General features: G+C 62.8%; 42 protein-coding genes and 3 tRNA genes (2 of these 45 cut by a window edge). 18 read left to right on the top strand and 27 right to left on the bottom strand.

Annotated elements, in window-relative coordinates:
- From gyrB to O1W68_RS05875, 7 genes are all read left to right on the top strand, one after another.
- Window positions 1-1,660, top strand: partial view of a DNA topoisomerase (ATP-hydrolyzing) subunit B gene (gyrB, locus tag O1W68_RS05905; RefSeq protein WP_269301975.1) — the 3' portion only. 380 nt of this gene lie to the left of the window's left edge; the window shows 1,660 of its 2,040 coding nt (coding positions 381-2,040); the start codon falls outside the window, past its left edge; its stop codon occupies window positions 1,658-1,660.
- Between the two features lie 71 nt (window positions 1,661-1,731).
- On the top strand, window positions 1,732-4,275 hold the full coding sequence (gyrA, locus tag O1W68_RS05900; protein WP_269301974.1) for a DNA gyrase subunit A: 2,544 nt from the start codon (window positions 1,732-1,734) through the stop codon (window positions 4,273-4,275).
- On the top strand, window positions 4,275-5,651 hold the full coding sequence (locus O1W68_RS05895; protein ID WP_269301973.1) for a DUF3566 domain-containing protein: 1,377 nt from the start codon (window positions 4,275-4,277) through the stop codon (window positions 5,649-5,651). The genes gyrA and O1W68_RS05895 overlap by 1 nt, the downstream gene beginning before the upstream one ends.
- A gap of 124 nt (window positions 5,652-5,775) precedes the next feature.
- Window positions 5,776-5,849 (top strand) — tRNA-Ile (locus tag O1W68_RS05890).
- 233 nt (window positions 5,850-6,082) lie between these two features.
- Window positions 6,083-6,155, top strand: a tRNA-Ala gene (locus tag O1W68_RS05885).
- Between the two features lie 295 nt (window positions 6,156-6,450).
- The gene (locus tag O1W68_RS05880) at window positions 6,451-7,452 is read left to right on the top strand and encodes a GGDEF domain-containing protein (RefSeq protein WP_269301972.1); all 1,002 of its coding nucleotides are present in this window, start codon (window positions 6,451-6,453) and stop codon (window positions 7,450-7,452) included.
- 127 nt (window positions 7,453-7,579) lie between these two features.
- Window positions 7,580-9,220 (top strand): alpha/beta hydrolase, encoded by a 1,641-nt coding sequence (locus tag O1W68_RS05875; RefSeq protein WP_269301971.1) that lies wholly within the window; start codon window positions 7,580-7,582, stop codon window positions 9,218-9,220.
- A gap of 23 nt (window positions 9,221-9,243) precedes the next feature.
- On the opposite strand, the gene O1W68_RS05870 is transcribed toward O1W68_RS05875, so the two are convergent.
- Complete coding sequence (locus O1W68_RS05870; RefSeq protein ID WP_269301970.1) at window positions 9,244-9,636, bottom strand: hypothetical protein; 393 nt, start codon at window positions 9,634-9,636, stop codon at window positions 9,244-9,246.
- A 97-nt stretch (window positions 9,637-9,733) separates the two neighbouring features.
- Here O1W68_RS05870 and O1W68_RS05865 point away from each other — a divergent pair, with 97 nt between their 5' ends.
- Entirely contained in the window at window positions 9,734-10,261 is a 528-nt protein-coding gene (locus O1W68_RS05865) for a peptidylprolyl isomerase (protein ID WP_269301969.1), read from the top strand.
- 73 nt (window positions 10,262-10,334) lie between these two features.
- Entirely contained in the window at window positions 10,335-11,234 is a 900-nt protein-coding gene (locus O1W68_RS05860) for a rhomboid family intramembrane serine protease (RefSeq protein ID WP_269301968.1), read from the top strand.
- Between the two features lie 37 nt (window positions 11,235-11,271).
- Here O1W68_RS05860 and O1W68_RS05855 read toward each other — a convergent pair whose 3' ends face one another.
- The gene (locus O1W68_RS05855) at window positions 11,272-11,751 is read right to left on the bottom strand and encodes a PH domain-containing protein (protein WP_269301967.1); all 480 of its coding nucleotides are present in this window, start codon (window positions 11,749-11,751) and stop codon (window positions 11,272-11,274) included.
- Between the two features lie 45 nt (window positions 11,752-11,796).
- The gene (gene crgA, locus O1W68_RS05850; protein WP_269301966.1) at window positions 11,797-12,060 is read right to left on the bottom strand and encodes a cell division protein CrgA; all 264 of its coding nucleotides are present in this window, start codon (window positions 12,058-12,060) and stop codon (window positions 11,797-11,799) included.
- 249 nt (window positions 12,061-12,309) lie between these two features.
- On the opposite strand from crgA, the gene O1W68_RS05845 reads away from it, so the two are divergent.
- Together O1W68_RS05845 and O1W68_RS05840 are read left to right on the top strand one after the other, a co-directional pair.
- A complete protein-coding gene (locus O1W68_RS05845) occupies window positions 12,310-13,068 on the top strand; it encodes a DUF881 domain-containing protein (protein ID WP_269302813.1) in 759 nt (252 codons plus the stop codon).
- A gap of 82 nt (window positions 13,069-13,150) precedes the next feature.
- Window positions 13,151-13,792 carry an aminodeoxychorismate/anthranilate synthase component II gene (locus O1W68_RS05840; protein WP_269301965.1) on the top strand — a complete coding sequence of 214 codons (642 nt, stop codon included), beginning with the start codon at window positions 13,151-13,153 and terminating at the stop codon, window positions 13,790-13,792.
- 13 nt (window positions 13,793-13,805) lie between these two features.
- Here O1W68_RS05840 and pknB read toward each other — a convergent pair whose 3' ends face one another.
- The 7 genes from pknB to O1W68_RS05805 all read right to left on the bottom strand — a co-directional run bounded on the left by pknB (window position 13,806) and on the right by O1W68_RS05805 (window position 23,581).
- Window positions 13,806-15,731, bottom strand: a complete 1,926-nt coding sequence (pknB, locus tag O1W68_RS05835) for a Stk1 family PASTA domain-containing Ser/Thr kinase (protein ID WP_269301964.1) — start codon at window positions 15,729-15,731, stop codon at window positions 13,806-13,808.
- Complete coding sequence (locus O1W68_RS05830) at window positions 15,728-17,179, bottom strand: serine/threonine-protein kinase (protein WP_269301963.1); 1,452 nt, start codon at window positions 17,177-17,179, stop codon at window positions 15,728-15,730. The genes pknB and O1W68_RS05830 overlap by 4 nt, the downstream gene beginning before the upstream one ends.
- 7 nt (window positions 17,180-17,186) lie before the next feature.
- Window positions 17,187-18,674, bottom strand: a complete 1,488-nt coding sequence (locus tag O1W68_RS05825) for a peptidoglycan D,D-transpeptidase FtsI family protein (RefSeq protein WP_269301962.1) — start codon at window positions 18,672-18,674, stop codon at window positions 17,187-17,189.
- Entirely contained in the window at window positions 18,671-20,128 is a 1,458-nt protein-coding gene (locus O1W68_RS05820) for an FtsW/RodA/SpoVE family cell cycle protein (protein WP_269301961.1), read from the bottom strand. Before O1W68_RS05820 ends, O1W68_RS05825 begins: the two co-directional genes overlap by 4 nt.
- On the bottom strand, window positions 20,128-21,564 hold the full coding sequence (locus O1W68_RS05815; RefSeq protein ID WP_269301960.1) for a PP2C family protein-serine/threonine phosphatase: 1,437 nt from the start codon (window positions 21,562-21,564) through the stop codon (window positions 20,128-20,130). Before O1W68_RS05815 ends, O1W68_RS05820 begins: the two co-directional genes overlap by 1 nt.
- Window positions 21,561-22,025: an FHA domain-containing protein FhaB/FipA gene (locus O1W68_RS05810; RefSeq protein WP_084348233.1), complete on the bottom strand. Its 465-nt coding sequence runs from the start codon at window positions 22,023-22,025 to the stop codon at window positions 21,561-21,563. The genes O1W68_RS05815 and O1W68_RS05810 overlap by 4 nt, the downstream gene beginning before the upstream one ends.
- Window positions 22,026-22,174: 149 nt before the next feature.
- Entirely contained in the window at window positions 22,175-23,581 is a 1,407-nt protein-coding gene (locus O1W68_RS05805; protein ID WP_269302809.1) for a DUF3662 and FHA domain-containing protein, read from the bottom strand.
- A 218-nt stretch (window positions 23,582-23,799) separates the two neighbouring features.
- On the opposite strand from O1W68_RS05805, the gene O1W68_RS05800 reads away from it, so the two are divergent.
- Window positions 23,800-23,882: transfer RNA gene (locus tag O1W68_RS05800), tRNA-Leu, on the top strand.
- A 121-nt stretch (window positions 23,883-24,003) separates the two neighbouring features.
- On the opposite strand, the gene O1W68_RS05795 is transcribed toward O1W68_RS05800, so the two are convergent.
- The 3 genes from O1W68_RS05795 to betT form a co-directional block, all read right to left on the bottom strand.
- Window positions 24,004-25,557 carry a GMC family oxidoreductase gene (locus tag O1W68_RS05795; RefSeq protein WP_269301959.1) on the bottom strand — a complete coding sequence of 518 codons (1,554 nt, stop codon included), beginning with the start codon at window positions 25,555-25,557 and terminating at the stop codon, window positions 24,004-24,006.
- Between the two features lie 67 nt (window positions 25,558-25,624).
- Window positions 25,625-27,097, bottom strand: a complete 1,473-nt coding sequence (locus O1W68_RS05790; RefSeq protein ID WP_269301958.1) for an aldehyde dehydrogenase family protein — start codon at window positions 27,095-27,097, stop codon at window positions 25,625-25,627.
- Window positions 27,098-27,157: 60 nt separating this feature from the next.
- The gene (gene betT / locus O1W68_RS05785; RefSeq protein ID WP_269301957.1) at window positions 27,158-29,209 is read right to left on the bottom strand and encodes a choline BCCT transporter BetT; all 2,052 of its coding nucleotides are present in this window, start codon (window positions 29,207-29,209) and stop codon (window positions 27,158-27,160) included.
- Window positions 29,210-29,984: 775 nt separating this feature from the next.
- Between betT and gltB the strand changes: the two genes are divergently transcribed.
- The 3 genes from gltB to O1W68_RS05770 all read left to right on the top strand — a co-directional run bounded on the left by gltB (window position 29,985) and on the right by O1W68_RS05770 (window position 37,120).
- Complete coding sequence (gltB, locus tag O1W68_RS05780) at window positions 29,985-34,574, top strand: glutamate synthase large subunit (protein WP_269301956.1); 4,590 nt, start codon at window positions 29,985-29,987, stop codon at window positions 34,572-34,574.
- On the top strand, window positions 34,567-36,018 hold the full coding sequence (locus tag O1W68_RS05775; RefSeq protein ID WP_269301955.1) for a glutamate synthase subunit beta: 1,452 nt from the start codon (window positions 34,567-34,569) through the stop codon (window positions 36,016-36,018). Before gltB ends, O1W68_RS05775 begins: the two co-directional genes overlap by 8 nt.
- 190 nt (window positions 36,019-36,208) lie before the next feature.
- The gene (locus O1W68_RS05770; protein ID WP_269301954.1) at window positions 36,209-37,120 is read left to right on the top strand and encodes a cutinase family protein; all 912 of its coding nucleotides are present in this window, start codon (window positions 36,209-36,211) and stop codon (window positions 37,118-37,120) included.
- Here O1W68_RS05770 and O1W68_RS05765 read toward each other — a convergent pair.
- Window positions 37,111-38,649 carry an MFS transporter gene (locus O1W68_RS05765; protein WP_269301953.1) on the bottom strand — a complete coding sequence of 513 codons (1,539 nt, stop codon included), beginning with the start codon at window positions 38,647-38,649 and terminating at the stop codon, window positions 37,111-37,113. The genes O1W68_RS05770 and O1W68_RS05765 overlap by 10 nt on opposite strands.
- Window positions 38,650-38,770: 121 nt before the next feature.
- Between O1W68_RS05765 and O1W68_RS05760 the strand changes: the two genes are divergently transcribed.
- On the top strand, window positions 38,771-39,067 hold the full coding sequence (locus O1W68_RS05760) for a putative quinol monooxygenase (RefSeq protein ID WP_269301952.1): 297 nt from the start codon (window positions 38,771-38,773) through the stop codon (window positions 39,065-39,067).
- Here the strand turns inward: O1W68_RS05760 and O1W68_RS05755 are convergent.
- From O1W68_RS05755 to O1W68_RS05745, 3 genes are all read right to left on the bottom strand, one after another.
- A complete protein-coding gene (locus O1W68_RS05755) occupies window positions 39,050-40,540 on the bottom strand; it encodes a phage infection protein (RefSeq protein WP_269301951.1) in 1,491 nt (496 codons plus the stop codon). The genes O1W68_RS05760 and O1W68_RS05755 overlap by 18 nt on opposite strands.
- A gap of 87 nt (window positions 40,541-40,627) precedes the next feature.
- Entirely contained in the window at window positions 40,628-41,254 is a 627-nt protein-coding gene (locus tag O1W68_RS05750) for a histidine phosphatase family protein (RefSeq protein WP_269301950.1), read from the bottom strand.
- A gap of 39 nt (window positions 41,255-41,293) precedes the next feature.
- Window positions 41,294-42,196 (bottom strand): LysR family transcriptional regulator, encoded by a 903-nt coding sequence (locus tag O1W68_RS05745; RefSeq protein WP_269301949.1) that lies wholly within the window; start codon window positions 42,194-42,196, stop codon window positions 41,294-41,296.
- Window positions 42,197-42,279: 83 nt separating this feature from the next.
- Here O1W68_RS05745 and O1W68_RS05740 point away from each other — a divergent pair, with 83 nt between their 5' ends.
- Window positions 42,280-43,572, top strand: coding sequence for an MFS transporter (locus tag O1W68_RS05740; protein ID WP_269301948.1), 1,293 nt, complete (start codon window positions 42,280-42,282; stop codon window positions 43,570-43,572).
- Here the strand turns inward: O1W68_RS05740 and O1W68_RS05735 are convergent.
- From O1W68_RS05735 to lat, 9 genes are all read right to left on the bottom strand, one after another.
- On the bottom strand, window positions 43,556-43,738 hold the full coding sequence (locus O1W68_RS05735) for a hypothetical protein (RefSeq protein WP_084348221.1): 183 nt from the start codon (window positions 43,736-43,738) through the stop codon (window positions 43,556-43,558). The two genes, O1W68_RS05740 and O1W68_RS05735, sit on opposite strands and share 17 nt — an antisense overlap.
- 2 nt (window positions 43,739-43,740) lie before the next feature.
- Complete coding sequence (locus O1W68_RS05730; RefSeq protein WP_269301947.1) at window positions 43,741-44,145, bottom strand: PPOX class F420-dependent oxidoreductase; 405 nt, start codon at window positions 44,143-44,145, stop codon at window positions 43,741-43,743.
- Between the two features lie 76 nt (window positions 44,146-44,221).
- On the bottom strand, window positions 44,222-45,229 hold the full coding sequence (locus O1W68_RS05725; protein ID WP_269301946.1) for a beta-ketoacyl-ACP synthase III: 1,008 nt from the start codon (window positions 45,227-45,229) through the stop codon (window positions 44,222-44,224).
- 98 nt (window positions 45,230-45,327) lie between these two features.
- Window positions 45,328-46,197, bottom strand: a complete 870-nt coding sequence (locus tag O1W68_RS05720; protein ID WP_269301945.1) for an alpha/beta fold hydrolase — start codon at window positions 46,195-46,197, stop codon at window positions 45,328-45,330.
- Window positions 46,198-46,210: 13 nt separating this feature from the next.
- Window positions 46,211-49,450: a bifunctional lysylphosphatidylglycerol synthetase/lysine--tRNA ligase LysX gene (gene lysX / locus O1W68_RS05715; RefSeq protein ID WP_442972305.1), complete on the bottom strand. Its 3,240-nt coding sequence runs from the start codon at window positions 49,448-49,450 to the stop codon at window positions 46,211-46,213.
- Between the two features lie 199 nt (window positions 49,451-49,649).
- The gene (locus O1W68_RS05710) at window positions 49,650-50,063 is read right to left on the bottom strand and encodes a TIGR03668 family PPOX class F420-dependent oxidoreductase (RefSeq protein WP_269301944.1); all 414 of its coding nucleotides are present in this window, start codon (window positions 50,061-50,063) and stop codon (window positions 49,650-49,652) included.
- Window positions 50,064-50,110: 47 nt separating this feature from the next.
- Window positions 50,111-52,192, bottom strand: a complete 2,082-nt coding sequence (locus O1W68_RS05705) for a putative bifunctional diguanylate cyclase/phosphodiesterase (protein ID WP_269301943.1) — start codon at window positions 52,190-52,192, stop codon at window positions 50,111-50,113.
- Between the two features lie 131 nt (window positions 52,193-52,323).
- Window positions 52,324-54,174 (bottom strand): anthranilate synthase family protein, encoded by a 1,851-nt coding sequence (locus O1W68_RS05700; RefSeq protein WP_269301942.1) that lies wholly within the window; start codon window positions 54,172-54,174, stop codon window positions 52,324-52,326.
- Window positions 54,175-54,365: 191 nt separating this feature from the next.
- The gene (gene lat / locus O1W68_RS05695) at window positions 54,366-55,709 is read right to left on the bottom strand and encodes an L-lysine 6-transaminase (protein WP_269301941.1); all 1,344 of its coding nucleotides are present in this window, start codon (window positions 55,707-55,709) and stop codon (window positions 54,366-54,368) included.
- Between the two features lie 117 nt (window positions 55,710-55,826).
- Between lat and amaB the strand changes: the two genes are divergently transcribed.
- Window positions 55,827-57,374 (top strand): L-piperidine-6-carboxylate dehydrogenase, encoded by a 1,548-nt coding sequence (gene amaB, locus O1W68_RS05690; RefSeq protein WP_269301940.1) that lies wholly within the window; start codon window positions 55,827-55,829, stop codon window positions 57,372-57,374.
- A gap of 119 nt (window positions 57,375-57,493) precedes the next feature.
- On the opposite strand, the gene map is transcribed toward amaB, so the two are convergent.
- Window positions 57,494-57,671, bottom strand: the 3' end of a protein-coding gene (gene map / locus O1W68_RS05685) for a type I methionyl aminopeptidase (RefSeq protein ID WP_269301939.1). 593 nt of this gene lie beyond the right edge of the window; only the last 178 of its 771 coding nucleotides appear in the window; the start codon falls outside the window, past its right edge — the gene reads right to left on this strand; the stop codon is at window positions 57,494-57,496.

The following is a 57,671-nucleotide window of genomic DNA, read 5'->3' as shown; positions in this document are numbered from 1 at the left end:
CTCCGTGGTCAACGCACTGTCCACGAAGGTCGAGCTCACGATCTCCCGCGACGGGCATCGCTACACCCAGACGTACGACTACGCCAAGCCCGGTCCGCTCGAAACCGTCGGAGATACCAGCGACACCGGTACCAGGACGCGCTTTTGGCCGGATGGCAAAATTTTCGAGACGCTCGATTTCAACTTCGAGACCGTGCACCGTCGCCTACAGGAAATGGCTTTCCTCAACAAGGGTCTGACCATCAACTTTGCCGACGAGCGCATTGCCGTCGCCGAAGTGACCGAAGACGAGTTGGGCGAAACTGCGCTGGCCCCTAAGTCTGCTTCCGAGGAACAGGCCGAAGCAGCCGTCGCCAAGCCCCCGAAGGCACGGAAAAGGACGTATCACTACCCGGACGGTCTGGTCGACTTCGTCAAGCACATCAATGCGAAGAAGACCCCGATCCACACCTCGGTCGTCGGATTCACCGGCAAGGGTACGGGCCACGAGGTGGAGGTCGCGATGCAGTGGAACGCCGGCTACTCCGAGTCGGTTCACACCTTCGCCAACACCATCAACACGCATGAGGGCGGAACCCACGAAGAAGGATTTCGCACGGCGTTGACGGCGACGGTGAACAAGTACGCCAAAGAAAAGAAGCTGGTCAAAGAAAAGGACGGGAACCTCACCGGAGACGACATCCGTGAGGGATTGGCTGCTGTTCTCTCGGTTCGCGTGGCCGAACCGCAGTTCGAGGGCCAGACGAAAACCAAACTCGGCAACACCGAGGTTCGTTCGTTCGTTCTCAAGGCCTGCAACGAGCATCTCTCGCACTGGTTCGAGTCGAACCCGGCTGACGCCAAGACGATCATCAACAAGGCCGTGTCCTCGGCACAGGCTCGTATGGCTGCGCGTAAAGCGCGAGAAATGGTGCGGCGCAAGAGCGCAACCGATATCGGTGGACTGCCGGGCAAGCTAGCCGACTGCCGTTCCAACGACCCCAGCAAGTCCGAGATCTACATCGTGGAGGGCGACTCCGCCGGCGGCTCGGCCAAATCCGGCCGCGACTCGATGTTCCAGGCGATCCTGCCGCTTCGCGGAAAGATCATCAACGTCGAGAAAGCCCGCATCGACCGCGTACTCAAGAACAACGAAGTCCAGGCGATCATCACCGCCTTCGGCACCGGTATTCACGACGAGTTCGACATCACCAAGCTGCGTTACCACAAGATCGTGCTGATGGCCGACGCCGACGTCGACGGTCAGCACATCTCCACGCTGCTGATGACGTTGCTGTTCCGATTCATGCGGCCCTTGATCGAACATGGCCACGTCTACCTCGCGATGCCTCCGCTGTACAAGCTCAAGTGGAGTCGCGGCGAACCCGATTTTGCCTACTCCGACTCTGAGCGAGACGGCTTGCTCGAGGCAGGTATAGCCAACAAGCGCAAGATCAACATCGAGGACGGTGTGCAGCGCTACAAAGGTCTTGGTGAGATGAATCCCAAGGAACTGTGGGAAACGACGATGGATCCGTCGGTGCGCGTCTTGCGTTTGATCACCCTCGACGACGCTGCAGCTGCAGACGAACTCTTCAGCGTATTGATGGGCGAGGACGTGCCCGCTCGTCGCAGTTTCATCGCCCGCAACGCCAAAGATGTTCGCTTTCTTGACGTTTAGTTGATATCCGTAGGTCAGCCGATCACTGTTTCGTGCTGACCTACGGTGACTTTCTCTAGGAGAAAAGCCTTATGTCCGATATCACCGAACCACCAGTAGGACCGCCTCCCGGTTCGACCACCAACGCCGAGGGTGGAGACCGGATCGATCCGGTCGACATTCAAGAGGAAATGCAGCGTAGTTACATCGACTACGCGATGAGCGTCATCGTCGGCCGCGCGCTACCCGAGGTCAGAGACGGTTTGAAGCCGGTGCACCGCCGCGTGCTCTACGCCATGTACGACTCGGGCTTCCGCCCCGACCGCAGTTACGTCAAATCCGCACGCCCGGTTGCCGAAACGATGGGTAACTACCATCCGCACGGCGACAGCTCGATCTACGACGCGTTGGTCCGTTTGGCACAGCCATGGTCGATGCGTTACCCGCTGGTCGACGGTCAGGGCAACTTCGGATCGCGCGGCAACGACGGTGCCGCCGCGATGCGTTACACCGAGGCACGTCTGACTCCGCTCGCAATGGAGATGCTGCGCGACATCGACGAGGAAACCGTCGACTTCATTCCCAACTACGACGGCAAAACCCAAGAGCCGACGGTACTTCCGTCGCGGGTGCCCAACTTGTTGATGAACGGGTCCAACGGAATCGCCGTCGGTATGGCCACCAACATTCCGCCGCACAACCTGCGTGAGCTCAGTGAAGCCGTGTTCTGGGCCCTCGACAATTTCGAGGCGGACGAGGAAGCCACCCTGGCCGCGTGCATGGAACGCGTCAAGGGCCCTGACTTCCCGACACACGGACTCATCGTCGGTGGCCAGGGCATCCAGGATGCTTACTCCACCGGCCGTGGATCCATCCGGATGCGCGGCGTCGTGGAGATCGAAGAAGACTCCAACGGTCGCGCGACGATCGTGATCACCGAGCTGCCTTTTCAGGTCAACCCGGACAACATGATCACCTCGATTGCCGAGCAGGTGCGTGATGGCAAGCTCGGCGGCATCTCGAAGATCGACGACGAGTCTTCGGACCGCGTCGGGCTTCGCATCGTCGTAACCATCAAGCGCGATGCCGTCGCGAAGGTGGTGCTGAACAACCTCTACAAGCACTCTCAGCTCCAGACGAGCTTCGGCGCCAATATGCTCTCGATCGTCGATGGCGTCCCGCGTACCCTGCGGCTCGACCAGATGATCCGCTACTACGTGACCCATCAGCTCGAAGTGATCGTCCGCCGCACGCGATACCGGCTGCGTAAAGCCGAGGAGCGCGCACATATTTTGCGTGGACTGGTAAAAGCGCTCGATGCGCTCGACGAGGTCATCGCATTGATCCGCCGCTCTCCCGACGTCGATTCCGCCCGCACGGGCCTTATCGACCTGCTCGAGGTCGACACGATTCAGGCCGACGCGATCCTCGCGATGCAGCTCCGGCGGCTTGCTGCCCTCGAGCGTCAGAAGATCATCGACGAGTTGGCAGAAATCGAAATCGAGATCGCCGAGCTCGAGGACATCCTTGCCAAGCCCGAGCGTCAACGCCAGATCGTGCGCGACGAACTCGCGGAGATCGTCGAGAAGTTCGGCGACGACAGGCGCACCCGGATCATCGCTTCCGACGGTGACGTCAACGACGAGGATCTGATCGCACGTGAGAACGTCGTGGTCACCATCACCGAGACCGGTTACGCGAAACGGACCAGAACCGATCTCTACCGTTCGCAGAAGCGCGGCGGCAAGGGCGTTCAGGGTGCGGGACTCAAACAGGACGACATCGTCAGCAAGTTCTTCGTCTGCTCGACGCACGACTGGATTCTGTTCTTCACCACCAAGGGTCGCGTCTACCGCGCGAAGGCGTACGAGCTGCCGGAAGCCAACCGCACCGCGCGTGGCCAGCACGTCGCCAACCTGCTCGCTTTCCAGCCGGATGAGCGGATAGCTCAGGTCATTCAGATCCAGACTTACGAAGACGCGCCGTACCTGGTTCTCGCGACCAAGGGCGGTCTGGTCAAGAAGTCCAAGCTCACCGACTTCGACTCCAACCGAAGCGGCGGCATCGTGGCGGTGAACCTCCGCGGTGAGGACGAACTGGTCGGCGCAGTGTTGGCGTCCTCTGACGACGATCTGCTTCTCGTCTCCGCGCAGGGCCAGTCCATCCGGTTCTCGGCAACGGACGAAGTGCTGCGTCCGATGGGTAGGGCGACATCCGGTGTGCAGGGCATGAGATTCAACGGTGAAGATCGACTACTGTCCCTCAATGTCGTCCGCGAAGGTAAGTACCTTTTGGTCGCAACTTCGGGTGGCTACTCGAAGCGGACCGCGATGGAGGACTACCCGCAGCAGGGCCGAGGCGGAAAGGGCGTGCTGACGATTCAGTACGATCCGAAGCGTGGCACGCTGGTAGGGGCTCTTATCGTCGACGATGACGACGAGCTGTATGCCATCACATCCGGGGGCGGCGTCATCCGTACCGCGGCAAAGCAGGTCCGGAAAGCAGGCCGACAGACGAAGGGCGTTCGGTTGATGAATCTCGGTGAAGGCGACACACTGCTCGCTATCGCCCGCAATGCCGATGAGCCCGAGTTGGGCGCTGAGGGCACCGAAGAAGATGCACCGAAGGAGTCGTAGTGAGTACTCCCAACAGGCCCGGTAGCAGGCCGGCCCCGCAGGGCGAACAAGGCGATGCTGCCGCGCGACCGCAGCCGGCCGCACGGCCTCCTTCCGCACCGGAGCCTGGGCGTACCCCGCCGCAGCAGGCACCACAGCGGCCCGCCGCGGCAGGATCGCCGCAGCCGCCGCAGAGCGGTGCACGTCCTCCCACCCGGCCGACGCAGGGCCCCCCGGCTCAGAGCGCCCCACAACAGGGACCCCCACAACAGGGAGTTTCCGGCCAACGACCGAGTGCCGGTGCTACTGCGCCTACTCGACGAACCGGCTCCGAGGCCACGGCCGAACAGCGCGCTCAGCAGCCCGCCGCACAGCGGCCGCAGAAGGCACCGGGGACCCCGACTTCACCGGTGGCCCAGCCTCCGGCCGGGGTGCAGCCTGCGTCTCGACCGACCGCGGCGGAGCCACAGCCGACTCAGGCAGCACCTTCGGTCAAAGGTGTGCCTGGGCGTCCGCATGAGAAGCCTTCGGTGGCTGCACCTGCTGCAGCGTCGGGATCGGCGTCGGCTCCACTCGATCCAATGAGGGCCGGAAGTCAGCAGCCTCCGACGACCGCTCTGCCGAAGGAGCACGCCGACTCGGCTGGTGTGCCGGATGGTGCGGGGCCCAACAGATCTGCGCAGGGAGCGCCACCGTGGCAACGTGGTCAAGGGCAGGGTCCGCACGAGGCAGTGAATCGTGCGCAGAACCAGCCGCAAACCAATCTGTCTACTCGAACCGGTTCGTTGCCGGCTGGATCACCTGCCGATGGACCAGTCACTCCCACCACGCAAGCCCGTGGCGAAAGTCAGGGAGCGAAGGCTCAGCGGCGGGAAGATGCCAAGTCGAAGGCCGCCGTCATCGACGGTCCTACTCGTCATATCGAACGCAAAGATCTGGCGAAGGACATGCCGGACTTGTCATCGGTTCGACATCCAGCGCCCAGTAGCGAGCCACAGAAGGCTCCTGCCCCGATTGCGGTGGCTGCGCGGGCAGAGGGCGAGCCGCTACGTGCCACTGTTCAGATCCGGAAGATCGATCCATGGTCGACCCTGAAGATCTCGCTCGTCATCGCGGTGTCCTTGTTCTTCGTCTGGATGGTGGCAGTAGGACTTCTGTACGCCGTCCTTGACGGCATGGGTGTATGGGACCGACTGAACAGCGCCTTCACCGAAATCGTCAACGAGGATGGCGGTGGCGGACTGGTGAGTGCAGGTCAGGTGTTCGGCTACGCAGCCGTCATCGGAATCCTCAATGTGGTGTTGTTCACTGCACTCACGACGATCGGATCATTTATCTACAATTTGTCGTCCGACCTGGTCGGGGGCGTCGAAGTGACGCTCGCGGATCGGGACTGACACAGCGTTGGACGGTCACCGCATCGAGCCGTTTTGGTTTACAGCGGCTCGATGCGGTAACCTCACTCCTCGGTTCGAGGAGAATAATTTCCTCGGATCAATGGTCCCTGTGACCGAGGTTCGAGGGCCTATAGCTCAGGCGGTTAGAGCGCTTCCCTGATAAGGAAGAGGTCGGAGGTTCAAGTCCTCCTAGGCCCACAACCGGAAGGCGGAGAGGATGAGACTCGTGAAGATTCTCCTCCTCGCCGGTGCGGTTGTGACAGCGATCCTGACGGTGACGAAGCTGCGCACGGTGCGTAGCGGAGACGGTGTCTGGCACGAAGTCGCAACTGCCTGAACGTCCGACGGTGAGGTGAAACCGGTTGTCAGAGACCGGTTGTTGCAAAAGGTAAGTGAACATGTAACGTGTTGTTCGCTCGCCGGATAGACCCGGGGCCTTAGCTCAGTTGGTAGAGCGCTGCCTTTGCAAGGCAGATGTCAGGAGTTCGAATCTCCTAGGCTCCACAGTTTCACGAAGACTCAAGATGACGTCCAGCACCAGCTGGGCGTCATCTTTTTTGTCGGCGCGATATGGTGGATATCCGAACGGATCCCCTCGACAGGCCGATGTCGAAAGTGTCTTCTCCCCGACTGCTTTACCGATTCGAGTGTCGTCGGTAAGTGTTAAGGTCCGGCACGTAGAGCGCGTCTGCCTACGTTTCACATGACGCGACCATGGGAGGTGGGCCATGCCGAATCGAAGTCGACGGAGCGGGCATCTGGGACGCCTCCGCGTGTACTCGTGCGGGGCCAATCGCGCGTGAGAAAACTCGAGCTCGACGAAGCTGCCCTGACACTGCTGGTTTTCGTCGTAGGAACGACGCTTCTTTCCCTCGCTGGCGGAAGCGCATCGTGGGGCCAACTGGGGGTAGCGGGTCGGCTTGCAGTTCTCGCGTCGACGGCTCTCGGTATCGCATCCGCGGTAATGCTTCTGAGATCGAAGCAACCGAGCCCGAAGCGCACCATCGGCAGTGTCACATTCATGGCGACCGTCGCTCTGGCGTTGACGTCGTCCGTCAGTACCGCCCTGCCGACCCTTCTCGTGAGTGTGCAGTCCGCGATGTTTCTGGGCATGCACGTCGGGGCGTTCTGGTCCGAGCGTAATGCGGGGATATGGGCGGCGTTCGTGGCGCTTTCGGCGGTAGCGGGTACCTCTGTGGCGCCATACGACTCGCCGTTCATCGCGTACATCCTCATTGCGCTCGGCGTAGTCGGCTCCACCGAAGTTTTCGGTACGTTTGCCCGGCGTATGCGCTATTCCGCGACACACGACGTTCTGACAGGGCTTCTCAACCGCTTCGGATTCGAATCCAAGGTGGACAAGGTGCTCCCGGCCTGCGCGGCTCGCGGTCTGTCGGTCAGCGTGGCTGTGCTCGACCTGGACAACTTCAAGCAGATCAACGATGAATACGGGCACATCGCCGGTGACGTGCTGCTCTCGCGCCTGTCGAAGGCGTGGAAAGCCGAACTCACTCGACGGGACGTGCTCGGCCGGCTCGGGGGCGACGAGTTCGTCCTGTTCATGCCGGGCGTCCACGAGGCAGAGGCCTGGCACATCATCGATCGGCTGCGGCGCGCACATCGTGCAGAATGGAGTGTCGGATTGGTCTGCATGCCTGCAACGTGTCGGTGGGCGGAGATATACCGGGCGGCCGATGCAGATTTGTATCGTGCCAAGCGCAGCAGACCGGGAGCGCAAAAGCAGCCTGGCGCTGCTGAAACCGAATCCACCGGCGAACCGGAGTGGAGAATACAGCGCTGACGCACCCCCTCCCGGATTCATCCACAGCCTGTGGATAGATTCGGCAGCGCGAACTGGAAAGAGTGTTGACTGTGTTCTCACGTCGACCGACCGGACGACGATTCGGCAGTCGACGGGGGATGTGTGCATGGTTACCTGGAGTGACGTTCGCCGTTGGGACCCAGAGAAGATCGGTCTGCTTGCCGACTCGCTGATCCACACGTCGGACGTGCTGATGGGGGATATGCAGGCGCTCGAGCGATTGTCCGAGAGCCTCGAGTGGACAGGTGCTGCTGCAGACGCGGCGCGCACGGAGATTTTTCGCCTTCACGACGAATATATTTGCGCCGCCGATCAGTTGATGTCGATCGGTAGGTGTGTCGAGGGCCTTACGTATTCGATGTACCCGCTCGTGGCTTCGGTTCTCGACTGCGACCGTGACGCCCGGGAAAGCGATGCCGACATCGACGATGACGGCGGTGTTGTGGATCGAATGCCGCTGTACTCCAGCGCGTCCGAAGATGCATGGAGCCTCGGTCGTGATCGGCTCAGGCGAATACGCGATCTGCGGGACAGAGCTACCGAACTTCTGACGCGTGCGCGATATCTCGACTCGCAGGGAGCCGCGATACTGCGGACACTGTCCGATTCGGTATCGGCGACAGGAGCGGACGTCTCCACGGTCCCCGCTGCTGCACCAGCATCCAGAATTGCAGTACCGACCGAGACAGCCTTACCGACCGGAAAGAGTGCGTCCGCCAACGCCGCGTTCTGGGATTCGCTCACGATGGCCGATAGAACCCGACTACTGGTCGATCGACCCGAGCTGATCGGGAACCTGGACGGGATTCCGGCGGTGGTCCGGGATGCGGCCAACCGACGGATGCTCGTTCGCGAAAGAAGCCGCCTCGAGGAAACTGCCGCCGATCTGCAGGATCGCCTGAACGACAACATCTTCGGTGGAATGTTGGACAATGCCGATGCGGGGTTGGCGCAGACACGCAAGCGTTTGGCCGCGCTCGACGCGATTACGGCCACCCTTGACCAGGGGGATCGCCAACTGTTGGTGCTGGACAATCGGAGTGGCGAGGACACCTTGGCTGCGATCGCGGTGGGCAATGTCGACACCGCTACCCATGTGGCGGTGTTCGTGCCCGGACTCGACTCGGATGTCCAAGGGGACTTGCGGCGATACGACGGTGATATGGATTCATTGAAAATGGCTGTCGAGCAACTACTTCCGGCGGATCCGCCGGAGACCGCCGCGTGCGTGACCTGGATGAACTACGAAGCGCCGCACCTCGGATGGAACCTGTTGAACCCGGACCGTTCCGTCGTCTCCGGCTCAGCGGCGATCGCGGGCGGAGAGCGGTTGTCGACATTTCTCGACGGACTCGATGCTGCGCGTGCCGAGGACCCTCATTTGTCTTTGCTCGGTCATTCCTACGGTTCGCTCACCGCCGCGTACGGGGTCCGCGGTGCCGACGACACGGGCGTCGACGATCTGGTCGTTGTTGGGTCGCCAGGATTGGGAACCGGGACTGTCGCCGAGTTGTCCGTACCGCCAGGTCACGTATTCGTCGGTGAAGCATCCGACGACAGGGTGGCGGACCTCGGGGCCTTCGGCACGGATCCGAGCCGACTCGAAGGCACAGCATGGCTCCCTACCGAAGGCTCGGCGTACCTACCGGCCGAAGGGCATGGAGGCTATTTCGTCGAGGGCACCACGGCACAGCACAACAGCGCGCTGGTCGTTGCCGGACGCGCCTCCGAAATTGCCGGAGGCTGACCGGCAACGCCCGACGATCGCGGCTAGGGGTGTTCGAGGGGTTCGGGCTGACCGTCGGCAGCGTGGGATGTCCCGGAGTCGTAGTCGGCGAGACTCGGCGGCGCGTCAGCGGGCGGCTGGAAGGTGTTGCGACGTCGTGTAGCGAGAACTGTGATGCCGGCGACTGTCCCGAACAGGGCCCCGAAGATCAAAATCCGCTTCGTGCCCGGTGAGAGGCGAGGCTCGGCCTTCCGCCGAACGGGACCGCTCTGCTTACGCCGCGCAATTTCGCGTCGGGCAAGTTTCAGTCCTCGAGTGGAGACCTGGAGTCCGACGCCCGCTGCACCTCCACTGAAAACTTTCGCAGCTTGCACGGCAGAGCCACCGGTGGTCGTCACAATTCCGCGAATCCGGCCGGATTTCGATGTGCTCGTCATGCCCTTACTGTTCCATATGCAGGCGTAGGGCCCGGAATGAACACTTCGAAGGACCGTTGCCGACCGCTCGGTAGCGCGTCAATGGCACGATGGAGGGGTGACTTCACCAAACAAGACCTCCACTGCCACGTTGCACACCAACCACGGCGACATCATCATCGATCTTTTCGGCAACCATGCGCCGAAGACGGTCGAGAATTTCGTCGGGCTCGCGGACGGATCGAAGGACTACACCTCGACGAACGCGTCCGGCGGAAAGACCGGCCCGTTCTACGACGGCGCTGTCTTCCATCGCGTCATCGACGGCTTCATGATCCAGGGCGGAGACCCGACCGGAACGGGTTCGGGTGGACCGGGCTACAAGTTCGGCGACGAATTCCACCCCGAGCTCTCGTTCGACCGCCCCTACCTGCTGGCCATGGCCAACGCCGGTCCGGGAACCAACGGATCGCAGTTCTTCATCACCACCGGCAAGACCCCGCACCTGAACCGCAAGCACTCCATCTTCGGTGAGGTGACGGACGAGGCGTCGAAGAAGGTAGTCGATTCCATCTCCGGAACTGCTGTAGGCCGCGGCGATCGTCCCGTCGAGGATGTCGTCATCAACAGCGTCACCATTGCGTGATCGCTCTCTCCTGAGAAACGTTCACATCACCAATTCAGGTGCTGGAAAAAATTCACCGTAGAGGAACTTCACCATGACCGACCCCGGCTGGGGTGGCGCGCCCGGCGATCAGCCAACCCCACCCCAGTCGAGGTGCGTCCGGCATCCCGATCGAGCGACCGGACTGGCGTGCTCGCGATGCGGACGCCCTGCGTGCGCCGAGTGTCTACGACCTGCAGCAGTCGGGCAGCATTGCGTCGACTGCGTACGTGACGCCAATGCCTCGGTCCGGCCTATCCGGACCGTCGCCGGTGCGCGGGCCGGATCGACGTACGGACTCGTCACGTACATCCTCATGGCCCTCAACGTCCTCGTCTTCGCGGTGACGGCGATGCAATCCCGCGATGTGATGGGCAATACCGACGCGTCGCCACTGTTCAATGCCTGGGCGCTGTTTCCACCATCGGTAGCTACCGGTGACGTCGAGCGCCTCATCGGCAGCGGCTTCCTGCATATCGGGCCGATCCACCTACTCGTCAACATGTTCGCGTTGTACATCATCGGCCGCGATGTCGAAATGATTCTCGGTCGAAGCCGATACCTTGCGGTCTACTTCGTCTCGCTACTGGGGGGCAGTGCCTCGGTCATGGTCCTCGAGGCCCCGATCACCGTCACCGCGGGAGCTTCGGGCGCAATTTTCGGACTGTTGGGTGCTCAGGCGGTCATTCTGCTGAAGCTTCGCCGCAGCCCTACTCCGATTCTGGTGGTGATCGGCCTCAATATTTTCATCAGTATCTCGATCCCCGGAATCTCGCTCTGGGGACACATGGGCGGCCTCGTCGCCGGTGCCGCTGCGACCGCCGGCATCGTGTTTTTGCCCAGCCGCCTGCGGGCACCGCACATCGGGTGGATCGCCGTCGGTGCGGTCGCAGCCCTATGCGTTGCAGTCATCGCAGTTCGCGTGCTGTCGCTTCGTTCCATGATGGGTCTGTAAGAACCCTCCAGCACCGTTGGAACAACCGCCCGGCTCGTCAGCCCGCGGGTACGAACCCATGTCGCTCGAGCTGCTCGAACACTGTCTCCGGACTGGTTCCGAGATCCCAGCGACCAAAGATGATCAGCCGATCCTCGGTGTCGCCCGCGCGTTGAACGTCGATTTCGATCATCGGCACTCGCCGCCCGAGTCGGGGGTATCGAGCGAGCTTGATTCGCACGATCTCGCTCGGGGCGTATGCCTGCACTCCAGACAGGCGCTTCATCGACAGTGAGCCGTCGACGATCGCCAGTCTCGGCCGCTGTAGGGCAGCGAGCCCCGCGATCGTCCACAGGCCGATGGCCGCTATCGAGATGAGAAGTCGGCCGGTGGCGTCCGTACCGGTCAATAATGCCGCTCCGAAGAGTGCGAATCCGCCCAAGGTCATCGCGATGACAGCCGAAAGGGGCGTCGCCCAGCTCAATCTATCCACAGGCTGTGGAGACTCCGAAAAGTTATCCACAGGCTTTATCCACATTGGGGATGAATGACACGCGTGTAACTAGCCGTCGACGGGGCCTGTTCATCGCCACTTCATGGTCATGACGAGACCGACGACCATGAAGCCGAAACCGATCAGAAAGTTCCACGCACCGAGGTCGTTCATCCACGAGATATTGTCGGCAGCCAAGTAGTACACGATGAGCCATAACAGTCCTACCAGCATGAACCCGAGCATCACCGCCACGAAAAGAGGACTCGACGGCCCAGCCTTCAGTGCTCCAGCAGATTGGGCGCCGGGTGCGACGGTGTAATCTTTCTTCTTCCGAACCTTCGATTTCGGCATGTTCAACCCTTCGTAGTGTGCTCACGCTCGTACAGGCGACTTACCGGTACACGACCCGTCGACCTGTGGATAACGGTTGTGGACAACCGCAACAGGTAGCGTCCTCGCTAGTAGAGTTTCGCACTGTTATTGCGCCAACACTGCTTTGCCTGGCGTTGTTATCCACAGGCCCGGCTTTTCGAACCGGTCACCATATGCCCACACACGCTAGCTCAGCGCAATGTCACGAGAGAGCATCGGATGAAAACCATGATCGAGGAATCGACCACCAGGGAGCGCGTCGCGGCGCGTGGCTGGCAGATCCTGGTCCTCGTCGTGTGCCTTGTCGTCGGGGTACTCCTTGCGACCACCAGGGTCGTATCTCAAGGTGACGAAATCCGGCGAAGCGACACCACCAGGTTGTCGGATCTGGTCGGAGCGGCCCAGAGCAGCAGTGACGACGCCGAGTCGATCAGAAACGACCTGGCCCGGCAGGTCGACGACCTGCAGCGCACAGCTGGTTCCTCCGACGTCGAAGTGGGACGTGCGCTTGCCGCGGCCGATCCGCTCGCCGCCCAGGCTGGGGTCGAACCGGCATCGGGGACAGGTGTGGTCGTGACGTTGACCGACGCAGCCCGGGGCCCGGACGGGCGATACGCGTCGGACGCGTCGCCCGACGATCTCGTCGTGCATCAACAGGACGTGCAGAGTGTGCTCAATGCACTGTGGACCGGCGGCGCCTCGGCAATGGCCATGCAGGATCAACGGATCACGAGCCAGGTCGCGCCGCGTTGCATCGGTAACACGCTTCTGCTGGGCGGACGCACGTACAGTCCGCCCTACGTGGTGACGGCCTTGGGAGACCCCGAGCGGCTCTCTGCGGCGCTCGCCGACAATCCAGGTGTTCGGATCTTTCGGCAGTATGCGTTTCGGTACGGGCTGGGTTTCGAAGAAACACGTTCCGACGCGTTGACCGTGCCCGGATACACCGGACCGATACGCATCGGATTCGCCCAGCCTGCGCGATGAGCGCCTCGGCAGTAGTCAGCCACACCGTCGGAAAGGGACATCGGGGCGATTCGTGCCCGACGCGCTCACCTATCCTTGCCCCATGCGCATTCTGGTCGTCGACAACTACGACAGCTTCGTTTTCAACCTCGTCCAATACCTGGGCCAACTCGGAGTCGACGCGACCGTCTGGCGTAACGACGACGACAGGTTGACCGACCGGGCCGCCGTCGTTGCAGACTTCGACGGCATTCTGCTCAGCCCAGGGCCGGGAACACCGCAGCGAGCGGGAGCCACGATGGATCTCGTGACCGCGGCCGCTGCGTCCGGTACTCCACTTCTCGGGGTGTGTTTGGGGCACCAGGCCATCGGTGCGTCATTCGGTGCGACCGTCGACCGCGCGCCCGAACTACTGCACGGAAAGACCAGCAGCATTCATCACACGGGCGTCGGCGTCCTCGAGGGACTACCCGAGCCGTTCACCGCTACTCGATACCACTCGTTGACCGTCGTCGAGGACACCATCCCCGACGAACTCGAGGTGACTGGACGCACCGAATCCGGCCTTGTGATGAGCATGCGCCATCGGACGTTGCCGATACACGGCGTCCAGTTCCACCCCGAGTCGATACTCACTCAGGGTGGCCACCGGATGCTGTCCAACTGGCTGGCCGTCTGCGGACTCGAGCAGGACGAGCGCCTCGTGGTCGAACTCGAGGCGCAGGTCGCACTCGCGTTCAGCTGACGTGGCGCACCACTTACCGGGGCGGAATTCCCAGCGTCCCTACGTTCACGTTGAGCGACTGGGACTTGGTGATTTCCGATCCGGCGGGTTCGGCCTGATTGACGATCCGACCCACCAGGGTCGGGTCGAGCTGACTCTGCGGGGTCGAGGTGATGTTGGCTGACGTACCCGTCCACCCTGCTGCGTCGAGTGCCGAGAGCGCTTGTGCAGGCGTCATTCCGACAAGATCGGGCATGGGGATCTTGTCTCCGTTCGAGACGCGCAGTGTGACGGTGTCACCTTCGGCGGAATTCGATCCACCTGCTGGGCTCGTCGAGACAACCTCACCCACGGTCTGACCCGAGTCGATGTTCTCGATCTGCACCTTGAAGCCGGCAGCCTCGACGTTGGGTCGCGCGACGTCGACCTGCTGACCGGTGACGTCGGGCACCCGTATCTGCGACGGGCCACTGCCCAACGTGATTTTGACGGCCGAACCGACGGTGATCCCGACACCGGTCGACGGATTCTGTTCGACTACCTTGTCGAGATTCTCCGGTGTCGAAGCCACTCGTGCGACAGAAGCGTCGAGTTCGAGACCGATTGCGGACAACGCCTGAGTTGCCTGCTGGGCAGTCTTGCCGGCCAACGCCGGAACCTGCACCTGCTCCGGACCGGTCGAGACATCGAGGTCGACGGTGCTCGGCGAATCGACCTGCGTCCCGGCGGGCGGCTGTGACGAAATGACTCTGCCCGCAGCGATCGTGGGATCGGGCTTCTCGCGGGTCTGGACTCGAAGTCCGAGGTCTGCAAGAGCAGAGGTCGCCTCTGCGGTCGTCAGATTTGCGACGGTGGGGATGGCGACTCGTTCCGGTGAGGAATCGCTGCCGAGAGACAACAGAAACGCGGTGATGATGCCGACCACGACTACCGCTGCCAGCGCGATCACTGCTATCCGCAGTCCTCTCCGCTTCGAGGTGTTGTCCTCACTGCGCCCGGCCGGGGGCTGCTCGGCCGGGCGGTCGGTGTCACCCGATCGGTACTGCGGCTCCCGCGAATCCATCGAGCCCAGGATCGTGGTGCGGTCCTCGTCGTTCATGACGGTGGGGGCCGAGGGGCGCTGTCCGCCGAGCACTCGCACCAAATCGGTGCGCATGTCTGCTGCCGACTGATAGCGGTTGGCCGGGTTTTTGGCCATTGCCTTGAGAATGATCGAATCGAGTTCCCGCGGGATCGCAGAATTGACCGAGGACGGTAGTTGTGGATCTTCCCGCACATGCTGATATGCGACGGCCACTGGTGAGTCACCCTTGAACGGGGGCTCACCGGTCAGTACCTCGAACAAGACGCAACCGAGCGAGTACACGTCCGAGCGGGCGTCCACTTGCTCGCCTCTGGCCTGTTCGGGGGACAGGTATTGAGCCGTGCCGATCACGGCGGCGGTCTGTGTCATCGGACTCGAACTGTCGGCAATCGCGCGGGCGATACCGAAGTCCATCACCTTGACTGCACCGGCGTTGTTGATCATGACGTTCGCAGGTTTGACGTCGCGATGCACGATTCCGTTGCGATGACTGAAGTCGAGAGCCGCACAGACGTCGGCGATGACCTCCATCGCATGGCGCGGGGTCATCGGCCCATCGGCGCGAACGATGTCACGCAAAGTATTGCCGTCGACGTACTCCATGACGATGAACGGCAGCGGACCGGCTTCGGTCTCGGCCTCACCGGTGTCGTAGACCGCCACGATCGCCGGATGGTTGAGAGCCGCTGCATTCTGCGCCTCGCGTCGGAACCGAAGATAGAACGTGGGGTCGCGAGCGAGATCTGCTCGCAACACCTTGATGGCTACATCACGGTCGAGTCGACTGTCGCGCGCAAGGTGGACCTCGGACATGCCACCGAAGCCGAGAATCTCACCCAACTCGTAACGGGAGGAGAGATTGCGGGGAGTCGTCATGGTTGTCCTTGTCGATCAGGTCCGAGTTGAGGTTTGGAGGCGCCGCCGGCTCCGGTGTCACCGGAGTCTTCTTCGTCACCGGCGCCGGGCAGCGACGGGAGGGTCAACTGCGGCAAGGTGAACCCAGCGCTCGTCGTCGTCACCGCTGGGGCCGTCGTTGTCGTCGGCGGCGCGGTGGTCGTGGTCGGCGGTTCCGTGGTGGTTGTCGTCGGGGGCGGGGTAGTTGTGGTGGTGGTTTCCCGGGTGGTGGTCGGTTCCGTGGTGGTCGGTTCCGTGGTTGTGGTGGTCGTCGTGGTCGGGGCGGGCCTCGTCGTCGGCGGCGTGAACGGCGCCTGTGTTCCCTCCCCTCCCGTCAGCAGTACGTATCCACCGATGATGATCGCCAGCACCAGGAGGCCGGCGCCACCCCAAGCAAGAGCCTTCTGGGCAGAGGTCATCCCCGTGGGTTCCGACGTAGCGGGAACCGCAGCGCCCGTGGTCGGCCCGGTATATCGGTTCTGCGACGTCGGCATCATCTGCGTGCTGTCGGGATTGGTGCCGCCAGCACCGACCACACCGGGCATAAGAACGCGGCCGGTACCCGGACCTCGACCGTTACCGGGAGCTGGAGGCCGTCGGCCGGCACGCACTGCGGCAACAGCGTCCGCGAACTCACCGCCGTTTGCGTACCGGGCGGCAGGATCCTTGGCCATCGTGATCTCGATGAGCTCGCGAACGGACGGCGGCAGGTCGGCGGGCAGCGGGGCGGGCATCTCGCGGACATGCTTCATCGCGACGGTGAGTGCACCGTCGCCCAGGAACGGCCGCGTACCCGAGAGCACCTCGTAGCCGACGACACCGAGGGAGTAGACGTCGCTGGCCGAGGTGGCTTCGTCGCCGAGAGCCTGTTCGGGGGCAATGTACTGGGCGGTGCCCATGACCATGCCGGTCCTGGTGACCGGTGATGCGTCGACAGCTTTCGCGATCCCGAAATCGGTGATCTTCACCTGTCCCGCGGGAGTGATCAGAATGTTGCCCGGTTTCACATCGCGGTGAACAACGCCTGCCGAGTGTGCGACCTGAAGCGATCGACCGGTCTGCTCCAGCATGTCGAGGGCATGCCCGAGCGGCAACTTCCCGATCCGTCCGAGCACAGCGTTGAGCGGCTCACCGTTGACGAGTTCCATGACGAGATACGCCAGCGATTCACCTGATTCGTCGCGCGTCTCGCCGTAGTCGTAGATCCCGGCAATACCGGGGTGGTTGAGTTGAGCCGTCGTACGCGCTTCGAAACGAAAGCGCTGCAAGAACTCCGGATCCTCGGAGAACTCGGCTTTGAGGACCTTGACGGCAACGTTGCGGTCGAGACGATTGTCCATCGCCTCCCATACCTGGCCCATACCGCCGGTGGCGATGAGCCTCAGGAGCCGATAACGCTGTGCGATCACGGCACCGTTTTTCAGTGGCATCTGCTTCTCACCTCCCCTGCAATCCGGCAGCGATGACCGCGCGACCGATCGGTGCAGCCACCGAACCACCGGTCGCTGCGAGTGCGCGGTCGCCACCGTCCTCGACGAGTACGGCGATGGCAATCTTCGGTGCCTCGGCCGGCGCGAATGCGATGTACCACGCGTGCGGTGGTGTGTTCCGAGGATCGGTCCCATGTTCGGCAGTGCCGGTCTTCGATGCGATCTGCACGCCGGGGATCTTGCCCTGTGAACCGGCATTGTTCTCGGCGCCGATCATCAAATCGGTCAGAGTCGAAGCGACCTCCGTGCTGATGGCCTGGCCTTCCGATTGTGGCTTGGTGGTCGAGAGGTCCGACAGATCCGGTGCCTGCAGCTGACTGATCAAGTGCGGCGCCATCCGGACTCCGTTGTTCGCCACTGTCGCTGCGATCACGGCATTCTGTAGCGGCGTCAGCGCAACATCTCGCTGACCGATGCTCGTCTGGCCCAGCGCGGCGTCATCGGGGATGGACCCGATCGTGCTGTCGGCGACGGGGAGCTGCAAGGACGTCGTATCTTCCCCGATACCGAACGCGCTCGCGGTATCTCGAAGCGCATCGGCACCGGTCTTGATGCCAAGCTCGACGAAGGCGGTGTTACAGGAGCGAGCGAACGCCTCACGTAGCGACGCCGTCGCCCCGCCGCCGCATGTGCTGCCGTTGTAGTTCTCGAGGGTGGTCTGGGTGCCGGGAAGGGTGATGTTCGACGCCGCCGTCAGCTGATCGTCAGGTGTAGCACCGTTCTCGAGGGCCGCTGCCGTGTCGAGGACCTTGAAGGTCGATCCCGGCGGGTAGGTCGCCGATATCGCGCGATTCAACAACGGCTTGTCGGGGTCGGCGTTCAGCGCATCCCACGCCTCGGTGGTCTGTTGCCCGTCGTGACTCGCCAACGAATTGGGGTCGTAGCTCGGTGTGCTCGCCATCGCGAGGACGTTGCCCGTCGAGGGCTCGATCGCGACGACGGATCCGGTGTAGCCCTTGGAGGTGAGCTGGTCGTATGCCACCTGTTGTACGACGGGATCGATGGTGGTCACCACGTTGCCCCCGCGCGGGTCGCGTCCGGAAATCAGATCGAAGAGGCGACGACCGAACAGACGATCGTCCGAACCGTTGAGCACCTGATCTTCGGTGCGCTCGAGGCCACTGCTCGAGTAGAGCATCGAGTAGAACCCGGTGACAGGCGCGTTCGCCAACGGGCTCGACGTCGCCGCCGGATTCGACGGGTAGGTGCGTAGGTATTTGTATCGATCGTCGGTAGCGAGCGATGCGGCAAGGACCTGGCCCCCTGCCGAAATTTGTCCGCGCTGGCGTGAGTACTCGTCGAGTAGTACGCGCGAGTTACGTGGATCGGTCCGCAGATCGTCCGCCTTGATCACCTGCAGGTAGGTCGCATTGGCGAGAAGAGCCACGACCATGACCATGACGGCGATGGAGACCCGTCGAAGTGGAGTGTTCACGGGCGTTTCACCATTTCGGTCGGCGCTTCCGCGATCGGCGTCGCCACCACCGGCTTCTTGTTCGGAACGGCGGGCTCACGCGCTGCGTCGGAGATCTTGATCAACAACGCCAGCAGTAGATAGTTGGCGAGCAGCGAGGATCCGCCGTACGACATGTACGGGGTGGTGAGTCCGGTGAGCGGAATCAGCTTGGTTACGCCACCCACCACGACGAACAACTGAATGGCGATGGTGAACGCGAGCCCGGCAGCGAGAAGTTTGCCGAAGCTGTCACGAACGGCGAGCGCGGTGCGCAGGCCACGGATGATGAAGACCAGGTAGAGGACCAGGACCGCAGTGAGTCCGATGAGTCCGAGCTCCTCGCCGACTGTCGCAATGATGAAGTCGGTCTTCGCGAACGGCACCTGCGACGGACGCCCACTGCCCAGACCGGTACCCGCGAGGCCGCCTGTGGCGAAGCTGAACATCGACTGGACGATTTGATAGCCGGTGTCGTTGTAGTCCTCGAACGGATGCAGCCAGGTATCGGTGCGGATCTTGACGTGTCCGAAGACTTGATAGGCGAAGAGGAAGCCGATCGACAGCAGCGCGAATCCGATGATGAGCCAGCCGACGCGTTCGGTGGCGATGTAGATCATCACCAGCACGGTGCCGAAGATCAGCAGCGACGTACCGAGGTCCTTCTCGAACACGAGGACGGCGACCGAGACGATCCACACCAGCAGGATCGGACCGAGGTCGCGCGCACGGGGGAAGTCCATCCCGAGTACATGTTTGCCGGCAGTGGTGAACAGTTCACGCTTGGCGACGAGGAGCGATGCGAAGAAGATCAGCAACAGGATTTTTGCGAACTCACCGGGCTGAAGGCTGAAGCCGGGCAGCCGAATCCAGATCTTCGATCCATTGACCTCGGAGAACGCCGACGGAAGCAGTGCGGGAATGGCGAGCAGCACCAGACCTGCCAGACCGACGGTGTAGCTGTAGCGCGCCAGCGTGCGGTAGTCCCGCAACAGGACCAGCACGGCGATGAATCCGGCGATCGCAAGGGTCGTCCACAGCACCTGCTGATTGGCGTCCGGCGACGGGATCTCCTGACCCAGGTAGGCGGCCGACTGTTGGTCGGCGAGATCGAGCCGATGGATCAGCACGAGGCCGAGGCCGTTCAACAGCGCCACGATCGGCAGCAGCAGTGGGTCCGCGTACGGGGCGAATCTGCGGACTGCGAGATGCGCCACCGTCACCAACGCCAGATAGGCCAGCGAGTACTTGACGAGGTCGAGGGTGATGGTTTGTTCTTGGCTTGCCTCTACCAACACCAGGGAGAACGTGGTGATCACGACCGCTATCCCGAGCAACAGCAACTCGACGTTACGTCGGTTCGACTGAACGGGTGCCGGAGCAAATCCTTCCGGCGGACTCGGAAAGGATGCCCCCACAGAAGAATTGGAGCTCATCAAATACCGGCCCTACAGTTCTGACCTGCTACTTGTGGTGCTGACGGTGCTGGGGTGGCCGTTGGTTCGGGCAGGACAGGTGGCGGGGCATCGGGCGCCGGAGGCAACGCCGGAGCACCTGGCGGCGGTGGCACCGGTGGCGCCGTCGTCGTAGTAGCCGGGGTTGCAGGCTCGGGCTCGCACAGCGGTAACAGGTCGCCGGAGGCTAGCTGCTTCATCTGTCCGTTCGCCTCGTCGAGCTTGCCCGACGGCAGTCCCGCTCGTACCTGTTCCCGAGCAGCGGGCACCAAATCGTCGACCTCGAAGACGTCACATGAGCTCGAGGAAGAATCGGGGCCACGCAGGGTGAGCGCGCCGTCTGCGTCGAGGCAGCCGACGGAGTGGACCGTCTGAAGCGAGTAACCCAGTATCGAACCCGGAACTCCGCGCATGACGGCGACGCGGTTGTTCTCCTCGCCGACGTAGTAGTTGTTTCGGATCGCCGCATTGGCAACGAAGGCGCCGCCGACCAGCAATGCGATGAGTGTCAGCGCGACCAGCGACCAGCGGAGCTTGTGCGACTTCTTCTCGGGTTCCGGTGCGGGAGTGGCGATTCGCTTCGGTGTCGACCTCGGCGGGCGCATAGCCGCAGCACGACCGGCGGCGGTGTTGAGCGGCGGTGAGTACTCTTCTTCCTCGGTACTGGCCGCGCCCCCGACGATCGGGTGACTCTGGCCGTAGTCGAGGTCGATGACGTCCGCGACGACGACGGTGACGTTGTCCGGTCCACCGCTTCGTAGAGCAAGTTCGATGAGGCGGTCGGCGCTCTCGGCGCAGTCACCCTCGTTCATGGTGTTCTCGATGGTTTCGTCGCTCACCACGTCGGACAGACCGTCCGAGCAGAGCAGGTAACGATCACCCGCACGAACCTCGCGGACGGTCAGCGTCGGTTCGATTTCGTTGCCGGTCAACGCCCGCATGATGAGTGAACGCTGTGGGTGTGTGTGCGCCTGCTCGGGGGTGATCCGGCCTTCGTCTACGAGCGACTGAACGAAGGTGTCGTCGCGAGTGATCTGGGAGAGCTTGGTATCGCGAAGCATGTATGCCCGCGAATCACCGATGTGAACGAGGCCGATCTTCTTGCCTGCGAAGAGAATTGCAGTGAGGGTCGTGCCCATCCCGTCGAGCTCGGGCTCGTCTTCGACCTGATCGGCGATGGAGGCATTGCCCTCGCGAGTCGCCGCCTCCAGCTTGCCGAGAAGGTCGTCACCTGGCTCGTCGTCGTCGAGGTGGGCCAGGGCGGCGATCATCAATTGCGAAGCGACCTCGCCCGCGGCATGTCCGCCCATCCCGTCGGCCAGCGCGAGGAGTCGAGCTCCTGCGTAGACGGAGTCTTCGTTGTTCGATCGCACGAGCCCGCGGTCACTACGGGCCGCATAACGCAGTACAAGAGTCACGGGCGCAACTCGATCACGGTTTTGCCTACACGCACCGGAGTGCCGAGGGGGACGCGGACGGCAGTGGTCACCTTGGCCCGGTCGAGGTAGGTGCCATTGGTCGAACCGAGATCTTCGACGTACCAGTCACCCCCGCGTGGCGAGATGCGTGCGTGCCTGGTCGACGCGTAGTCGTCGGTCAACACGAGTGTCGAGTCGTCGGCGCGGCCGATGAGAACCGGTTGCGTGCCGAGAGAAATGCGAGTTCCGGCGAGACCGCCCTGTGTTACCACTAGATTCTTGGCAACCTTCTGTTTGTTGAACGAGGGAAGAACCTTCGAGCCCCGGGAATAACGTGCTGGCATACGCATGCCGGAAGCGGCGTATATGTCGCTCCGTAGGGTTCGTAGGACGGCCCAGACGAAGAACCAAAGCAAGAGTAGAAAACCCGCTCGGGTCAGCTGCAGTATCAATCCCTGCACAGCCGTCCACCTCCTTTGCCACATCTGTGTCGACCAGCGTGGAAAACACGCCGGTTCCTTCCCCCATGCACGCACCACGTGCAGACGTTTTCACACACAGCATCCTAGAGAGAAGCTGTGTGTGTCGATCACCATACTGGCGGGGTGCGCTAAACGATGCGGACCAATATTTCGGAGTGTCCTGCGCGGATCACGTCGCCGTCTGCCAATTGCCAATCCTGAACGGATGCGCCGTTGACGGTGGTGCCGTTGGTCGAACCTAGATCAGACAACATCGCGACGCGTCCATCCCAACGGATTTCGACGTGTCGCCTCGATACTCCGGTGTCCGGGAGCCGGAACTGGGCATCTTGGCCACGGCCGATGATGTTCTGGCCTTCGCGAAGCTGGAAGTAGCGGCCGCTACCGTCCTCGAGCTGCAATGTCGCGGCCAGACTCTGAGCATCGTTGTAGGCGGGCTCGGCATAACCGTAGTCGGGCTGTTGATATCCGCCTTGCTGATAGCCGCCCTGCTGGGACTGATAGTCGTATGCGGGTTGCTGGTAGGACGCGGGCTGCTGATAGGAAGCAGGCTGTTGTGCGGGTTCGGCGTAGCGCTGGTCCCCGTAGGCCTGCTGGGGCTCCCCGTAGGCCGGCTGCTCGCCGTAAGCGGGTTCGGCGTACGCCTGCTGGCCATAGGCCTGCTGGTCCGAGTAGCCCTGCTGGTCCGAGTAGGCCTGCTCGGGTGGCGGCTGAGCCGAGTAACCCTGCGCGTAACCACCCTGCGCGTAACCACCCTGCTCGTAACCCTGATCCGAATACGCTTGCTGGTCGTACCCCTGATCTCCGTAGGCCTGCTGTTCGTAGCCTTGGTTGTACTGATTACTTCGGGGCTGACCCTGCTGCTGAGGAGCCTCGGAATCGGCGCCGTAAGCGCCGTTCGCATACGGCGCGCCGTTGCGGCGAGCGTCGTATCCGTTCTGGTCGCGGCCCTGCGCATAACGCGGATCTTGGCCGGGAGCCGGATACCCGTTGTGGGCGCGCGGATCGGGGCGAGAGCCGTCAGCGGGTTCGCGTTGCGGGTCGTAGCCTGGGTTCTGCGTCATGGGGCCGGCTCCTGATGTCGACTTAGGTGGGGCTGACGGTCGCGGGGGGCGTGGGCCGGCCGCCGAGGCGTTACCGGTTGCAGTCGACGATCGTCCCACATCGGGATCGACCGAACCACTGGCCCGGAACTGACCGGTGTGCAAGGTGGGCGACGGTTCGAATCGAACCACGACATCCCCGTACGTCTGCCAGCCCTGATCACGAATGTAGTCACCGAGGTGGCGAGAAAAAGCCTTCACGGTCAGATCGTGATCTGCGGCGAGTCCGTCATGGTCGGAACTGTTGATTGTGATCACATAGCTGTTCGGTGCGAGGTAGTGGCCGCCGTCGAGCGGACGGACCAGGTCCGACGCTTCTTGTTGAAGCGCTGCCTCGACTTCCTGCGGAACCACTCCGCCACCGAACACTCGGGCGAATACGTCACCGACCGCGCCCTGTAGCTTTCGCTCGAAACGCTGGACAATGCCCATGGTGACCTTCCCTCCCTTATAGTGCTCGGTCTGCATCGTTCCTGCTCGAGGAACCAACTTCGAGTAGGAACCGAACGCGTGACCGCGAACGCGTGTCTGCTCGAGGTCTTCGTCCATGCATGATATACGTTGCGGGTCGGTAAGCACCCGTGCGCTGAACGGTCTACTTCTCGATTTCTTCGTCGCCGGATGTGCGTGTTAACGTTCACCGGTCACCCGGGCGGGTGGCGGAATGGCAGACGCGCTGGCTTCAGGTGCCAGTGTCCTTCGGGACGTGGGGGTTCAAGTCCCCCTCCGCCCACAACACTGGTCGCAGCTGATTCGTTCGCTGCGGCCAGTGGTTTATCTACGACCGAGATGTCGCGATGAACACACGGAAAGCCCGGCCGAATTGCTTCGGCCGGGCTTTCTTTTGTGCCTGCTCAGGTGCCCTTCTTGATCATCTCCGCGCACTTTTCACCGATCATCATCGTGGTGATGTTGGGGTTGACGGCCACGATTTTCGGCATGATCGACGCATCGGCCACGCGCAAGTTGCGTACCCCCTTGACCCGCAACTGCGGATCGAGGGGTGCATCGGGATTATCGGCCGCGCCCATCGATACCGAGCCTGTGGGGTGGTAGACGGTGTTGTGGGTGCGCGTGATGTAGTCGGCGATCTCGTCGTCGGTGCGTACGTCGTCACCTGGGAACAACTCCATTCCCGCCCATTCGGCCATAGCAGGCTGCCCGACGATCTCGCGGGCCAGCTTGATCCCGTAGGTCATGATCTGCATGTCGTATGGGTCCGAGAAGTACTTCGGATCGACCCGCGGCTTGTCGCGGAAGTCTCGGCTGCGCAGACGGACTGTGCCGCGCGACCGTGCATCCGTGACATTCGGGGTCAGACAGAACGCATTCTCCGAGGTGGGGTAGCCCTGGCGCAACGTGTGCATGTCGAAAGGGGTGTTGCCGAAATGGAACATCAGGTCCGGTCGGTCGCGTTCCTTGTCGATGCGGGTGAAGATTCCTATTTCCCACCACTGCAACGACTCGGTGACCATCGGTTTCTTCGCGTCCCACGAGATGACGCCCTCTGGGTGATCCTGCATGTGCGAGCCGACGCCGGGTGAATCCACCACCACCTCGACACCTAACTCGCGTAGGTGGTCGGCCGGGCCGATGCCGGAGAGCATGAGCAACTTGGGGGAGTCGATGGCGCCGGCCGAGACGATGACCTCACGGTCGGCGTGGATGATGTCGGTGTGCACCAGGTCCGGGTTCAGAACCTGTACGCCCCTGCATCGTTTGTCCGCGTCGATGATGAGCTTCTTGACCCAGAGACCGGTGAGGACCTCGAGGTTGCTGCGCGTGTTCATGACCGGGTGTAGATAAGACACCGAAGACGAGGACCGCACGCCGTCCGCCAGCGCGTTCACCTGGAAGAACCCGGCGCCCTCGACAACCGTGCCGTTGTTGAACTGCACGGTGGGGATGCCGGCTTGCTCACACGCTTCGAGTATCGCCACACCCGCCGGGTCCACGGCTTCGATGTTCCGGATGCGCACCGGCCCGTCGTGACCGTGGTGCGTGCCCGGTTGGTCGTTGTTCTCGAGCTTTCGAAGCAGCGGCAGCATCTGATCGGAATCCCAGCCGATGGCACCGTACTTGCCGGCCCACTCGTCGAGATCCTCGGCCGGCGGCCAAAAAGCGATGCACGAGTTGTGTGAAGAACAGCCACCCAGCACCTTCGCCCGCGACTGGCGCATGAACGAGTTACCGTGCTCTTGCGGTTCGATCTGATAGTCCCAGTCGAAACCTGATCCGAGCAGTGCAGGCCAGCGGGTGAGCTGGAGGACTGCGTCGACGCCGACGTCGCTGGGGCCGGCCTCGACCAACGCGACGGTGACGGACGAGTCCTCACTGAGACGTGCCGCCACGGCCGCGCCGGCGCTGCCGCCACCGACGACCACGTAATCGAATCGCTTTTCGGACATGTTTCTTGCGCCTCTCCTTGTACCGAACCGAACCGAACCGAACCGAACCGAAGAATCGGTGGTGTGCTCAGTGCTGCGGGAACCAGCCGGTGACCGCGGGCCGGAGGTTCTGGTAGATGTGCTTGATCTCCTGGTATTCGGCCAGACCGGTCGGACCCAGTTCGCGGCCGTTGCCCGACATGCCGAATCCGCCCCACTCGGCTTGTGGCAGGTAGGGGTGGAAGTCGTTGATCCACACAGTGCCGTGGCGCAACCGCGCTGCCACGCGTTCGGTCTTTCCGGCGTCCTGGCTCCAGACGCCTGCGGCGAGCCCGTACCGAGTGTCGTTGCCGATGGCGATGGCCTCCTCCTCCGTGCGGAAGGTCTCCACGGTGACGACGGGACCGAAGCCCTCTTCCTGAACCACCGACATTGCGGTGTTACAGCCGTCTAGGACCGTCGGCAGATAGTAGAAACCCGCCTCGAGTTCACCGGTGCCCCATTCGGCGCCGCAGCCGACGACGGCACCTTCCGCGATGCCTGCGTCGACGTAGGCGGTGACCTTGTCACGATGGTCCGCCGAGATGAGCGGACCCGTCTCCGCAGCTTCGTCGAATGGCCCGCCCAAGCGAATCTGCTTGGCCCGCCGGATCAACTCCTGAACGAAGCGGTCGTGGATGGACTCCTCGACGATGAGACGCGCTCCTGCCGAGCACACCTGGCCGCTGTGTACGAAGGCTGCGTTGAGGGCATTGTCGACGGCCGCATCGAAGTCGGCGTCGGCGAAGACGACATTGGGGTTCTTCCCGCCGAGTTCGAGCGCCACCTTCTTGACCGTCTGCACTGCCGCTGCAGCGACCACGCGGCCCGTCGCGAGCCCGCCGGTGAACGAGACCATGTCGACATCGGGATGTTCCGACAACGGCGCGCCCGCGGTGGCACCGGCGCCGAGCACGAGGTTCGCCACGCCCGCCGGTAGTCCGAGCCCATCGAGTACATCCATCAGAAGCATCGCAGTGTGCGGGGTGAGTTCGCTGGGCTTGAGTACGAATGTGTTGCCCGCTGCGAGAGCGGGTGCCACCTTCCACGCCACCTGCAGGAGAGGGTAGTTCCAGGGGGTGATCATTCCGCAGACACCGATGGGCTCGTACACGACCTTGCTCACGACGTCGGGCATTCCCGGATCCACGACCCGCCCCGCCTGCTGCCCGGCGAGCACCCCGAAATAGCGGAAGCTGGCACTGATGTCGTCCATGTCTATTTCGCTCTCCACGAGGCGCTTGCCCGTATCGAGTGACTCGGCGCGGGCGAACTCGTCCTTACGTTGTTGGATCGCATCAGCGACCCGTAACAACAACGCGCCACGATCGCTCGCAGAGGTGGAACTCCATACTCCGGCGTCGAATGCGCGTCGGGCGGCGGCGATGGCCGCTGCGGTATCGGCACCATCTGCCTCGTCGACGGTGCCGACGAGTTCGCCGTTCGCCGGGCAGTGGATCTCCCGAGTTCCGCCGTTGACCGCAGAGGTCCACTCACCATCGATAAACAACGTCTTGGGCATGAGGCTGGTCTCCTTGCTGCGTGGGTTGTGCTGATAGGGCTGTCCGTGCGGTTGTAGCGGTCAAGAACCGCCGCTGTTCTCTTCGAGCTGGAGGAAAGTAAGGTGCCCTTCGTAATGGTCCAGGATATCTTCGATGACCTGGTCTTTCGTATATCCCATGATGTCGTATCCCTGACCGGAACCACCGTCCAGATAGACCTCCATCCGGTAGTACTCGTCTTCGGTTCGAGGCAGAGTCAGCCCGAAGGACGGGATGGCGACCTTGCGTCGCCACACCTGATAGCGGAACGGATGAGCGTGGTCTGCACCCACCTCGAGTTCGTACATGTCGCAGTCCTCGGTGTCGTCGACGGGACCGCATCGAGCATCGATCCCTTGGGCCCGCATTTCTTCGACGACCTCGTTGAAACTCGGCAACACCACCTCGCGTCCGAACTCTCGCACCCGGTCCTCGCCGGGGAATCTGAGAACCCGACTGAGTCGGTGGCGCCAGGACCAGTCGACTCCGCGGTTTCCTCCGGTGCGGACCGAGAGCGACCCCGGCAAACTCTGCTCGACGCTTTCGATCCGGAAAGTCTCCACTCTCAGCGACCGGTAGAGCCCGATCATGACGAGGATGATGACGAAGGCGAAGGGCAAGCCCATGATGACCGCAGCATTCTGCAAAGCTCCGACGCCGCCTACGACGAGCATGGCAACGGTCAGACCGCCTGTCGCCAGCGCCCAGAAGATGCGAAGCGGCGCGTTCCCGTCGTGTTGCGGGCTCGGTAGGTGCGAGGAGAGGTTGGCCATCACCAGCGCGGCCGAGTCGGCGGACGTGACGTAGAAGAGAAGAGCGGTGAAGGTGGCGAGGGCGGCGATGAAGATGAAGGCCGGGTAGTCCCTCAGTAGTTCGTAGAACGCGCCCTCCGGGTTGAGGATCGCTTGTTCGCCGAATTCGCTGTCACCGCCGCGAACCCGCTGGAGGGCAGAGTTTCCGTAGACCGAGGCCCACATGAGGATGTAGAGAAAGGGGATCGTCAAAGTCCCGAGTACGAACTGGCGGATGGTGCGGCCTCGAGAGATCCGCGCAAGGAAAAGGCCGACGAACGAGGCCCACGCGATCCACCAGGCCCAGAAGAACAGCGTCCAGTCGGTCATCCATGTGCCGGTGTCCTCGAACGCGAAGGTCTGACCGACCATGTTCGGGAAAAGTCGACCGAAGTCACTGACGTTCAGAACCAGGGCGTCGAGCAGGAACTGGGTTTGGCCCATGACGAGCACCCAGATCGACAGTGCGAATGCCAAGAACACGTTGAGGAGCGAGAGAATCTTGATGCCCTTGTCCACGCCCGAGGTGGCCGAAAGTGTGGCAATGGCAACACCGACGGCGACGATGCCGATTTCGACACCGGTGCTGACCTCCAGTCCGAAAACTACGTTCAGTCCCACGTTGATCATCACGACACCGATTCCCAGTGAGGTCGCCACGCCGAAGATCGTTCCGAGTAGTGCAGCGAAGTCGACAGTGTCGCCCAGCACACCCTTGACGCGTTTGCCGAAGATGGGCGCGAGTGCCGAGCGGATCGCCAGCGGCTGATTTTTCCGATACGCGAAGTAGGCCAACGCGATCCCCATCAGGGCGTAGAGGCCCCATCCGCTGATTCCGTAGTGGAAGAGCGTCCATACGGTCGCCTCACGGGCAGCATCCACTGAACCGGCTTCGGTGCTCGGTGGTTGGAGGTACTGCGTCACCGGCTCGGAGACGGCGAAGTACATCAGATCGGTGCTGATGCCGGCGGCGAAGAGCATCGACGCCCATGACAGCAACCCGAACTCCGGTTGCGAGTGAGCGGGCCCCAGTTTGAGATTGCCGAACCCCGAGAAGGCCAGGTAAAGAACGAAAACGAGCACGATTGCGACCAGCGCCACGTAGAACCATCCGAACCAGTCCGACGTCCATGTCACTGCGCTGCCGAGCACACTCTCCGCGTTCTCCGGTGCGATCAGCGCCCAGATCGTAATCGCAAGAGTGAACAGTGCAGCGGGTACGAAGACCCGCCAGTTCACCCGCGATCGAGCCTCCGGTTCTTCGGCCACATCTGGCTTGGAATCCTCGACCGATGAACTCACAAATCTGTTCCCTTCTGTTGCCTGCGCACCAGGACGGTGGTGTCGGCACTGTGCTCGTAAACACAGCAAAACACTGGAGATGACACTGTCGTTGTCCTCACCCTAGCCCGCAGGGCCCGGTCTCTGAGCCCTTTGAGCTGCGAGAATTCGAGGTAGCACAGTAAGTCGGTCCAGCTCGAGCCGGACTGTTTCCCTTGGCTGCGGCACCGCTGCGAAGACCGGATCCGAACGTCAGGTGTCGGACTGGTCGGTGCCCAATGCACTGTTCGCCGAGTGCAATCCGGCTTTCGGCCGCACTGCGGGCGGCCGCCCTGGACTCGGCGGGCGCACTTTCGCCGAACCCAGGTGACGAATTACACCGACGTTGTTTCCCGATGTCCTTTGGTGACACCCGGATTGTGAGCCCGACGTGAATTCCGGGCAGTGTCTCTCTCGGGGTGCTTCTCGCGTACGAAACCGGAGCGCAGGGGTCGATATGGACTTATAAAAAGTTTTGCGAACCCCCAGCTCGAGGGCGTTAATAGGTTAACCTTATTTGCAGTGTTACCAGGGTACTGATTTATCGTTTGTCATTGGACCGGCGTACAAACGGCCGATCCACCCGAACGAGGCTTGCGTGTGCCCCCGAGCTGATCTGCTCGACGGTAGGCAAGGACCGACGCTCGGGGGTGCTGCTTCAACGGCGAACGGCACCCAACAGCCGTCCGCGACGGCCGGTGATCTGTGCCGAGCCGCTCTGGCGTACTTGAAAGCTGGACTTATCCGAAGGCTAGGTATGAAGCACACTCCGGGCCCGCAAGGCCTCTACGACCCCCGTAACGAGCATGACTCCTGTGGAGTTGCGTTCGTGGTGGACATACACGGTCGCCGTAGCCGTGACATCGTCGAAAAGGCCATCACTGCGCTGGTCAATCTCGAGCATCGGGGCGCCGCCGGTTCCGAACCCAACACCGGCGACGGCGCTGGAATCCTCATTCAGGTGCCGGACGCGTTCTTCCGAGCCGTCGTCGATTTCGAACTGCCCGCCGCGGGCGCATACGCCACCGGAATCGCTTTTCTGCCGCAAGGCAAAGTCGATGCCGCTCGGGCGTGCGAGGACGTCGAGAAGATCGTCGAGAACGAGGGCCTGACCGTTCTGGGCTGGCGCGATGTTCCCACCGACGACTCCTCTCTCGGGGCACTTGCGCGAGATGCGATGCCCACGTTCCGTCAGTTGTTCTTCGGCTCTTCCGATTCCTCCGTCACGGATATGGATCTCGAGCGTCGCGCATTCGTCATCCGCAAACGCGTCGAGCACGAGCTTGGCGAACAGGGGCCCGGCAAAGGCGGCCCCGGCCGCGAGACCGTGTACTTCCCGTCCCTGTCCTCGCAGACGTTCGTCTACAAGGGCATGTTGACGACTCCACAGCTCAAGGGCTTCTACATCGATCTGCAGGATGATCGTGTCGAAAGCGCACTCGGACTTGTGCACTCACGTTTCTCGACCAACACGTTCCCGTCGTGGCCGCTGGCGCACCCGTTCCGTCGCGTCGCACACAACGGCGAGATCAACACCGCGACCGGCAACGAGAACTGGATGCGTGCCCGCGAGGCCCTCATCACCTCCGATGTCTTCGGCGGTCCCGACGCGCTGAAGAAGATCTTCCCCGTCGTCACCCACGGTGCAAGTGACACAGCTCGTTTCGACGAAGTACTCGAACTCTTGCACCTCGGCGGCCGCAGTCTTCCGCATGCCGTACTCATGATGATCCCGGAGGCCTGGGAGCGTCACGAGAGCATGGATCCCGCCCGTCGTGCGTTCTACCAGTACCACTCTTCGCTGATGGAGCCCTGGGACGGACCGGCCTCGGTGTGCTTCACCGACGGCACCGTCATCGGGGCAGTGCTGGACCGCAACGGTCTGCGCCCGAGCCGGCTGTGGATCACCGACGACGGTCTCGTCATCATGGCGTCCGAGGTCGGTGTGCTCGACATCGATCCGGCGAAGGTCGTCAGCAAGGTTCGTCTCCAGCCCGGACGGATGTTTCTCGTGGACACCGCTCAGGGTCGCATCGTTTCCGACGACGAGATCAAGGACGAGCTCGCTGCGGAGCACCCGTATCAGCAATGGCTCGACGACGGTCTCACCGAGATCGACGATCTGCCCGACCGCCCGCATGTGCACATGCCGCACGATCGCGTTCTCATCCGTCAGCAGATCTTCGGGTACACCACCGAGGAGCTGAGCGTTCTTCTCTCGCCGATGGCGAAGACCGGGGCCGAGGCCATCGGCTCGATGGGTACCGACACTCCGATTGCGGTTCTCTCGGCCCGCCCGCGGATGTTGTTCGACTACTTCTCGCAGCTGTTCGCGCAGGTCACCAACCCGCCGCTCGACGCGATCCGTGAAGAGATCGTCACGAGCCTCGGCGGCACCATCGGACCCGAGGGCGACCTGCTCGACCCTGGCGCCGACGCGTGCAAGCAGATCGTGCTCCCGACGCCGATCCTGCACAACGACGACCTGTCCAAGCTGATCCACATCAATGACGACGGCACGCAGGAAGGCCTGCGTTCGGTGGTCGTGCGCGGTCTGTATCCGGTGGCCGAGGGCGGCGAGGGACTTCGACAGTCGCTCGAGGCGATTCGGGCACAGGTATCTGCCGCGATTTCCGGTGGAGCGCGCATCGTCGTGCTCTCCGATCGTGAATCCAGCGAGAAGCTCGCGCCGATCCCGTCGCTGCTGCTGACCTCAGCGGTTCATCAGCACTTGGTCCGCGAGAAGACCCGCACCAAGGTCGGCCTGATCATCGAGTCCGGTGATGCCCGCGAGGTGCACCACATGGCGCTTCTCATCGGTTTCGGTGCGGCAGCGGTCAATCCGTACATGGCGTTCGAGTCCATCGAGGACATGATCGAGCGCGGTGCTCTCGCTGATATCGAGCTCGACAAGGCCGTCGCCAACTACATCAAGGCGGCAGGCAAAGGTGTCCTGAAGGTGATGTCCAAGATGGGCATCTCGACGTTGGCGTCGTACACCGGTGCGCAACTGTTCCAGGTGATCGGCCTCGCGCAGACCCTGGTGGACGAGTATTTCACCGGACTCGACAGTCAGCTCGGCGGTATCGATCTCGACCAGATCGCCGCTGATGTGCAGACGCGTCACGGCATCGCCTATCTCACCAACCGGCACGAGCGCGCGCACCGTGAGCTCGAGACCGGCGGGGAGTACCAGTGGCGTCGTGAAGGGGAGTACCACCTCTTCAACCCGGACACCGTGTTCAAGCTCCAGCACTCCACCCGCACCGGCCAGTACGACGTCTTCAAGGAATACACGAAGATGGTCGACGACCAGTCGGAGCGCCTGGCATCGCTGCGCGGACTGTTCCGTTTCAAAACCGAAGACCGGCAGTCGATTTCGATCGAAGAGGTCGAACCGGCGTCGGAGATCGTCAAACGTTTCTCGACGGGAGCGATGAGCTACGGTTCGATCTCCGCCGAGGCGCACGAAACTTTGGCGATCGCAATGAACCGCCTCGGTGCGCGTTCGAATTCGGGTGAAGGCGGGGAGGATGTCTCGCGTTTCGAGCCCGACGAGAACGGTGACTGGCGACGCAGTGCGATCAAGCAGGTCGCGTCGGGACGCTTCGGTGTCACCTCGCACTACTTGACCAATTGCACCGATATTCAGATCAAGATGGCTCAGGGCGCGAAACCCGGTGAGGGCGGCCAGCTTCCGGCGCACAAGGTGTACCCCTGGGTTGCCGAGGTTCGTCACTCGACGCCGGGTGTCGGCTTGATTTCGCCTCCGCCGCATCACGATATCTATTCGATCGAGGATCTGGCGCAGCTGATCCATGATCTGAAGAACGCCAACCCGCAGGCACGCATTCACGTCAAGCTCGTCTCGGAACTCGGCGTCGGCACCGTCGCCGCGGGTGTCTCCAAGGCGCACGCCGATGTGGTGCTCATCTCCGGTCACGATGGCGGTACCGGTGCAACGCCGCTGACGTCGGTCAAGCATGCGGGCGGGCCGTGGGAACTCGGTTTGGCCGAGACGCAGCAGACCTTGTTGCTCAACGGTCTTCGTGATCGCATCGTCGTCCAGGTCGACGGACAGCTCAAGACCGGACGCGACGTCATGGTTGCAGCTCTGCTCGGTGGTGAGGAATTCGGTTTCGCAACAGCGCCTCTCGTCGTGACGGGATGCATCATGATGCGCGTGTGCCACCTCGATACGTGCCCGGTCGGTGTTGCCACGCAGAACCCGCTGTTGCGCAAGCGTTTTGCCGGTCAACCGGAGTTCGTGGAGAACTTCTTCATGTTCATCGCCGAGGAAGTTCGCGAGCTGATGGCCGAGCTCGGATTCCGCACCCTCAACGAGGCCGTCGGCCAGGTGGCGCTACTGGACACCACCGCAGCGAAGGACGCGTGGAAGGCATCCAAGCTCGATTTGTCGCCGATTCTCGACGAGGTCGAGTCGGCGTTCATGAACCAGGACCTCTACAACACCGGTACCCAGGATCATGGCCTCGACAAAGCACTCGATCAGCAGCTCATCGTGCAGAGTCGAAATGCTCTGGACAAGGGCGAGAAGGTGTCGTTCTCCTCGAAGATCACCAACGTCAACCGCACGGTCGGCACCATGCTGGGCCATGAGGTGACCAAGGCGTACGGCGGCGTCGGTCTGCCCGAGAACACCATCGATATCACCTTCACCGGCTCGGCGGGCAACAGCTTCGGCGCCTTCGTGCCGGCCGGAATGACACTTCGCCTCCACGGCGACGCCAACGACTTCGTCGGCAAGGGTCTTTCCGGTGGACGCATCATCATGCGGCCCTCGCTCGATGCTCCCGAAGGCTTCGTCGCCGAGGACAACATCATCGGCGGCAACGTCTTCCTGTTCGGTGCCACCAATGGTGAAGCCCTCATCCGAGGCGTCGTCGGTGAGCGCTTTGCAGTACGTAACTCCGGCGCGGTGGCCGTCGTCGAGGGTGTCGGCGACCACGGTTGCGAGTACATGACCGGTGGCAAGGTCGTCGTCCTCGGTGAGACGGGCCGGAACTTCGGTGCCGGCATGTCCGGCGGCGTCGCATTCGTCTTCGACCCGGCCAAGACGTTCGAGGCGAACCTGAACACCGAGCTGGTCGATATCGAGGATATCGAAGGCGACGAGTTCATCTGGTTGAAAGACATCGTCACCCGTCATCACGAGGAAACGGGATCCGAAGTTGCAGAGCGAATCCTCAACGATTGGTCACAGCAGGTGAACCATTTCGTGAAGGTCATGCCGCGCGACTACAAGAAGGTACTGCTGGCCATCTCCGAAGCCGAGAAGAACGGCGCGGACGTGGACGAAGCGATCATGGAGGCAGCTCGTGGGTGACCCACAAGGATTTTTGAAGCACACGGTTCGTGAACTGCCGAAGCGTCGACCCGTCGACCTACGGCTGATGGACTGGAAAGAGGTCTACGAGGACTTCCCCAAGGAAGCCTTGCAGACACAGGCGAGCCGGTGCATGGACTGTGGTGTTCCGTTCTGCCACAACGGCTGCCCGCTGGGAAACCTGATTCCCGAGTGGAACGATCTGGTGTTCAAGGATCGTTGGCGCGAGAGCATCGACCGCTTGCACGCCACGAACAACTTTCCGGAGTTCACCGGGCGACTGTGCCCTGCCCCGTGCGAGGCGTCGTGCGTACTGGGAATCAACCAGGATCCCGTGACGATCAAGCAGGTCGAGGTCGAGATCATCGACAAGGCCTTCGAAGAGGGCTGGGTCACTCCCGTCTACCCGACGTTCCTGACGGGCAAGAGCATCGCCGTCGTCGGTTCGGGGCCTGCAGGATTGGCAGCCGCACAACAGCTGACACGTGCCGGACACACCGTCACCGTGTTCGAGCGGGCAGACCGCATCGGCGGGCTACTGCGCTACGGTATCCCGGAGTTCAAGATGGAGAAGCGCCACATCGACCGTCGTCTGGCGCAGATGGAGGCCGAGGGCACGGTCTTCCGTACCGGTGTCGATGTCGGAGTGGACATCTCGGCCGAAGAGCTGCGCACAGAGTTCGACGCCGTCGTTCTGTCCGGTGGTGCTACCGCGTGGCGCGATCTGCCGATCGAGGGACGCGAACTCGAGGGCATCTACCAGGCGATGGAGTTCCTTCCCGGAGCAAATCACGTGCAGCAGGGCGATTACGACGCTCCGCCCGTCACGGCGAAGGGCAAGAAGGTCGTGATCATCGGTGGCGGTGACACCGGTGCAGACTGCCTTGGCACCTCGCATCGTCAGGGCGCCGAGAGCGTTCACCAGTTCGAGATCATGGCTCGCCCGCCGGAAGAGCGTGCGACGTCCACCCCGTGGCCGTTGTACCCGTTGATGTACCGCGTTGCTTCGGCTCACGAAGAGGGCGGCGAGCGAGTGTTCTCGGTCAACACCGAGCGTTTCGTCGGTGCCGACGGCAAGGTCACCGGTCTCGAAGCGCACGAGGTCGAGTTCAAGGCAGGCAAGTTCGAGAAGGTCGAGGGCAGTGAGTTCACCCTCGAGGCCGATCTGGTGCTTCTTGCCATGGGCTTCGTCGGTCCCGAGAAGCCGGGGCTGCTGACCGATCTCGGCGTGGACCTGAACGAGCGTGGCAACGTCAAGCGCTCGAACGAGTGGGTCACCAACGTGCCCGGTGTGTTCGTTGCCGGTGACATGGGCCGTGGGCAGTCGCTCATCGTGTGGGCCATCGCCGAAGGCCGTTCGTGTGCGGCTGCCGTCGATACCTTCCTCGAGGGTGTGACGGCCCTCCCATCGCCTATCGTCCCCACTCAGGCGCCGCAGCGCTGATCGGTTGAGCCAGAACGAGGTTATGGACGGAAAGCAGGTTTTCCGCTCCATAACCTCGTTTTCGTTACCGATGGTGAGATGTCCTGGTTTTAGGTAACCTCCGTTTACCGATTGGGCATCAATTCGACATCAGGGACTGGCATCCTGACCCTCGAAGTCGAGAGTCCGCTACTGCAGTGAGGCCGTAACCATGCGCGTGAAAAAGCTCGTCGCCACCGTCGGAGCCGTCATGGCGGTTGCTGCTGGGACGTCGGTCCTGTCGACGTCTACCGCTTCGGCCGATCCAGGTGGCTGCCCGGATCTGTACGTCGTCGCGATCCCGGGGACGTGGGAGACGAGTTCGGGCGCGGCGCCCAAGCCGGGCATGCTCACGGCCGTCACCGACCGCATCGCGAGTTCGTCCGTACGCACCGATTACGTGTCGTACCCGGCCACCGCGTTTCCTTGGGAGGGCGGGATCTACGGGGAGTCTCGAGCGATCGCCAAGGCGAATGCGGGCGGCATGCTCGAAGCGATGGCCGCGCAGTGCGGAGCAACGAAGCTCGGCATAATCGGTTACAGCCAAGGTGCCGACGCTGCAGGCGATCTCGCTGCGTCGATCGGAACGGGTCTGGGCGTAGTGCCGGCGAATAGGGTTGTCGCGGTCGGTCTCATCTCCGATCCGAAGCGTTCCGACGCTGATGCACTGGTCGGCCCCGAGGTCGTCGGTACCGGTGTCGGTGGCCCGCGCGTCGGTGGGTTCGGTTTCGTCAGCCCGGTGGTGAAGACGTTCTGCGCGATCGGTGATCTGTACTGCTCGACGCCCAAGGACGACTACATTTCCCGACTCGCCGGCTTCCTCGCGGTGTCTTCAGATCCCAACCCCGATGTGGTCGCGAAGGCGCAGCAGGAAGCGCAGATTCTCATCGGCGATCTGTCGGCAGCGGGCGGTCTTCCGGTACTGCAGGGTCAGCTGACCGATCAGGCGAACGAGCAGCGTCGACGCGAAATCGACGCGTTCTATCGCTCTGGGATCCACCAGGAATACGGAAGCTATGCGGTGGACGGCAATGGAACGAGTGCAACGTCGTGGTTGGCGAACTACCTCCTCGATCAGGCTTGAGAAGGTCCGGCTTCGATGCCGGTCGGCTGGGTCCGCAGCAGGAGATAGACCACGATCGCCGCTGTTCCCATCCCTAGTGCGCTCCACGTGGCGGCGAGGGTGAGCCCGTCGACGAACGCCGATGCCGCGATGTCTCGCAGTGCCGAATCCAGTGGTGGCGGAAGGTGGTCGGCAACGGTCATGCCGCCGCCGACGGTCTCGGACGCCGCCCCGGCGATGTCCGCCGGGGTATCCGCGGGCAGGGTGTCCTCGAGTCGGTGGCGGTAGACGGTCGATCCGATCGTTCCGAGGATGGCGATACCGACGGCGCCGCCGAGTTCGGCGCCGGTCTCCGACAGTGCCGAGGCGGCACCTGCTTTTTCCGGCGCCGCAGCTGTGAGGACGATGTCGGAGTTGAGCGTCGAAGACGCACCGACTCCGAGCGCCAGCAGAGACATGCCCACCACCAGGAGCGGCAGTCCGGAATCGGGTCGAATGAACGCCATCGCCGCGGCGCCGACGGCGATCAAGGCGAGTCCGCCGGCGATGATCGCTCCGGTCGAGACGATCTTGCTCAGGCTCGGTGCCAGTACCGCCCCGGCTCCGGCTGCGATCGCGGGGATCAGCAGCCACAGACCCGCCTCCAGTGGACCGAGCCCAACGATCAGCTGCAGATACTGCGAGGCGAACAGACTGAATCCGGTGAGCGCGAAGATCACCAGGAATTGAACGAGTACTGCTGCGCTGAAGGCACGTTCGGCGAACAGGGAGATGTCGATGAGGGGGTCGCGCCCGCGCCGTTGCCTTCGTAGGAAGAGCAAGCCCAGAACTGCTCCGGCGGTAGCCGTGGCGGTAGTCGTAGCGTCGATCCCGTCCTGTGCGCCGTGCTTGATTGCGTAGACGATCCCGAGCATCGCCGCGATCGACAGCACGACGCTGAGCGGGTCGAAGCGGCCCGGATCGGGATCCTTGAACTCCGACACCAGCAGCGGCGCCGAGATGAGCAGGACGACCATGATCGGAATGTTGATCAGAAACACCGAGCCCCACCAGAAGTGCTCGAGCAACGCCCCGCCGATGACGGGACCGAGGGCGCCGCCCCCGGCGAACCCGGCGGTCCACAGTCCGATGGCTTCTTTTCGTTGACCTGGGTCGTGAAACATGTTGCGTATCAATGATAATGTGCTCGGCGCAATGGTGGCACCGCCGACGCCCAGGAGTGCTCGCGAGAGAAGTAGCATCTCGGGTGACGTCGAGAAGGCTGCGAGCAGCGATGCGGCTCCGAAAACGACTGCACCGATCATCAGTAGTCTGCGACGGCCGATCCGGTCACCGACAGAACCCATCGTGATGAGCAGACCAGCCAGAAGGAAGCCGTACAGGTCGAGAATCCACAGTGTTTGGTTGCTGCTCGGTTCCAGGTCTGCGGTCATGAAAGGAAGCGCCAGGTAGAGCACCGACATGTCCATCGAGACCAGTAGTATCGGGATTACGAGAACGCTCAGTCCGAGCCAATCCTTGCGGGTTGCCTTCGGGGGGTCGCCGGTCATGGATCTCTTCTTCCGCCGCAATCACTTCTTTTGTTCGCCAACGCCGATGCGGAGGACCCACATGACGGTACCGTCGCATTCGGTGGTTGCCTGTCAGGTGCCACATACGAGAGGACGCAGTATGCCCAGTGAGCTGAAGGTTGTCGCCACCATCACCGCCAAGCCGGAGTCGGTCGATGCCATACGAACAGGTCTGGCAACGCTGGCCGAAGAGTCGGCGAAGGAGAGCGGAAACGTCTCCTACGAACTGTTCGAGTCAGCTTCCGAGCCGGGCACTTTCGTCACCATCGAGGTGTGGGGATCGCAGGAGGACCTCGACGCGCACATGCAGACACCCCACCTGCAGAAGGCACTGGGCGAGTTCGGTGCCCACCTCGCCAGTGCGCCGTCCATTCACCCGCTACGCGTAGTCGGGTAGTTTCCCGCCTGATTCGTTCGCTTCGCTGTCGCCGGGTTCGGTATCGAGAGTTCTGAAGACGATCCCGGAGACAGCGAGGAGAACGACGGTCAGACCGATTGCCAGCCAGCCTGTCGAGGTCATCTGCCCGTATCCGACCTCGCGCGCGCCCGCGGCGGTATAACTCATCGGCATGAACGCCGACAGGTGACCCCAGATCGAGGCACTACTCGCATAGGCAGCTCCGCACACCACGACCTGGACGAGTAGCAAGCCGACGTTGACAGCTTGGCCGACGACGATGCCGAGCAGTCGTTGGATTGCGCCGGCGGCGGCTAAATAGGCGGCTGCGGAAGCGACGAGGAACAGGCCCGCTCCCAGTAGGGCACCGATCCCCGTGTCGGGCGCGGTGAACGCGAACGCCAATGCTGCACACACCCCGACGGCGAAGACGGCGACCGCGGCCGCAATCCAGCGGAAGCGGGAATCGCGGCTCAGAACCCGTACCAGGCTCACCGCGCCGATAGCGCCGACCGCGACGAGCGCTGCGACAAGATACGGCGCCACCGGCGTGCTCGACGCGGCTGCCTGCGTCACCTCGGTCCCTGAAGAAGGTGCAGGTGAGCCCGCGCTCAGCTCCTTGGCCGTCGGGAGCCCGGCGGTTGCTTCTTGGACGTTGGTCGCGATACCGCTGACGATTCCGGAGACCGGGCCGACGGCCGTCACCAACTGGTCGGTTCCGGCTCGGAGTTGTCCGCCGCCGTCGTCGAGCTGGCCCAGTCCGTCTCGAAGTTGGACGGTAGCGTCGCCGAGCTGACCGGTAGCAGTCAGGAACTGGCCGGATGGATCGTTCAGCTCACCGGACAGCTGGCGTGCACCGCCTTTGAGGGTCTGCAGCTGATCGAGCGTCGATGGGCCGAATCCCTGGGTGTTCAGGGTGTCGATCACCGAGCGAATCTGGCCGGAGATGGCGTCGGATCCGGGGTGCGGGAAGCTGTCGATTTGTCGTGCAGTGGCTTCGAGCTTCGCGGTGAACTCACCCTGCTGAGCACCGAAGCCGGCGAGCTGATCGACGAGCTGATCGACTCCGCCACTGATCTGGGATGCACCGTCACCGAGTTGCCCGATGCCGTCACGGTATTGGACGAATCCGTCGGCGAGCTGAATCGTGCCGTCATGAGCTTGGGTTATGCCGTCGGCGAGGATCACGACGCCGTCGTTGAGCTGCTTACCGCCATCGGTCAGCTGGGAGACGCCCCCGGACAGGAAGCTGATGGGTAAGCCTGCTTGCTGCAGGCTCTTCCTCGAGGTTGACAGGGGATCGCCGGTGGACGCGCTGGGTGTACCGGCTGCCGTGTCCGCGGTGGCCGGCGCCGTGTCTTCGGGGCTCAGGTCGTAGCCCGCACCGAGCGCGAACGCTCCGGCCGCTACCAGAGGAAAGGCGAGAGCAACGAGAGCGGCGGTCGGTTGCCGGAGGATTCGGAATTTACCCATAGTGGTGTCGAGGCTAACCGGCCACTGACGGCACCATGACCACGAGAAGCCCAGATGTGGACTGAAACGCCGCTCTGAGCAGGCACTTTAAGAGCTCTCTGTGGAGTTGGCGGATCGGTCTCTGTTGCGGGGCAGCAAATCCCACACGTGTTGCGTCTCGTTTACCGCTGCGACCGATCGACTACCGTTGCGGGAGTACAGAATTCGAGTGATCGAACAGTAGTCGATCGGGAATCCGAGCACCGTGGGGGTCTGCAGGATGTCCTGGAGCAGGATGTTGATGACACCGCCGTGGGTGAACACCACCACCGTGTCGGTGTGTTCGACTCCCGAGACCGCTGCGTCGATGCCGGCGAGTACTCGCGTACGAAACGCGTCCTCGTCGACCTCCTCTGGTAGGTGTCCGGCCTTGATCCGGTCGAATGCATCGCGGAACTCGGTGCGCGCAAGTTCGATCGGAACGTAGCCGCCGAAATCTCGGTCGTATTCGGTGAGGCGCTCGTCGGACTCCAGCGTCGACCCCAGCTCGGCGGCCAACACCGAGCCGGTCTGCCGGGCGCGGAGTTGAGTGCTCGAGACGGTCCTGGCAACCGCGAACCGGGCCAGCGCGGCAGGGATGCGGGTGGCCTGTTCGTGGCCGAGTTCGGCAAGTGGGGGATCGGCGGTGTCTTCGGAGCGCTGCGGGAGCGCATGGCGAACCAGTATGAGCTGCACCGTCCCTACTTAACCACCGTGCCTACTTGATCACCGTGCCTACCTGACCACGAGACTGCGGCCGTTGCGGATCGTCATTGCGCGGAAGGCCTGCACGTGGCTCGCCGGTATGCGCTCGGACCAGATCATGCCGATGCGTCGCCGGGCAGTCGGATCGGCCAGGGGTACTTCCACGGTCTCGTATTGTGGCCCGCGAATTTTGGGAAGAATACTCACGCCCAGACCGGCTCCGACCAGTCCGCGGATGGTGTGGATGTCCTGTCCTTCGAACGCAATGTGCGGGGACATGCCTGCCTCGGCCCACAGGCCTTCGCAGATGGACCGCATGCCGAACCCGTGGCCCATGGCGATATAGCGCTCCTCGGCAGTGTCGATGACGTGCACGGCACGGCGACCGGCCAGGCGATGTCCGGTGGGTACGACCAGGACCAGTCGTTCGTCGTAGAGCTGGAAGGAATTGGCGTCGGTGTGCTCGGTACTGAGTGAGACGAAGGCGAGGTCGGCGGAGCCGTCGTCGAGGCGGTCGAGGCAGCGCGAGCGGGCGCCCTGATCGAGATCGAATGTCACGGCCGGATGACCGGTCCCGAACGCCTTGATCAGTGCCGGCACGATGTCCTCGCCGAGCGTGTTCTGGAACGCGATGGAAATTCGGCCGCGGGCCTTCGCGTCGTGCTCGCTCATCGCGTCGAGACCGGCCTCCAGATCGACCAGGGCCCGTTGCAAGTAGGGAATCAGGATTCGCCCTGCGGCAGTCATCGCGATGCCGCGTCCGCGACGTTCGACGACCGCAACCCCGAGGATTGCTGTTGCCCGGGCGATCTGTCGGCTGACGGTCGGCTGGGGGATCCCGAGCAGGTGGGCAGCTTCGGTGATGTGCTCGGTCTCCGCGACGGCAACGAGCGTCGGGATGAGGGGGAGTAGTTCTTTCGATTCCTCGCGCACCTTTGCAATGATATCGCTGAAGTATGGATTGCCGGGTGCATATGCATTGGACGCATGTACACCGCGGAGATAGCGTCGAGAAAATGAGTTCATCGACGACCGATGCGGACGCCGACCTCCTCTGGGAGGGCCATCCTCGAGGGTCGCGTGAATACAAGCGCCTGGTTGCGGCCTTGTTGTTCGCGGGTATCGCGACGTTCGCGCAGCTTTACTCGGTGCAGGGCATTCTTCCGCTCATCGCGGCCGGCCTCGACATCACGCCGTCGCAGTCCTCTCTTGCGGTCGGATCGGCCACGGTCGGTGTCGCCGCTGCGGTCCTGCCCTGGTCGGTGGTCGCCGATCGGATCGGACGAGTCCGCGCGATGACGATCTCGGTGATCGCCGCAACGATTCTGGGACTGATGGTTCCGCTGTCTTCGTCGCTACCGATGCTGCTGTCGATTCGCTTCCTCGAAGGTGCAGCCCTCGGCGGACTCCCCGCGATTGCCATCGCCTACCTGAGCGAGGAAGTTCACGGCAAACACACCGCGCTCGCCGCAGCAACGTACGTCTCCGGTACCTCCATGGGCGGTCTGCTGGGTCGGATCGTCGCCGGACCTGTCGCGGAGTACACCAACTGGCGCGTCGGGACCTTGACGGTGTCGGTTCTCGCAGCGGCAGCGGCTGCCCTTTTCGTGTGGTTGGCACCGACGCCGCGCAGATCTCCTACCGTCTCCCGCGACGGACCCTCACTGCCGCGACGCTTATGGGCCAACCTCCGCGAGCCCGGCATGCTGACCCTGTACGGCCAAGGCTTCCTGCTCATGGGCGGATTCGTCGCCATCTACAACTACCTGGGCTTCCGGCTCGAGGCCGGCCCGTTCGGGCTCCCGCAGTCGCTCATCAGCCTCATCTTCGTGGCATATCTCAGCGGAACGGTGTCCTCGCGCATTGCCGGACAACTGGCGGTCCGTCACGGCAGAGGCGTCGTCCTCGCGGGTTCGACAGCCACCATGGCGGCCGGTGTCGCACTGACCATCAGCACCAACCTGATCGTCCTCCTGACCGGACTGGTCGTGCTGACCATAGGATTCTTCGCCGCCCACGCCATCGCGTCGGGATGGACGGGTCAGCGAGCGGTGGTCGGACGGACGCAGGCGACGTCGCTGTACAACCTCTTCTACTACGGCGGATCCAGCGTTCTCGGCTGGCTCGGCGGAGTGGTATTTCAGATGTACGGCTGGACCGCTATGGCGCTGTTCGTCATAGCTCTGATCGTGACCGCCGGTGGATGGGCACTGCTACAGGGCAGAAGACTGAACACCACCCTGCACGCCTCGACAACCCCTACCTCGACAACCCCTACCTCGACAACACAGCTCACACCGCAGCACTGAGCGCGACGGTGAGTGGGACGACGCTCAGACAGCAAATCGCCAGTATCAACATCGCGATGACGCCTCGGCGATCCCATTTCTGCTGAGCTCCGGCGGCCGCCGAGACGAACAGGACGAATCCGATGCAGACCGAACCGATGGTGATCGCAACGGGTGTGGACAGCACGACTAGTCGGTCTTCATGCTGCCCCAGCCGACGTATGCGTCGACCGAGAGGTAACCGGTGACCCGCGGCTGGTCTCGCACCGGGTACTTGTCACCGGTGTAGTGGGTCGAGATGCGGTCGATGTCGACCAGATCCGGATCGTCCGCCAGCGTGATGGTGCCGTGAATGGTGATGTGGGTGTACCAGCTGGCCTCGTCGAGCACCGAGATCGAGACCCTGGGGTTGCCGCGGATGTGCTCGAGGCGCTTGCGGCTGGCCTCGAAGTTCAGGACGATCCGGCCGTCCTCCCACAGGTACCAAGTGGGGGCGGTGATGGGAGTTCCATCTGCTCGTACCACCGCCATGACTGCGGGGTTCGGCTTCTTCAGTAGCTCGATGGCCTCTGGCGGCAGCGGTGGTTTCGGCATGACGCCACTCTACTTCCGGCCGAGAACGAACGAGGTCGGTCTCGGCCGAAGCAGAAGAACTGCTGGAAGAGAGGAACTACAGGGTGGGGAGCTTGACGACCTGCCCGGCGTAGGACAAGCCGGCTCCGAAGGCGAGGAGCAGGGCGGTGTCGCCCGCCTTGGCCTTGTTGGTGCGCAGCAATTCCTCCATCGCCAACGGAATCGACGCGGCCGAGGTGTTGCCGGTCTCCTCGATATCGTTGGCGACGACAGTGTCGTCGCCGAGGTGCAGGCTCTTGGCGAGCAGTTCGGTGATCCGGCTGTTGGCCTGATGCGGGATGAACGCGTGCAGTTCCTCGGTCTTGATGCCCGCGGCATCGATCACCTTCTGTGCCGCCTTGCCCATCTCGAACGCGGCCCAGCGGAAGACCGAGATGCCGTTCATCCTGATCCAGGGACGCTCGGCACCCTCTGTGGTGATGTAGTCGTACCAGTCGATGGTCTGGTAGATCGCGTCCGCCTGTGAGCCGTCGGAGCCCCAGACGGCAGGCCCGATCTCGGTCTCGTCACTCTGGCCGACGACTACCGCGCCCGCGCCGTCGGCGAAGATGAATCGCGTCGTGCGGTCGTAGGGGTCGGTGGTCTCGCTCAGCTGCTCGGCGCCGATGACGAGGACGTACTTGGCGGTTCCGGCCTTGACCAGATCGGACGCGACGGCGAGGGCGTAGCAGAATCCTGCGCAGCCGGCGCCGATGTCGAATGCGGCAGGGCCCTTGGTGCCGAGTGCGTGCGCAACCTTGGCGGCAGCCTGTGGGGTCTGCTCGAGGTGCGTCGACGTCGCGACGATGACGGTATCGATGTCCTCGGCTGAGACGCCGCTTGCCGCGAGAGCCTTCTTGCCGGCCTCGATGGCCATGAATACGACGTTTTCTTCGGGCTTGGTGAAGCGACGATTCTTGATGCCCGTCCGCGTCTGAATCCACTCGTCGCTCGAGTCGATGGTTTCGCAGATTTCGTCGTTGGTCACCACCCGCTCGGGGCGGTGGACACCCAAGCCGAGAAGCTTGGACTGTCGGCCGGAAGTTGTGCTTATCGATGCACCCATCTGTGTTCCTCTCGTGCTACCGCGCCATCGCCGAACTGTGGATCGGGTCTTGGGCTACGGGCTCGAGAGGACACGTTACGTGCGCGGAGTTCGGTGCGTCACACCAGTTCGGCGATCAGGCTTGCCACCTCGGCGGGCTGGTCGATCATCGCGTGATGATGGGCGTTCGTGACGACCGTGAATTCGGCGCCGAGATAGTGCGCCAATCGTCGTTGCTTGGCGATCCAGTGGCGTCCCCACGGTGTCGGACGGCCGGTATGGGCGGCGACGACAGTCGTAGGCACATCCGGCATCGGATGGGTGCGCCTGATTCGGTTGAGCTCGAGTGCCATATCCGGGTAGACGAAGTCCTCCACCAGCGCAGCCTCGAGGTACGACGGCGTCCGATAGATCTGTGCAATCCAGTCGTAGGTCTCGATGGGAATGCCGTCGGGAGGGATGGACTGATTGAGAATGCGTCGGACCGTCGTTCCGAGCAGTCGCTGCAGTCCGAGTTTCGTCAGGGTCCTCGAGAGAGCGTATGCCACCGAAATACGACAGCGCCTCGGAATCAGATGCCGCGGATCGCGCTCCGCGCTCGAGTCGAGCAGCAGCATTCCCGCGGTGCGTGACGGGTACAGCCGAGCGAACGCCTCTGCGTAGAACCCCGCAATCGAGTGCCCGACGACCACGGCCGGGCTTGGCAGCTCGAGGGCGTCGAGAACGCCGGCGATGCGAGCTGCCTCGGCCTCGACGGTGGGGGTGTGGCCGCGCGGAAACGATTCGCTGAGCCCGAACCCGGGTCGGTCGAACACGACGACGGTATGAAATGCCGACAGAATTGCGGCCGCGTCGTCCCAGTCGAACCAATTGCCTCCGAGTCCGCCGCACAAGACGATCGGCGGACCACCACCGGTCACCACGACGTGAGTGCGCAGTCCGTCGACTACGACGAACCTGCCGGGAGGTGATTGTTTCATGTGAAACATTCCATTTTTTTCGTTACTGTCGCGGCTTCGCGAGGGGGAAGGCCAAGGTCTCGCGGATGCTGCCACCGGTGATCAACATGACGACGCGATCGACGCCCATGCCGAGACCGCCTGTCGGCGGCATGCCGTACTCGAGTGCCTGCAGGAAGTCCTCGTCGAGCGACATCGCTTCCTCGTCGCCACCCGCCGCCAGAAGGGATTGTTCGGTCAGTCGGCGACGCTGATCGACGGGGTCGGTGAGCTCGCTGTACGCCGTGCCCAGTTCGACACCCCACGCGACGAGATCCCACTTCTCGGCAACACCCGGAATCGACCGATGCGGACGGGTCAACGGTGACATCGACGTCGGGAAGTCTGTGTAGAAGGTGGGGAACTCGGTGTAGTCCTCGACCAGATGCTCGTACATCCCCTGTGCGACGGCGCCTGCATCCCAAGTCTTTTCGTAGGGAACGTCGTTCTCCTCGCAGAGTCTGCGAAGTTCGGCGAGCGAGGTGTCGGGGGCGACCGGGACGCCGAGCTTCTCTGCGATGGCCCCATGCAGTGTTTTGACGGGCCATTCACCGGAAATGTCGATTTCGATCATCTCGCCGTTCGGGCCGTCGGGTCGAAGAACGATTTCGCGACCGTGTGCGGCGATAGCGGCTTGCTGAATGAGCTGGCGGCACAACACCATCGCCTGCTCGTAGTCGCTGTGCGCTTCATATGCCTCCAGGATGGTGAACTCCGGGTTGTGCTTGAAGTCGGCGCCTTCGTTGCGGAACACGCGGCCGATCTCGAACACCTTGTCCATCCCGCCGACGCACAACCGCTTCAAGTACAACTCGGGTGCGATCCGCAGATACAGATCGAGGTTGTAGGCGTTGATGTGCGTGATGAACGGCGCCGCGTTCGCTCCGCCGTGAACTTGCTGCAGGATCGGCGTCTCCACCTCCATGTATCCGCGGCCGGACAGTGAGTCTCGCATCGATTTGACGACGTTGCTGCGAGCGATCATCAAATCCCTTGTGCTGCGGTTGATCGCAAGATCGACGTAGCGTTGACGCACCCGAGACTCCGGGTCCTTGAGGCCCTTCCACTTGTCCGGCAGCGGGTGCAGGCATTTGGCATTCATCCGCCAGTCGCCGGCCAGCAGTGAGAACTCGCCCTTGTTGCTTCGTCCGATTACTCCGCTGACCTCGATCAGATCGCCCAGGTCGAAGTCGGCATCGAATACGTCCAGCTTGTCCCCGACGCGCGCCCGGTCGAACAACACCTGGATGTCGTCGGTCCAGTCCCGCACGATCGCGAAGGCCACCCCGCCGTAGTCGCGAATTCGCAGCAGGCGACCGGCAATCCGAACCGTCGTCCCTTGGGGGGCCGCCAATGCCTCGGCGACCGAATGCGTCGGCGGATGCGCGACGGGGTAGCCCTCGGTGCCTTCGCTCTCGAGGCGCTCGAGCTTGGAGATCCGGACGCGAACCTGGTCGGGGCGCCGCGGCCCCTGCGGCTGCTCGTCCTCCTCCGCTACATTTTCCGGTCCGCTTCCGTCACTGTGGATATCGGTACTGTCGGCGAGAGCTGCAGGCACAGCTACGTGGCTACCGGTGTGTTTGCGTGCGCGTCGGAAACTCGGCAGCGTCAGAAAGCCCTCGGCAATGGCAGATGCGATGCCGACCTTCGGTAGTACGCGACTGTCGGCGAAGCAGAGATAGCGAGGCTCCCAGTCGGGTTGATACTTCAGATTCGAGCGGTACAGCGCTTCGAGCTGCCACCAGCGCGAGAAGAACACGAGCATCGAACGCCAGATCCGCAGGACCGGCCCAGCACCGATTCGACTGCCTTCCTCGAATACGGCTCGGAACACCGCAAAGTTCAAAGAAATCTTGCTGACACCGAATTGATCTGCACCGGTGGCCAATTCGGTGACCAAAAGTTCGATCACTCCGTTGGGGGACTGGGGATCGCGTCGCATCAGATCCAGCGACACGCCAGTGCGCCCCCACGGCGCCAACGACAGAATTCCGACGGTTTTTTCACCCTGTCTGGCTTGAACCAGCATGCATTCGCCGTCGAGCGGATCGCCTAGGCGGCCCAGCGCCATGGAGAATCCGCGCTCGGTCTCGGTGTCGCGCCACGTGTCGGCGCAGTCGATGATCTCGGCCATCTCGGGTGCAGGAATGTTGCGGTGACGGCGTATTTCCACCGTCACGCCGGCCTTGCGTGCACGTGTGACGGCTTGGCGGACCGGACGCATCTCACGGCCGTTGAGGTTGAACGTCTTGGTGTACAGGATGGCCTCGTCGCCGAGTTCGAGGACGTTCAGGCCGGCCCGTTTGTACGCCGTCGCACCTATTTCGCTGGCCCCCATCACCGCAGGCGACCACCCGTACTTTGCGGCCAACTCGAGCCACGCTTCGATGGCGTGCGGCCACGCCTCGGGATTGCCGATGGGATCGCCGCTGGCCAAACACACCCCGACCTCGACGCGATACGTGATCGCAGCCTTACCGCTCGGGGCGAACACGACACCCTTGTCACGTCGGGTGGCGAAATAGCCGAGGGAGTCGTCCGCTCCCCATTTGTCGAGGAGGCCGCGCAGTGCCGACTCGTCGCTACCCGTCAGCGCGTTGGTCGAGCGCTGGGACCGGAACAGGGTGACGACGGCTGCGAGCAAGGCGAGTGCGCCGAACAGGCCGAGCAAAGTATTGACGAAACCGTGTGGGTGACCACTGAACTGCTCGTTGTCGACCGTCGCCAATGCCGTGACGCGGTTGAAGGCCCACAGGAACGTCTCGTTCTCCGGCAGTGTCCCGGGGAACAATGCGACCAGAGCCCATCCGAGCAGGGTGCCGATGATCGCGCCCAGGACGAGAACTCCGAGTGCCTTCCACACCGCGCCGCGTCGTACTCGGGTGTAGAACTCCTTGCGCGCTGCCAGCAGAATGCCGATGATGACGACATGAACGCCGAGGGCGACCCAGGCGTTGGCGTTCTTCTCTTGGATACCCTCGGCGAGATCGGTAAGTGCGAAGAGTACGAGATAGAGCGTCAGGAACCACCAGGCGATGCGCTTACGGCTTGCCAGTGCTGCCGCCGTGAGACCGACTACGAGCGCCCACGCCAGTGAGGTGTCCGGGGCATCGATGTAGAAGTTGTCCACGTACTCTCGCGGTACCCGTACGGCTTCTCGCAGCGCCGGGGAGATACTCCACAGAAACACCAGCACAGCGAAAGTGCCGAGAATCAGGCCGGCGATGTGTGGAACCTGCGCCAGCCGGCCGTGTTCGGGTGGCGCAAAGGCCCGCGCGGGCTTCTCCTCCGCGCGGGCGGACTTCTCCGGTGACACCGATGTGCTCGTCAATGCCCACTCCTGCCGTCAGCGTTGCCACTACCCAACTACTCAGGGGCAACGGTAACGCCGACAGCAGGTTCAGGGGGGATCATTCGACAGTCGTGGGCCTACAGGGTGCTGGTTAGGAGGCTTTCCAGGACCGCCAGCTCAACTTTTCGACGATGACTGCCGGCCCCTCCGGGCGCACGGAAGCGTATTGGTCGTATTTCTCCACGAGGGCGTCGATTGCGGCTCTGCCCTCGTCGGAGTGAGCGTCGACGACACGGGCCGATCCGCTGGCGCGAACCCACCACAGGTTGTCCCACTCGTCCTCGTAATTGTCGACGATGAGGCCGACAGCCGGGTCGGCGCGGATGTTGGCCAGTCGCTGGAGTTCACGGGTGGATTTCGGCTTCCAGTCGATGGCGGTGACGATGCGATCGTCGACGACGGCGAAGACGACAGGCACCAGATGTGGTGTGCCGTCGGGATTGATCGTCGACAGGATCGCTCGGTGGGCGGCGGAGAATCTGATGGTGTCGTCGGCGATCTTCACGGTTGATTCCTTCCTCGATCCGGGGTGCGTAAGAAGCTGGGGCTCTGTCATGCAGAGGCACTGTGTGCGCCATCCTGGAACAGAACTTTCTCGAGCTGGACGGCTGTCATCGGATGACCGAGAAGGTGGCCTTGTCCGAAGGTGACTCCCATGTCAGTGCAGGAAGCCATTTGTTCTGGCGTTTCGATACCTTCGACAACAGTGTCCTTGCCGAGGTCGTGCGAGACGTCTACGACAGCTTTGCACAGCGCGGAGATGGCCCGCCTGCGCTGAAGGTTCTTGCTGTCGAGGTGCTGGGTGAGTGATTTGTCGATCTTGAGGATGTCGACGGGAAGGGTTGCGAGGCGTTCGAGCGAGGAGAAGCCGGAGCCGAAGTCGTCGATCGCGACGAGAACGCCGTGTCGGCGCACGTCGAGTAGTTGATACTGCACGGCGTCGACGTCGTGCAACGATTTCGATTCTGCCAATTCGAGTACGACGCGTCCGGGCTCGATGCCGAGTGAGTCGATGACGTCGATGACGTCGGTGGCCAGTGTTCCTGCGGCGAAGTGCAGTGGGCTGACGTTGATGCCGATCTGCGCCGCGATACCGCGATGTTGCCAGCTGGCGATGGTACGGCCGACCTCGTTGAGAATCCAGTTGCTGAGCGGGATGATGAGGCCGGCGTCTTCGGCGAGGGGGATGAAGGTGTCGGGCATCAGTAGACCCAGTTCGGGATGATTCCATCGAATGAGTGCTTCGGCGCCGATGACGATGCCGGAAGACACTTCGACGATGGGCTGGTAGAGCATCTCCAGTTCGTGTTCGGCCATGGCCACCCCGCGCAAGCGTTCGAGAATTTCCAACCGGGTGCGGTTGCTGTCGCGCAGGTCGGTCGAGAACACCTGGTGGCTGCTGCGTCCGAGCGATTTGGCTGCGTGCATCGCCGTGGTTGCGTCGTGAATGAGTTGAACCGGGTCGGTGTTCTCCGCATCGGAGGTGGCTACGCCCACACTGGCAGTGATGGTCAGCTGGCGGGTGCCGAGCTCGAACGACGGCTCCAGCACGCTGACGAACCCGGCGGCAAGTGCGCGTGCCGCGATGGATTGACATCCGCGGGCGATGACCACGAACTCGTCACCGGTGAGTCGGCCTAGGGTGTCAGTGGGGCGCGTCGACGCCTCGATGCGGTGTGCGACGAGGCGGAGCAGTTCGTCACCCTGTGTGGGTCCGAGCGCGTCGTTGAACTCTTTGAAACCGTCGATGTCGACGAGTAGGACGCTGACCTCGTTGTCGGTGGTACGCCGCTGGAGTTCGACGCGCAACAGCGTTTCGATCTCGTCGCGGCTGGCCAGGCCGGTCAGCGGGTCCTGCCGCGAAGCCTCACCCAGCTCCGCCGTAAGAGCGGTGATGTCGGTGTGGGTGATGTAGAGGCCGTTTCCGTCGGCGAGCAGCGCGGCACGCATTCGGTACCAGTATTTGTTTTCGAGTGTGGACCATCGGAAGTCGAAGGTATGCATCGCCGAGTCACTGGCCACGAGTCCCTGGAGTCCGGTCAGGACGATCGCGGCGTCCTGATTTCCGGACTCGGCCTCAGTGCGCCACATATCGAAGTAGTTTTCGCCCGGAACGTAGCGAGAACCACCCGGCCAACTGCCCCAGAACTGATCCCACTGTTGGTTGACCAGCACAATGGTGCCGTTGGTGTCGAGTACAACGGTCCCAGCGGGGACTGCGTCGAGCATGGTTTGGGCGAGCTCGTCGGTCCATTCGCTTCGACCGTTGCCGAGCCGCTCGGTCGTGACATCCAGAGCCCAGATTGCGTAGCCACCCGAGCCTGGGTTGACCTTGTACGACAGCCACTTCTGCAGTGCGTACGAGAAATCTTCGACCACGCCGGACCAGCCGGGGAGGGTGCACTTTGCAAGGAATTCTGCCCGAGCGGCTTCGTTGAACCACGCTTCGAGTTCGCGTCCGAGGAGGCGATCGAGCGTCGTACCCAGCAGTTGCGCAGCGGCAGGGTTGGCGTAGGTGATGACAAGGGAGGCGTCGACAAGCAGGAGGGCTTCGGGGATCGCATCCAGCGCGTCACGTGGCGCCGAATGCGGATCTTCGATTCGTGGTCGGGGCATGGCGGGATCTCGGTTCATACTCCCCCCCTGTGACCGGTCGGCCACGCGCAAGAATAGCCCGAAAGTCTGCTTTCGCGCTAGAAACAGGATGATTACCTTGTTTTGGTAGACGCTTGAACGACTTCTGAAGACCTATGTCCGAAAGGCGCTCATGCCGATACCACGCCGACCGGCTCCAACAACCGCTGAACCATGCACTGGAGAACGTCGATCCCGTCGGTCGACAATATGGACTCCGGATGGAACTGAACGGACGCGAATCCGGCACCGCGTAGCGCGTTGACGCCCTGAGAATCGACCGAGGATTCCACCCCTGAAATCTCTCCCGGCTGCGCCAGAAACGCGTTGTAGAACCCGAGTGTCCGATGCTCTCCGAAAAGCTCGATCGCTCGCTGAACCCCCTGCTGCGGATGAGGAAGCGCGACGACGCCCAGGCCGAGAATCCGCGCGAGAACCTGGTGGCTCAGGCAGATCGCGAGTAGCGGTGCGCCGGCGTCGAGTCGAGCGCGGACTGCCCGTTCGACAGCACGAATCCGGTTGTCGAGAAGATCGTTCGGATCCCCGGGCCCCGGTCCACACACCAGCAGGTCGGCGTCGGTGCCGGAGTACTCTTCCCATCGAAGAACCGACACGTCCATGCCGAGGTGGCGGAGCTGATGGGCGATCATCGCCGTCCACTGATCCTCGAAATCGACGACGACCGCGGTACGGCCCAGCAGTTCGGGCAGCACGACGAGCGGCTGCTGGTCGAGCCAGAACGACGCCAGCTTGTCGTTACGCAACGCCAACGCGTCGGCGACGCCCGGGTAGGTGTCGAGACGGACCGCGTCCGTTCCGCGTGGACGTGCTGGTTCGACACCGAGGGCGGCAAGTACGCCACCGAGCTTCGAACGTGTCTCGGCCACTTCGTGTTCGGGTATCGAGTTGCGAACGAGGGTGGCGCCTGCCGATATCTTCAGCTCACCGGCAGGCGAGATCTCGCACGTGCGGATAAGGATCGGTGCGTCGAGTGTGCTCACCCCGTCGGTGCCCCCGAACAGTGCCAGCACGCCGGAATAGTAACCGCGACCGGTGTTCTCGTAACGCTCGATGACGCGTGCGGCGTTCTCGATCGGCGAACCGGTGACAGTGGGTGCGAACATCGTCTCCCGCAGGATCTCGCGTGGATCCAGCGCACTGTCTCCCGCCAGGATGTACTCGGTGTGCGTCAGATGACCCATCTGTTTGAGGCGCGGACCGATGACGCGGCCACCGTTTTCGCAGATACGGCTCATCATCTTCAGTTCCTCGTCGACGACCATGAACAGCTCGTCATTCTCCTTCGCATCCCCGAGAAAGTCGAGAACACCTGCGCCCGAAGGGCCTTCGACCGGGTGCCGGTAGGTACCGCTGATCGGATTCATGATCGCCGTCTTGCCATCGAATCCGACGTGCCGTTCCGGGGTCGCACCCACGAGCGTTATCTGCGGTGTGTGTACGAAAAATGTCCAGTACGAACCCGATTCACCGACCAAAAGTCTTCGGAAGATCTCGAGTCCACTGGCGATCGGATCGTCCAACTGGGCCCGAAAGTCCCTACGAATGACGAAGTTCGCACCCGCACCCCGGCCGATTTCGTCGGTGAGCACCCGCTCCACGACCGCAGCATACGCGTCGTCTTCGGGCTCGAAACGGCCGTCGAGAAGGTTCAGTTCGGCGCTCGGAAGTGCGCCGAGCACAGCGTCGATACTCAGCAGGGCATGCTCGCGGATCTGCAGGCACTGCAGCGGGGATTCGTCGTCATGGCATACGAAACCGCGTTCGGTGACCTGCCGAAATGGGACCAGTGCCAACACGTCGGGGCCGTCGGCATGCGGATTCAATGGAATGTCGGCGAGGGACGGCGCATCGGTGACATCGCCGATCAGAACGTCGATGCCGTGTTCGCGGCTCAGGATCGCGAATGGCGCGGAACCGGTGAGAGCCTTCTTCAAAACTTTCGAGGTCGGAGCTTCGTGCACGTCGATCAGCCTTTCGGATTCGCAAAAGGCTGCCCGCCGAGGGGCCGAGACAACAAAAAATGGCCACCTCGAAAGGCGGCCACGGTTGAAGTACGCAAAGGTGTGGGCGCCTAAGAGCGCCACCACCATGATCCTGCAACGAGTAGAGGTGCGTACATGTCGAGTGACTGTACACACTCTCGCGCCCCGAGCTAGCTCGCCATCCGCATCAGTACGCGCTCGATCGCGTCGACGGCACGGCCCAAGTCTGCTTCGCTGATCGTCAACGCAGGCCGGAAGCGGATCGCACTATGGCCGCATCCGAGTGCGAGAACGTGCTCCTCGGTGCGGAGGTCCTCGATCAAGCGGTCGCGGCTCCCGGCGTCGGGCATCGTGAAAGCGCACATCAACCCGCGGCCGCGTACCTCGGTGACCATCTCGTGCCGCGTCGCCATGTCGTCGAGGCGGCCCTTCAGGTGGCGCCCCAGCGTGGCGGCGCGCTCGATCAGCCCTTCGGATTCGACGATCTCGAGTATCCGGCGAGAACGCACCATGTCGGTGAGGTTTCCGCCCCACGTGGAGTTGATTCGTGAGGAGACAGCGAAGACGTGATCGTCGAGATCGTCGACGCGCCCGCCCGCCATGACGCCGCAGACCTGGACCTTCTTGCCGAACGCGAGCACGTCGGGGACGACGTCGAGTTGCTGGAAAGCCCATGCGGTGCCGGTCATTCCGGCGCCCGTCTGTACCTCGTCGAGAACGAACAATGCGTCGTACTCGTGGCACAGATCTTGTAGCTGCACCAGGAATTGCGGGCGGAAATGGTTGTCGCCGCCTTCGCCCTGAATGGGTTCGATTATCGCGCAAGCGATGTCGTGAGGATTTACCTCGAAGGCGACTCTGGCTGCGGTAAGCGCGTCGGCTTCGAGCGCGTCCATGTTCACGCCGCTGCGGATGTATGGGGACGGGATGCGTGGCCAATCGAATTTCGGAAACCGGGCGACCTTGTTGAGGTCGGTGTTGGTAAGCGACATCGTGTACCCGGTGCGGCCGTGGAACGCATGCTCGAAATGCAGTACCTGGGTACCCAGTGCTGGGTCGATGCCGTGCTTGGCGTTCCATCGACTCGTCCAGTCGAACGCGACCTTGAGTGCGTTCTCGACGGCGAGGGCACCGCCTTCGACGAAGAACAGGTGCGGCAGACGCGGGTCTCCCAGCACTCGGGCGAAGGTATCGACGAACCGCGCCATGGCCACGGTGTAGACATCGGAGTTGCTCGGTTTGTTCATCGCCGCCTGCAGCAAATCGGCTCGGAACGCCTCGTCCGACACCAGGCCGGGATGGTTCATCCCGAGCGCCGAAGAGGCGAAGAACGTGAACAGATCCAGGTACGACGTGCCGTCCCTGGCATCGACGAGCGTCGATCCCTGGCTCTTGTCGAGATCGAGAACCATCTCGAATCCGTCGGCGAGCATGTGGCGACCGATGATGGCATGAACCTCGTGGGCGTCGACAGTCGATGTGGCCGCTGCCGCGCGTTGTAATACCTGCGTCATAGTGCTCAAGATACGCGTTAATATTCCGTTAGCAAGCCCGCTCGGCAGTATATTTTCCTGTCTTCGGGCCTTCGACTAGATTGAAGTGACACTCTCCGGCTTCGAAAGGTGCGCACCATGCCCTCACCCGTCACCCACGATGCGTTGAGTGTCGAGACCCGCGCCATTCTCGGGCGGCTCGGCGTTCGCGTCGATCTCGATGCCTCGACCACAGCGACCACCTCGACCATGCCGATCGTCGCGCGCTCACCGATCACCGGTGGCAATCTGGCATCGCTAGGTTCGGCCACGGTCTCCGACGTCGACGCGGTCATCGCCGACGCCAGGACGGCCTACGTCCAGTGGTCGAGCGTGCCAGCGCCCGTCCGCGGTGGCCTCATCCGTGAACTCGGTCAACTGCTACGTGAATACAAAGACGATCTCGGTGCACTCGTGTCGATCGAGGCCGGCAAGATCGTTTCCGAGGGCCTCGGCGAGGTGCAGGAAATGATCGACATCTGCGACTTCGGCGTCGGATTGTCGCGTCAGCTCTATGGAAAGACGATTGCTACCGAACGACCCGGCCACCGAATGATGGAGCAGTGGCACCCCCTCGGCGTCGTCGCCGTCATCACCGCGTTCAACTTCCCGGTGGCGGTGTGGTCGTGGAATGCCGTGCTGGCGTTGGTTGCCGGTGACACGGTGGTGTGGAAGCCTTCGGAGAAGACGCCGCTGACCGCACTCGGCGTACAGGCATTGTTCGAGCGCGCCGCCGAGAAAGCAGGCGTGGATCCGAAGGTTGCGCAGCTCGTCATCGGCGATCGGGTTGCCGGTGAAGCCCTCGTCGACGACTCGCGGGTGGCACTCGTGTCGGCGACGGGATCGACGCGGATGGGACGGGCCGTCGCACCTCGCGTGGCAGAGCGATTCGGGCGGACACTGCTCGAGCTCGGCGGCAACAATGCGGCGATCGTGACAGCGTCGGCAGATCTCGACCTGACCACCCGCGGTATCGTGTTCTCCGCGGCAGGCACAGCAGGACAACGGTGTACGTCGTTGCGACGCGCTATCGTGCACACGTCCATAGCCGAGGAGCTCGTGGAAAGGATCGCGCGGGCGTACGCCACCTTGTCGATCGGATCGCCCCTGGACCCAGGCACTCTGGTCGGACCGCTGATCGATGCACCCGCGTTCGCCGGTTTCCAGAAGGCGCTCGACGTGGCAGTGTCCGACGGCGGCATCGTGCGTGCCGGCGGCAACCGCGTCGAGATATTCGGTGAGTACGCGTACTACGTCGAGCCGACCGTCATCACGATGCCCACACAGACGGACATCGTCCAGCACGAGACGTTCGCGCCGATCCTCTACGTGCTCACTTACGACACGCTCGACGAGGCTATTGCCCTGCACAACGATGTGTCACAAGGGCTTTCGTCTTCGATCTTCACCACCGACCTACGTGAGGCGGAGATGTTTCTGTCCGCAGCAGGCTCGGACTGCGGTATCGCCAACGTCAACATCGGGCCGTCCGGTGCCGAAATCGGCGGAGCATTCGGAGGCGAGAAGGAAACCGGTGGCGGCCGCGAATCCGGATCGGATGCATGGAAGGCGTACATGCGCCGGGCAACCAACACCGTGAACTACTCCAATGATCTGCCGTTGGCTCAGGGAGTGAAATTCACCTGAGCAGGCTTTGGTCGTCGAACCGCACACCCTTTTTGGTAACCGAGCACACACGCTCGGACGCGAATGCCGTTGCGCGCCTCGCAAAAAGGGTGCGCGCTCCCCAAAGGTAGACGCCTCCATCACCCCGCGTGGCGGGTAAGTACCAGTGGATCACCGTCGGTGATCGCGATCGTGTGTTCGCTGTGGGCGGTTCGTGAACCGTCGGCGGATCGGATGGTCCAGCCGTCGGGGTCGTAGGCGATCTTGTCGGTTCCGTGAGCGAACCACGGCTCGAGGGCGAGGGCCAGTCCGGGCCGA

Source organism: Rhodococcus sp. H36-A4, assembly GCF_027158005.1.
Classification (GTDB): domain Bacteria; phylum Actinomycetota; class Actinomycetes; order Mycobacteriales; family Mycobacteriaceae; genus Rhodococcoides.
The sequence above is the reverse complement of the archived record's forward strand: the minus strand, read 5'-3'. Positions and strand labels throughout refer to the sequence as shown.

What these genes read in the sequence shown, in the direction of transcription:
- gyrA (WP_269301974.1), top strand. Translation starts at nt 1,732, where the DNA reads ATGTCCGATATCACCGAACCACCAGTAGGACCGCCTCCCGGTTCGACC.
- O1W68_RS05875 (WP_269301971.1), top strand. Translation starts at nt 7,580, where the DNA reads ATGGTTACCTGGAGTGACGTTCGCCGTTGGGACCCAGAGAAGATCGGT.
- O1W68_RS05870 (WP_269301970.1), bottom strand. Translation starts at nt 9,636, where the DNA reads ATGACGAGCACATCGAAATCCGGCCGGATTCGCGGAATTGTGACGACC.
- O1W68_RS05860 (WP_269301968.1), top strand. Translation starts at nt 10,335, where the DNA reads ATGACCGACCCCGGCTGGGGTGGCGCGCCCGGCGATCAGCCAACCCCA.
- O1W68_RS05855 (WP_269301967.1), bottom strand. Translation starts at nt 11,751, where the DNA reads ATGTGGATAAAGCCTGTGGATAACTTTTCGGAGTCTCCACAGCCTGTG.
- crgA (WP_269301966.1), bottom strand. Translation starts at nt 12,060, where the DNA reads ATGCCGAAATCGAAGGTTCGGAAGAAGAAAGATTACACCGTCGCACCC.
- O1W68_RS05845 (WP_269302813.1), top strand. Translation starts at nt 12,310, where the DNA reads ATGATCGAGGAATCGACCACCAGGGAGCGCGTCGCGGCGCGTGGCTGG.
- O1W68_RS05840 (WP_269301965.1), top strand. Translation starts at nt 13,151, where the DNA reads ATGCGCATTCTGGTCGTCGACAACTACGACAGCTTCGTTTTCAACCTC.
- pknB (WP_269301964.1), bottom strand. Translation starts at nt 15,731, where the DNA reads ATGACGACTCCCCGCAATCTCTCCTCCCGTTACGAGTTGGGTGAGATT.
- O1W68_RS05830 (WP_269301963.1), bottom strand. Translation starts at nt 17,179, where the DNA reads ATGCCACTGAAAAACGGTGCCGTGATCGCACAGCGTTATCGGCTCCTG.
- O1W68_RS05820 (WP_269301961.1), bottom strand. Translation starts at nt 20,128, where the DNA reads ATGAGCTCCAATTCTTCTGTGGGGGCATCCTTTCCGAGTCCGCCGGAA.
- O1W68_RS05805 (WP_269302809.1), bottom strand. Translation starts at nt 23,581, where the DNA reads ATGGGCATTGTCCAGCGTTTCGAGCGAAAGCTACAGGGCGCGGTCGGT.
- O1W68_RS05795 (WP_269301959.1), bottom strand. Translation starts at nt 25,557, where the DNA reads ATGTCCGAAAAGCGATTCGATTACGTGGTCGTCGGTGGCGGCAGCGCC.
- O1W68_RS05790 (WP_269301958.1), bottom strand. Translation starts at nt 27,097, where the DNA reads ATGCCCAAGACGTTGTTTATCGATGGTGAGTGGACCTCTGCGGTCAAC.
- gltB (WP_269301956.1), top strand. Translation starts at nt 29,985, where the DNA reads ATGAAGCACACTCCGGGCCCGCAAGGCCTCTACGACCCCCGTAACGAG.
- O1W68_RS05770 (WP_269301954.1), top strand. Translation starts at nt 36,209, where the DNA reads ATGCGCGTGAAAAAGCTCGTCGCCACCGTCGGAGCCGTCATGGCGGTT.
- O1W68_RS05765 (WP_269301953.1), bottom strand. Translation starts at nt 38,649, where the DNA reads ATGACCGGCGACCCCCCGAAGGCAACCCGCAAGGATTGGCTCGGACTG.
- O1W68_RS05760 (WP_269301952.1), top strand. Translation starts at nt 38,771, where the DNA reads ATGCCCAGTGAGCTGAAGGTTGTCGCCACCATCACCGCCAAGCCGGAG.
- O1W68_RS05755 (WP_269301951.1), bottom strand. Translation starts at nt 40,540, where the DNA reads ATGGGTAAATTCCGAATCCTCCGGCAACCGACCGCCGCTCTCGTTGCT.
- O1W68_RS05740 (WP_269301948.1), top strand. Translation starts at nt 42,280, where the DNA reads ATGAGTTCATCGACGACCGATGCGGACGCCGACCTCCTCTGGGAGGGC.
- O1W68_RS05730 (WP_269301947.1), bottom strand. Translation starts at nt 44,145, where the DNA reads ATGCCGAAACCACCGCTGCCGCCAGAGGCCATCGAGCTACTGAAGAAG.
- O1W68_RS05725 (WP_269301946.1), bottom strand. Translation starts at nt 45,229, where the DNA reads ATGGGTGCATCGATAAGCACAACTTCCGGCCGACAGTCCAAGCTTCTC.
- O1W68_RS05720 (WP_269301945.1), bottom strand. Translation starts at nt 46,197, where the DNA reads ATGTTTCACATGAAACAATCACCTCCCGGCAGGTTCGTCGTAGTCGAC.
- O1W68_RS05705 (WP_269301943.1), bottom strand. Translation starts at nt 52,192, where the DNA reads ATGAACCGAGATCCCGCCATGCCCCGACCACGAATCGAAGATCCGCAT.
- lat (WP_269301941.1), bottom strand. Translation starts at nt 55,709, where the DNA reads ATGACGCAGGTATTACAACGCGCGGCAGCGGCCACATCGACTGTCGAC.
- amaB (WP_269301940.1), top strand. Translation starts at nt 55,827, where the DNA reads ATGCCCTCACCCGTCACCCACGATGCGTTGAGTGTCGAGACCCGCGCC.